The following is a 57,671-nucleotide window of genomic DNA, read 5'->3' as shown; positions in this document are numbered from 1 at the left end:
ACGTCAATGAAATTATGGCGCCGCCCGAACGCAAAGACAATGCGGAAGAAAAGCGCGTTGAATTCCATCTTCACACAACGATGAGCACGATGGACGGCATAACGTCCGTAGACCAATACATCAAGACCGCGGCCAAATGGGGCCATAAGGCGATCGCGATTACGGATCACGGCGGCGTGCAGAGCTTCCCGGAAGCGAACCATGCGGCGCATAAGCATCATATCAAAATATTGTACGGCGTCGAGGCCAACGTCGTCGACGATTCCGTGCTGGTCGTGATGAACCCGACGGGGGTGGCGCTAAGCGACGCCGAGTATGTAGTCTTCGATATCGAGACGACGGGCCTGTCCGTCACGAGCAACAAAATCATCGAGTTGGCCGGAGTCAAGATGAAGGAAGGTAAGGAAATCGGCCGCTTCTCCACCTTCATCGATCCGCATGAGCGCATCCCTTACAATATACAGCAGCTGACGAACATTACCGACGAAATGGTCAAAGGGGCACCGGAGCTGGAAGAGATGCTGCCGAAGTTTCTTGATTTTGTCGGTGACGCCGTCTTGGTTGCGCACAATGCGAGATTCGATATCGGGTTTATTCAGGCGAATTGCAAGCGGATGGGGCATCCCGAGGTGACGAATCCCGTACTCGATACGCTGGAGCTGGCAAGGCTGCTGTTCCCGTCGCTCAAAAATCACCGGCTCAACACGCTGACCGAGAAATTCAAGGTCAGTCTGGAGAATCATCACCGGGCCATCGACGACTCCATCGCACTCGGACATGTCTTGTTCCATCTGCTCAAGGAAGCGGGGGAACGCGGATTTGGAGAGCTGGACCGACTGAACGACGAGGTCGGCAAAAACCTAAAAACGCAGCGGCCGTTCCACTGCTGCATCTATGCTCTCAACATGACGGGCAAAAAAAACCTGTATACGCTCGTCTCCCTTTCGCACACGGAATATTTTCATCGGGTTCCCTGCATTCCGAAAAGCCTGCTGCAAAAAATGCGCGACGGCCTGCTCATCGCATCCGGCTGCGAAAAGGGAGAGCTGTTCGAAACGGTACTGAACAAATCGGTAGAAGAAGCCGAGATGGTTGCCGAGTTCTATGATGTGCTTGAAATTCAGCCGACCTGCGTGAACATGCATCTGGTGGACAAAGGCCTGGTCGGAAGCCCGGCTCAGCTCGAGGATGCAAGCCGCAAGATCGTAGAGCTAGGGCGCAAGCTGGGCAAGCCGGTCATCGCCACAGGCAACGTGCACTACCTGCATCCGCGCGAGAAGATTTTTCGGGACATTACGATTCACGGCATTACCGGCTTTAGTCCGTTGAAGGATATCCGCAAGCCCGACGTGCATCTGCGGACGACGAAGGAGATGCTGGGGGAGTTTAAGTTTCTCGGCGAGCAGACGGCCTATGAGGTCGTTGTCAAGAACACGAGCGAGCTGGCGGACCGGTTCGAGGAGCTGGAGTTGTTCCCGACCAAAGGCGGCCCGACGGATAACGGCCTATTCACGCCGATTATCGAAGGCGCCGATGAGGAAATCCGGACCAAATGCTATGAAACGGCAAAGAAAATTTATGGAGACGACCTGCTGGAGGTCATTACCGCCCGGCTGGAGAAGGAGCTCGTGCCGATCATCAAATACGGCTTCTCGGCGAACTATCTCATTTCCGAGCGCTTGGTGAAAAAATCGAACGAGGACGGCTACCTGGTAGGCTCGCGGGGCTCGGTCGGCTCTTCCGTCGTCGCTACGTTCCTCGGCATCTCCGAGGTCAACCCGCTTCCACCTCATTATATTTGCACCTGCCAATATAGCGAGTGGTTTCTGGACGGGTCCATCCCTTCCGGATTCGACCTTCCGGATAAGAAATGTCCGAAATGCGGCAGCAAGCTGAAAGGCGAAGGCCAGGATATTCCGTTCGAAACGTTCCTTGGCTTTAAAGGGGACAAGGTTCCCGATATCGACTTAAACTTCTCGGGCGAATACCAGCCGCACGCGCATAACTACACGAAGGTGCTGTTCGGGGAGAAGAACGTGTTCCGCGCGGGAACGATCGGCACGGTGGCGGAGAAGACCGGCTTCGGCTTCGCCAAGAAGTACGAGGAAGCGCAGGGGAAAAGCTGGCGCGGCGCCGAGCTGAACCGGCTGGCCTCCGGCTGTACGGGCGTCAAGCGCAGCACCGGCCAGCATCCGGGCGGGATCGTGGTCGTGCCGGATTACATCGACGTGAACGAAATCACACCGGTGCAATACCCGGCAGACGATACGAGCGCCGACTGGAAGACGACGCACTTCGATTACCACGCCTTCGATGCGAACCTGCTGAAGCTGGATATTCTCGGGCACGATGACCCGACGATGATGCGGATGCTGCAGGATTTGACGGGCGTGGACCCGACGACCATCCCGATGAACGATCCGAAGGTCATGAGTATGTTCAACTCGGTGGATTCGCTCGGCGTGACGCCGGAGAAGATCCGTACTTCGGTCGCAACCTACGGCGTTCCCGAAATGGGGACGAAGTTCGTGCGCCAGATGCTGGAGGAAGCGAAGCCGTCGAGCTTTGCCGACCTGCTGCAGATTTCGGGACTGTCGCACGGTACGGGCGTCTGGCTCGACAACGCGCAGGAGCTGATCAAGAAAGGTATCTGTACGATCAAGACCGTGATCGGCTGCCGCGACGATATCATGCTGTTCCTGATCTACAAAGCGGGAATGGATGCGGCGCTGGCTTTTAAAATTACGGAAAGCGTGCGGAAGGGCAAAGGCCTGACGGAAGAATGGAAGGAAGAGATGAAAAAGTGCAATGTGCCCAAATGGTACATTGATTCCTGCGAGAAGATCCAGTACATGTTCCCGAAGGCGCATGCTTCGGCTTACGTTATATCCGCCGTGCGTACTGCCTACTTCAAGCTCTATTATCCGATCGAATATTACGCGACGTATTTTACGGTGCGGGCGGACGACTTCGAGCTGGAGCTGCTCTGCCAAGGCTATGACGCGATTTTACGCCGCTTGATCGAGATCGAGGAGAAGGGCTTCCAGGCGACGCCGAAGGAGAAAAACTCCGTATCGCTGCTGGAGATGGCGCTGGAGATGACGGCCCGCGGCTTCTCCTTCAAGAGCATCGACCTCTACAAGTCGGATGCGACGAAGTTTCTCGTCGAAGAAGATTCGCTCATTCCGCCGTTCTCGGCGATCGGGGGCATTGGAGACAATGCCGCGAAGAATATCGCCGCCGCCAAGAATGAAGGGCCGTTCCTGTCGATCGAGGATTTCCAGAACCGGAGTAAAGCCTCCAAAACGATCGTCGAGCTGCTCGCCGGCATGGGCTGCTTCCGCGGCTTGCCGGAAACGAACCAGCTGTCTTTATTCTAGCAAGCGGCCGGCGGAGACCCCGGCTCGTTATATTGCATGAAACGAACTCTTATGGTATAATCTTCTTTGGTAACAATGTAATATCTCGCGTTCAGAGAGTGGGGAAACCCACTCTTTACATTTTGTATAAGCTTTATTTGCGCTCTGGCGAGTGGCGAACGAAGCGTTTTACACATCCTAATCGCAGCCTTGACAGGAGGGAATCGATTGAGCAGTGCACAGCAAATCAAATCCATCGTGGAAGAGCTGGTTCAATCTTTTTTGAATGAAAACGGATTTGAGCTTGTCGATGTGGAATATGTCAAAGAGGGCGGGAACTGGTTCCTGCGGGTCTACGTCGATAAGGAAAGTGGCATCGATATCGATGATTGCGGCCGGATCAGCGAGTACCTGAGCGCGAAGCTCGATGAGAAGGACCCGATCGAAGGAGCTTATTTCCTCGAGGTGTCTTCACCCGGCGCGGAGCGTCCGCTGAAGAAAACGCAGGACTACCATAAAGCGGTTGGCGAGCATGTATTCGTTACGACCTACGAGCCGATTGACGGTCTGAAGGAATTCGAAGGCACGCTGCATTCCTTTGACGAAGAGACCGTCGTCATCGAAATGGGCAAGAAGAAGATCAGCATTCCTTTCGGTAAAGTCGCCAGCGCACGGTTGGCCATTTTATTCTAGAGGATTCGTTTTTACGCTTGCATTTTATGAGAGGGGGAGCTCCATTCAAATGAACATGGATTTTATTGAAGCGCTGAATGAGATCGAAAGGGAAAAAGGCATCGCCAAAGAAGTGCTGATCGATGCGATCGAAGCGGCGCTGATTTCAAGCTACAAACGCAATTTCAACACAGCCCAGAACGTGCGCGTCGATATCAACCGCCATACCGGACTGATCAAAGTGTATGCGCGCAAGACCGTCGTCGACGAAGTGCTGGATCCGCGTCTCGAAATTTCGCTGTACGCGGCTCGGGAAATGAATCAAAACTATCAATTGAACGATATCGTCGAAATCGAAGTAACGCCGCGGGACTTCGGCCGGATCGCCGCTCAGACGGCGAAGCAGGTCGTCACCCAGCGCATTCGCGAAGCGGAACGCGGCCTGATCTATAACGCCTATGTCGATAAAGAAGAAGATATCGTCAACGGCATTGTGCAGCGTCAGGATCAGCGGAATTTGTACATCGACCTTGGCAAGATCGAAGCGGCCATGCCGCTTGGCGAGCTGATGCCGACCGACAAGTTTAAGCACGGAGACCGCGTGAAGGCTTATATCACGAAGGTCGAGAATACGACGAAAGGGCCGCAAATCATGCTGTCCCGAACGCATCCGGGTCTGCTGAAGCGTCTGTTCGAACTGGAAGTTCCCGAGATTTTTCAAGGGGTGGTCGAGATTCGTTCCGTGGCGCGCGAAGCCGGATTCCGTTCCAAAATCGCCGTGTACTCGCGCAATCCGGAGGTTGATCCCGTCGGCTCCTGCGTAGGACCCAGAGGCATGCGGGTGCAAACGATCGTAGGCGAGCTGAAGGGCGAGAAAATCGACATCGTGCGCTGGGTGGACAGCGTGGAAGAGTATGTAGCCAATGCGCTCAGCCCGTCCAAAGTAATCGAGGTGCAGGTATATGAGGCCGAGAAAATGGCGCGCGTCATCGTACCGGATTATCAGCTGTCCCTCGCGATCGGGATCAAGGGCCAGAACGCCCGTCTTGCGGCGAAGCTGACCGGCTGGAAGATCGATATCAAGAGCGAAACCCAGGCGGAGCAGGAATTCGGCCGTCCGAAGACGCATGCCGAAGAAATGCACCAGGATTCGGTGAGCATCGACTAGCGTTTCAATAAATTTAGCAAGGGGCGGATCTGGTAATGAAGCAAAGAAAAATTCCTCTCCGGAAGTGCGTCGCCTGCCAGCAGATGATGCCCAAGAAAGAGCTGATCCGCGTAGTGAAGACGCCAAGCGATGAACTGCTCATCGACATTACGGGGAAGAAGGCCGGCCGTGGCGCCTATCTGTGCGGGAAATCCTCCTGCTTCAAGCTGGCGAAGAAGTCGAGGGCGTTCGACCGGGCGCTCAAAATAACCGTCAGTCCGGAAATCTACGATGCTTTGGAAAGGGACTTCATCAAGGTGGAGGACGATTTTTTGGCGGCTAAAGATACGGTGGATGACGATGAAGACGAATAAATTTTTTAACAATTTAGGGTTGGCCATGCGGGCGGGGAAGGTCGTCACCGGTGAAGAGTTCGTGATCGATTCGGTTCGCGGCGGCAGCGCCAAGCTGGTTATCGTTGCGGAGGACGCGTCGCAAGGCACCCTCAAAAAAGTCAGCGATAAGTGCAATACTTACCAAGTTCCTTTACTACAGTTCGGTGATCGTACACAATTGGGGGCCAGCATCGGTAAGGAAGCGCGCGTAGTGATTGCCGTGACCGATGCGGGATTTGCGCGTATGTTGATGGATCAGCCATAGAATACGTACGGAGGTGGACAGTATTGACTAAACCGGACAACAATAAAGATAAACTCAGAGTTTACGAATATGCAAAGTCACTGAATATGAGCAGCAAAGAGATTATCACGATATTAAAACGACTGGATATTCCGGTTAACAACCATATGAGCGTAATGGAGAATGGTGCGGTGGAGAGCGTAGAGAAATTTTTTAAAGACGTAAAAGCGAATGCAGCAGCAAAACGGGACGGAGCGGGCGGAGGCTCGAAGCCGGCGGACAGACCGGCGCATACCTCGGCTCGTCCTGAACCGAAGGAACAAACGGTTGCCGTCCAGCCGAAGCCGGAGACGAAGCAGCCGGGCTCGCAAGTACAATCGGTATCCACGCGTCAAGGCGGCCAGGGTGAAGGCGGCCAGGGCCAAGGCAGTGATAACCGCCAAGGCGGACGTCAGCAAGGCCAAGGCGGTTCTAACCGCGGCGGCCAAGGCGGCGGTCAGGGCGGATACAATCGCGGCGGTGGCCAAGGTGGCGGCCAGGGCGGATACAATCGCGGAGGCGGCCAAGGTGGCGGTCAGGGCGGATACAACCGCGGAGGCGGCCAAGGTGGCCAAGGCGGCGGTCAGGGAGGATATAACCGCGGAGGCGGCCAAGGCGGCCAAGGCGGCCAAGGTCAGGGCGGTCAGGGCGGATACAACCGCGGAGGCGGCCAAGGTCAGGGCGGTCAGGGCGGATACAACCGCGGAGGCGGCCAAGGCCAGGGCGGTCAAGGCGGTCAGGGCGGATACAACCGCGGAGGCGGCCAAGGCCAAGGCGGTCAAGGCGGCGGCCAAGGCGGATACCGCGGAGGCGGTCAAGGTCAAGGCGGTCAAGGCGGATATCGCGGGGGCGGCCAGGGCGGCAGCGGCACTGCCGCGTCTCAAGGCAGCCGGCCGGCTGCTCGTCCGCAAGGTCAAGGCGGCGGCGGTCAAGGCCAGCGTCCGGATCAAAGGCGTGGCTTCGACTCCCGGAGCGACCGGGAGCGGAATGCGGGCGCACGTGCCGCATTTAACGCAGCGCCTCCGAAGGTGCCGTCCCTCAACGACGTCGATGGCGACGATACGAAGAGTGTAGGACCGAAGAAGCCCAAGCCGGGCGCCAGACGTTTTGACGATAACAGAAGCTCGAACCAACGCGGCGGCGGCCGCAATCAACGCGGCGGACGCGGCCAACAAGAGCCTCCGAAGCCGAAGATCGACAATACACCGAAGAAAGTGATCGTACGCGGCACGATGACGGTCGGCGAAATGGCCAAATTGCTGCACAAGGACGCCTCCGAAGTCATTAAGAAGCTGTTGTTCCTGGGCGTAATGGCGACGATCAACCAAGAGATGGACCTGGATGCCATTCAGCTGCTTGCGTCCGACTACGGCGTTGAAGTCGAGCTGAAGATTCCGGTAGAGGAAGACAACTTTGAGCTGGTTGAAGAGAAAGACGACGAAGCGGACTTAATGGAACGTCCTCCGGTCGTTACGATTATGGGTCACGTTGACCATGGTAAGACGACGCTGCTAGATGCGATCCGCAAAACCAACGTAACCGAAGGTGAAGCGGGCGGGATTACGCAGCACATCGGTGCTTATCAGATCGAGACGCACAATAAGAAAATTACATTCCTGGATACGCCAGGTCACGAAGCGTTTACTTCCATGCGTGCCCGTGGAGCACAGGTAACGGATATTACGATTATTGTGGTTGCTGCGGATGACGGAGTTATGCCACAGACGGTTGAGGCCATTGCCCATGCTAAAGCGGCGAAGGTGCCGATCATCGTAGCGGTGAACAAGATCGATAAGCCGGGTGCCGATCCGGACCGCGTCAAGCAGGAGCTGACGAATTATGAGCTCGTTCCGGAAGAATGGGGCGGCGACACGATTTTCTGCAACGTTTCTGCGAAGCAGGGCATCGGACTTGAAAATCTGCTCGATATGATTCTGCTCGTTGCGGAAGTTCAGGAGCTCAAAGCGAATCCGAACAAACGCGCCCGCGGCACCGTCATCGAAGCTGAGCTGGATAAAGGTAAAGGACCGGTTGCCCGCATTATGATTCAGCACGGTACGCTGAAGGTCGGCGACAGCTTTGTAGCCGGCGTATGCTTCGGCCGCGTGCGTGCCATGGTCAACGATAAAGGCAAGAAGCTCAAGGAAGCGGGACCTTCTACGCCGGTTGAAATTACCGGTTTGACGGAAGTGCCTCAAGCGGGCGATCCGTTCCTCGCTTTCGAGGACGAGCGTAAGGCAAGAGCCATTGCAGAGCGCCGCGCTACAACGCTGCGTCAATCCGAGATGGGCGCGAACAGCCGCGTAACGCTGGACGATTTGTATAAGCAAATCAAAGAAGGCGACATCAAGGATCTGAACGTGATCATCAAATCCGACGTTCAAGGATCGGCGGAAGCACTGAAGGGCTCCCTGGAGAAAATCGACATCGAAGGCGCCCGCGTGAAGATTCTTCATAACGGGGTAGGCGCGATTACGGAATCCGACGTTATTCTCGCATCCGCATCGAATGCGATTATTATCGGCTTTAACGTTCGCCCGGAACCGCAAGCGAAGAATACGGCCGATCAGGAAAAGGTCGACATTCGTCTCCATAGCATTATCTACAAAATCATTGAAGAAATCGAGCAAGCCATGAAAGGTCTCCTCGATCCGATGTACAAAGAAGTCGTCATCGGCCAAGCGGAAGTCCGCAACGTGTTCAAGGTGACCAAGGTCGGAACGATCGCCGGCTGCATGGTAACTTCCGGCAAGATCGCACGCAATGCGGAGCTTCGTCTGATCCGCGACGGCATCGTGGTGCACACCGGCAAGATCGACTCGCTCAAGCGTTTCAAGGACGACGCCAAAGAAGTGGCGCAAGGCTACGAGTGTGGTATATCTCTTGAGAAATTTAATGATATTAAAGAAGGAGATACGATTGAAGCCTTCGTCATGGAAACTGTAGAGAGGTGATCCGCTATGGCAAAAATTCGTGTAGGCCGAGTAGGCGAACAGATTAAGAAGGAATTGAGCCAAATCATTCAATCCGAGCTGAAGGATCCGCGAATTGGGTTCATTACGGTGACCGGCGTTGAGGTGACGAACGATTTTTCCCAGGCGAAGGTGTATCTAAGCGTACTGGGTACGGATGAGCAGAAGGCGGAGACGCTTCGGGCCCTGGGCCGCGGCAGCGGATTTATCCGCTCCGAGCTCGGCAAACGGATCCGGATGCGCAAGATTCCCGAGCTGATCTTCAAGTTCGATGCATCGATCGATTACGGCAGCAAGATTGAATCGCTCCTGCAGCAAATTAACGAGGGGAATGCCAGTCTATGACAACGGGCTATAACGTTCAGTTGGAGCAGGCGGCGGAATTTCTCCGCAGCAACGACGATTTCCTGGTGGTATCCCACATCCAGCCGGATGGGGATGCTGCCGGATCAACCTTTGCTGTCGCATGGATGCTGCACTCGATGGGCAAACGGTTTACCCTGATTAACGAAGGACGGATGCCGGACAAGTTCATGTATATGGCCGGCCCGTTTTCCATCACGAACTACGAGACGAATCCGCTCGAACGTGCGTTCGAGCGGATCGTTTCTGTAGACTGCGCCGATTTTGAACGGATCGGGAAAGTGCATGGAGTTTTCGCTGAGGGCTACCAGCTGCTCAACATCGATCATCATGCGACCAATGACGGCTTCGGTCATGTGAATCTTGTGCGTGAAGATGCCGCCGCTACGGTGGAAGTGTTGTATGATTTGACGAGGACGCTCGGTCTTCCGTTCTCCTCCGAGCTCAGCAGCTGCATTTATTCGGGACTGCTCACGGATACCGGCGGGTTCCGTTATTCCAATACGTCGCCTAAGGTGCTTACCATCGCCGCGGAGCTTCTGGGTTATGGGGTGCCCGGCTACGAGCTTGCCGAACGTCTGCTCGAGACGATGACCTATGCTCAGGTTTCCCTGCTGAAGGAAAGCCTTAAGACCCTCTCGTTTGCCCATGACAAGAAGCTCGCGTGGCTATCGGTCACGTTGGACGACTTGAGAACTACCGAAGCATCCTCCGAGGATATGGCCGGTCTGGTCAACTACGCCAGAAACGTGGAGGGTGTAGAGGTCGGCGTGCTGTTCAAGGAAAAGCAGCCCGGCGTCATTAAAGTCAGCATGCGTTCGGCGGGAGCCGTCGATGTGGCCCGACTGGCTCAATCCTTCGGCGGCGGCGGACATATCCGGGCCGCAGGCTGTACGCTGACAGGATCGATGGAAGAAGCGGTCGAACGGATCGTGAAGGAAGTAGGGTTGGCGCTCGCATGACGCTGGAAGGTATTTTACCCGTATGGAAGCCGAAGGGCTTTACATCCCATGACGTAGTGGCGAAAGTCCGTGGGATTGTCAAGATTAAACGAATCGGTCATACCGGGACGCTTGATCCCGACGTTACCGGTGTGCTCCCGCTTTGTATCGGACGGGCCACCCGTCTTGTCGAATATATTCAAGATTTGCCGAAGGCGTATGAAGCGAATCTTCTGCTCGGCTTTTCAACGGATACCGAAGATTTAAGCGGCGCCGTCATGGAGAAGCAGGAGGATGTGAAGTCGCGGCTGAGCGAAGAGCTGGTACGGCGGGTCATCTCCCGCTTCGTGGGAGAGATCGAGCAGGTGCCTCCTATGTATTCCGCCGTTAAGGTAGACGGCAAGCGGTTGTACGAGCTTGCCCGGCAAGGCGTCCAGGTGGAGCGCAAGTCCAGGAAGGTTACGATATACGGCATCGAGATTCTCGAGATGAATTGGTCCGGGGAATTTCCGGCCGTCCGCTTCCGTGTGGAATGCTCCAAGGGCACCTACATTCGTACGCTCTGCGTCGATATCGGACGTGCGCTGGGGGTCCCTGCGGTCATGGGGGAGCTGGTGCGCGTATCGACCGGCCGCATCGGACCGGAGAGCTGCCTGACGCTGGAGCAGATTGCCGAACTCCACCGATCCGGCGAACTGGAATCCCGTCTGCTTCCGTCGGAACAAGCGATGTCCCATCTGCCGTCGGTCCGTCTGAATGCGGAGCAAGCCCGGCGAGCCCTGCTTGGGCAGAAGATCCCGTGGACTTCCGGCGCTGAGCCGGAAGGCGTCGTCGCAGCGTTCGCCGAGGACGGACGATTGCTCGGAATCTTCGAGACGGATGCCGAGCGCAAGCTGCTTGTACCAATGAAAGTCTTTTCATAAATTCGGTTCGAGAGAATAGTAGGTGAAGACTCATCCATGCAAACGTTCCATTTAACGTTTCCGCTGGGGGACAAGGAGCCGGCCTCCCGGCCGCAGGTTCTTGCCATCGGGGATTTCGACGGCGTTCATCGGGGGCATCAGGAAGTGATCACCCGGGCGGTCCAATCGGGACATGAGCTCGGCCTTCCCGCGGCGATCATGACGTTTCATCCGCATCCCCGCCAAGTCATGGGCATTGACAAATACGCCAGGCTGCTGACGCCGCATACCCGGAAGCTGGAGCTGATGCGGCAGCAGGGTGTGGACGCGGCTTATTTGGTCGATTTTAACGAGAAATTCATGCGGGTGTCCCCCGAAGATTTCGTGGAGCGGATGCTTGTCCCTCTTCAGGTAAATACGGTGAATGTCGGTTTTGATTTCACCTTCGGTTACAAAGGAGCCGGAACGCCGGACCGGCTCTGCGAGCTGGCCAAGGGACGGTTCGCCGTCGAGGTCGTGCGTCCGTTTCATCTGGACGGCGAGAAGGTCAGCAGCTCCCGTATTCGGGACGATCTGCAGCATGGACGGGTACAGGACGCAACCGTGCTGCTGGGCCGCCCGTACCGCCTGCAAGGAACGGTCGTTCACGGCGAGGCCCGGGGACGCACGATCGGTTTCCCGACGGCTAATATCCGATTGGAAGAGCCCTATTTGGTCCCCGCGAACGGCGTATATGCGATCCGCGCTTACGTAGGCGGACGCAGCTATGCCGGCGTCATGAATATCGGCGTCAAACCGACGTTTCACGAGAGCTTGCCCGCTGCGTCGCTGGAGGCTCATTTGTTCGAGTTTAACGCCTCGATTTACGGCGAGCTGATCGCCGTGGAGCTGCTTGCTTTTATTCGCCCGGAGCGCAAGTTCGCTTCCGTGCAGGAGCTTATCGCCCAGATCGCGGCGGATGCGGAACAGGCGAAGAGGATTGCCGCCGGAAATTCTTCTCAAGATATGGCATGAATTCATTTTACTTTTATCTGCTGGTTGTGATATACTGTTAAACGTTGTCGATACACAGGTGCCGGCATAAAATATGAACCTTGGCATGGAGAATCGACTCTCCAGACGGTCTCTGGGCCACAGGGGATATACATTCATGGAGGTGAAATAACATGGCATTGACTCAAGAACGCAAACAGGAACTTATCCAAACTCACAAAACGCATGAGAACGATACGGGATCTCCTGAAGTGCAAATCGCAATTTTGACGGAAAACATCGTCAATCTGACCGGCCACTTGAAGACTCACAAGAAGGATCATCATTCCCGTCGTGGTCTGCTCAAGATGGTAGGTCAACGCCGTAAGCTGCTGACGTACTTGAAGAACAAAGACGTTCAGCGCTACAGCGCACTGATCGAGAAGCTCGGTCTGCGTCGTTAATTTTTTTTAACGGCCACTTAAAGAAGCAACCCCGTTTGACCTTGTGCTTGCGGTCCGTTCGGACGAGGCATGGAGGCGGCGCGGTTGCTTTTTTTCGGCTAATGTTTTCGCGAAAAGAAGGAAATACTAGCCATTATGCAGAATGGTTATAAATGATAGAGAATACATAATGAGGATCGTGCATGAGAACGATGCGCGAAATATGAGGAGGGTACCCATGGAAAAGAAGGTGCAGATGGATTTGGGCGGCAGAACGCTCATCCTCGAAACCGGACGCTTGGCCAAGCAAGCCAATGCCGCTGTCATGGCGCGCTACGGCGAAACCGTCGTGCTGTGTACGGTAACCGCGTCGGCCGAACCGAAAGATTTGGACTTTTTCCCGCTGACCGTGAACTATGAGGAACGGTTGTATGCGGTTGGTAAAATACCGGGAGGCTTCATCAAACGCGAAGGCCGCCCGAGCGAGAAGGCGATTCTGGCCGGACGTCTGACGGATCGTCCGATCCGCCCCCTGTTCCCGGAAGGTTTCCGGAACGACGTTCAGGTCGTGGCCATGGTCATGAGCGTGGACCAGGACTGCGCTCCCGAGATTGCAGCCATGATTGGCGTATCCGCTGCGCTCAGCATCTCCGATGTGCCGTTCAGCGGTCCGATCGGCGGCGTCATTGTCGGCCGCGTGGACGGACAATTCGTCATCAATCCGACGCTGGAACAAGCGGATAAGAGCGATATTCATCTCGTCGTAGCCGGCACCAAGGACGCCATCATGATGGTTGAAGCGGGCGCGGAGGAAGTGCCGGAAGAAGTCATGCTGGAAGCGATCATGTTCGGTCATGACGAGATCCGCAAGATCGTGGCGATTCAGGAGCAGTTCGTACTGGATGCCGGCAAGCCGAAGATGGAAGTGAAGCTGCACAGTGTAGACAGCGAAGTGAATCAAGCGGTTCGCGATTTTGCGGCTGGTCGCCTCGTTGAAGCGGTTAAGATTCCGGAGAAGCATGCGCGTCAGGACGCGATCGATGCGATCAACGCGGAAGCGGTCGAGCATTTTGCGGAAGTATACGCGGAGACGCCGGACAAGCTGGGTGACGTGAAGGAAACGCTCTACGACATCGTCAAAGAGGAAGTCCGCCGTCTGATCACCCATGACAAGGTGCGTCCGGACGGACGCGGGCTGGACGAAATTCGTCCGATCGAATGCGATATCAACCTGCTGCCCCGCACGCACGGCTCCGGCTTGTTTACCCGCGGCCAAACGCAGGCGCTCAGCGTCTGTACGCTCGGTGCGCTGGGCGATGTGCAAATTCTGGACGGCTTGGATTTGGAAGAAACGAAGCGGTTTATGCATCACTACAATTTCCCGCCGTTCAGCGTAGGCGAAGCGAGACCGCTCCGCGCGCCGGGACGCCGCGAAATCGGCCACGGCGCACTCGGCGAGCGCGCGCTGGAGCCGGTCATTCCTTCGGAAACGGATTTCCCGTACACGATTCGTCTCGTCTCCGAGGTGCTGGAGTCGAACGGCTCGACGTCGCAAGCAAGCATTTGCGCAAGCACGCTGGCCATGATGGATGCAGGGGTACCGATCAAGGCACCGGTGGCCGGTGTAGCGATGGGCTTGATCAAGGACGGCGAGCATTTCTCCATCCTGACGGACATTCAGGGCATGGAAGATCATCTTGGCGATATGGACTTCAAGGTAGCGGGCACCGACAAAGGGGTAACCGCACTACAAATGGATATCAAGATCGACGGCATCGACCGCGCGATCCTGACCCAGGCGCTGGAGCAAGCGAAGACCGGCCGGATGCATATTCTGGGCAAAATGCTGGAGCGCATCACCGAGCCGAAGAAGGAGCTTTCCCCTTATGCGCCTAAGATCGTTACGATGCAGATCAACCCGGACAAAATCCGTGACGTCATCGGCGCAGGCGGGAAGATCATCAACAAAATCATTGAAGAAACCGGCGTGAAAATCGATATCGAGCAGGACGGCCGCGTGTTCATCGCTTCCTCCAACTCGGAGATGAACGAGAAGGCGCGCCAAATTATCGAGGGGATCGTCCGTGAAGTGGTCGTCGGCGAAATTTATCTCGGCACGGTGAAACGGATCGAGAAATTCGGCGCATTCGTCGAAATTTTGCCGGGCAAAGAAGGTCTGGTGCATATCTCGCAAATTTCTACCGAGCGCATTGCCAAGGTGGAGGATGTGCTGAAGATCGGGGACTCGATTACGGTGAAGGTTACCGAAATCGACAACCAAGGACGCGTCAACCTGTCTCGCAAGGCCGTGCTGACGGCGGAAGTACCGGCACAAGCATAAGAAAATATCGGCTTGCTCGAAGCAAGCCGTCATGATCCGAAAGAAGAGCCAGAGCCGTCTGTCTCTTTTTTTTACGCAAGTATGACTGAAAGACTCCGATAAAGGAGTTTTTCCTTTTTTTGCCCAATATCCGCTTTGTCCGGCTCCCAAACGGTCTAATCTTGTCCTTCCCGGCATATGTATGGGACAAACAAGAATCGGTGGGGAGTAGAGCCATGAAGCGTTATCAATGGGTGTTTGCTTCACTTTGCTTCGGTACGGTGCTGCTCGGCTTGCAGTTATCCAGCGGAGTAGGGCGCTTTATTCAGTATGCGAAGCAGCATGCCGAAGGAACGGCGGCGGTAACGTCGCTTAGGACGAACCTTGCTTTGTCGGCCTCTGTCAAAGACGGCTGGTCCCGGCAGCAGCTGCAGGACAATCGGGCCAAGTTGCGGGAGCAAATTCAAGCGGAGGCGGTGAAGCGCCGGATCGCACCGGTGGATGCGAAGCTTGACCGCATCTGGAAAGCGATACCCGGCTATAACGGCCTGGAAGTCGATGTCGAGCAATCCCTGCTGCAGAACGAACAGCAGATGTTCCCGAATCCGCCGAAGCTGGTCTTCCGCGAAATACCGCCTAAGGTGACGCTCGATCAGCTCGGCTCGCAGCCGGTATATAAGGGCAATCCGAACAAGCCGATGGCGGCGCTGATGATCAACGTAGCCTGGGGGGATGAATATATCCCCGGCATGCTGGAGGTGCTTCGGAAGCATGGCGTGCATGCTACGTTCTTCTTCGACGGCTCATGGCTCAAGAAAAATATCGAAACCGCGCGCATCATCCAGAAGGAAGGCCATGAGCTGTCCAACCACGCCTATTCCCACAAAAATATGAGCCAGCTTTCCCGAAGCCAAGCGACGGAGGAGATCGCGAAGACGGAAGCTCTGCTGCAGAATGAGCTCGGCGTCCGGAACACGCTGTTCGCTCCGCCCTCGGGCGATTTTAACCAAGCGACGGTCGACATTGCCTATGGGATGAAGCTGAGGACCGTACTCTGGACGCTGGACACGGTCGACTGGATGAAGCCCGAGCCCTCGTCCGTCGTGCGCAAGATCGCTTCCCGCGTAGAGCCGGGAACGCTCGTTCTAATGCACCCCACGTCCTCAAGCAGCCAGGCGCTCGACGGCATGATCCGCGCGATTAAGAACAAGAAGCTGCAGCTGGGAACGGTCAGCGAGGTGCTCTCGGAGAAGCGGGTCCCCCAGGTTGAGTCGGCTGGGCAATAATGTTAAACTCTATTTATGTTACGACCGAGGAGGACTAAGGCTTGGATAAACACACGCTGAACAACGGGCTTAGGGTTGTCGTCGAGAAAATCCCGACGTGCCGATCCGTAGCTTTCGGGATCTGGGTAAAGACCGGCTCCCGCAATGAGAATCAACATAATAACGGAATTTCCCACTTTATCGAACACATGCTGTTCAAAGGTACGGAGAAATATTCCGCTAAGGATATTGCTGAAATATTCGACGGCATTGGCGGCAACGTGAACGCCTTTACGTCGAAAGAATATACTTGCTATTACTGCAAAGTGCTGGATGAACATTTGCCTCTTGCCGTGGAGGTTTTATCGGATATGTTCTTCCGCTCCGTCTTCGATCCCGTGGAGCTGGACAAAGAGAAGAATGTGATTTATGAAGAAATCTCCATGTACGAGGACACGCCGGATGACATGGTGCACGACCTAATCGCCAAAGCGGCGTTCAGGGATCATGCGCTGGGGCAAACGATTATCGGGACGCAGAGCAACCTGGCCGCCATGAGATCCAATACGCTGAAGGATTATATGCGCGCCCACTATACGATCGCTAATACGGTAGTCAGCATCGCTGGCAATATTAATGACGGGGTTGTCGAGCTGATCGAGAAGCATTTCGGAGCCTTCGCCGTAACCGGTAAAGCCGAAACGCTGAATCCGCTAGGCTTTCAGAGCGGCCACGAGTACTTTCAGAAGAAGACCGAGCAGAACCACATTTGCCTTTCGCTGCCCGGTTTGTCGGCCAAGGACGACCGATTGTACGCCATGGTTCTCTTGAACAACGCCGTCGGCGGGGGAATGAGCTCGCGCCTCTTCCAGGAAATTCGCGAGAAACGCGGACTGGCCTATTCCGTTTATTCCTATCATACCTCGTATCAGGATGGCGGGATGTTCACCGTGTATACGGGAACCGCGCCGAAGCAGACCGATGAAGTGCTGAAGGTGACGATGGAGATTCTGCACGACATCAAGCATAAAGGGCTGACCGATTCCGAGCTGCGCAAGGGCAAGGAGCAGATGAAGGGAAGCCTGATTCTGAGTCTGGAGAGCACTAGCAGCCGGATGAACCGTCTCGGGAAGAACGAGCTCATGCTGGGCCGGCATTACAGCCTGGACGAGATGATCGACCAGATCGAAAGCGTCGAGATGGAGCATATTCAAGCGCTGACGGCCGAGATGCTGTCATCGCCGTTCGCGCTGGCCATGGTAGGAAACAGCGATGAACCGATCCGGGGCTTCAGGAGGGATTCGCTTGTCTAATCATTTCGATGTCCAGATCAAACGTCTTCCCGGCAACGAGGACATTCCGCTGCCGCAGAAGATGTCGGAGCTTGCGAGCGGCTTCGACCTTTACGCAGCGGTGGAGGAGCTTCTCGTGCTGGCTCCCGGCGACCGGGCGCTCGTGCCTACAGGCTTCGCCATCGCGATGCCGGGCGAGCTTGAAGCGCAAATCCGGCCGCGCAGCGGTCTTGCCTTCAAGCACGGCATCACCTCCCTGAATTCGCCGGGTACGATCGATGCGGATTACCGCGGCGAGGTGAAGGTGCTGCTGATCAATCATGGCAAGGAGCCTTTTACCGTCAACCGGAAAGAACGGATCGCTCAAATGGTGTTCCAGTTGGTGCCGGACATCCGGCTGACCGAAGTGAAGGAGCTGGACGCTACGGTGCGCGGTGCGGGCGGCTTCGGCCATACGGGTACCCGATAATAACGCAGAAATCACACCTCTCGTTTCGCCTACGGGCTGAAGCGGGAGGTGTTTTTGCGTTCCGGCCTGCGGCCCGCGCAAGGAGCTGGACGTTTATCCCGGATGGGCCGCGGGGTGGAACCGTTTTTTGGGCTGACGCATAAGATGGTCTATCGAAAGTGACAGGAGAAAGAGGTGAGAATGAATGCTGACCGGAATTCAAGTAGCGCTGATCGGCGGTGATGCCCGCCAGTTGGAAGTCATTCACAAATGCTCCGAGCTGGATGCTTCCGTTTACTTGATCGGTTTCGATAATTTGCAGAACCAGTTCGGCGGAATTACGAAGGCGGAGCTGACCCCTGAAGCCCTTGAGGCGATGGACGCAATCATTTTACCTGCCGTGGGCACGGATGATACCGGGCTTGTCGACAGTATCTTTTCCTCGCAGAACATGCGTTTGGCTGACGAACATATAGCTGCCCTGCCGAAGCATGCCTTAGTGTTTACCGGCATGGCGAAACCTTACTTACGCAACCTCTGCACGAAGCATGGCATCAAGCTGATCGAACTGTTCGACAGGGACGACGTGGCGATTTACAATTCGGTGCCTACCGCCGAAGGGGCCCTTATGCTCGCCATCCAGAATACGGACATTACGATTCACGGCTCGGAAAGCATGGTGCTCGGCTTCGGCCGGACCGGGATGACGCTGGCGCGGATGCTTCAGGGCATGGGCTCCCATGTCAGGGTAGGGGTGAATAAACCGGACCATCATGCAAGAGCGTGGGAGATGGGCCTCAATCCCTTCCATACGAAGGACCTGTATTCGAAGGTGGCGAGCGTGGATTATATATTCAACACGATCCCGGCTTTGATCATCACCGCTCAGATCATTGCCAATATCCCGCATCGCTCGCTGATTGTCGATATTGCTTCCAAGCCCGGAGGAACGGATTTCCGTTTCGCGGAGAAAAGAGGAGTCAAGGCGATGCTCGCTCCCAGTCTCCCGGGCATTGTCGCGCCCAAAACCGCCGGCCGCATCATTGCGGACTCATTGATTCGCATTATTATGGAAAATGTAAGCTCGAGGAGGAACGAGGAATGAATTGGAATGACATGACGGTGGGTTTTGCGCTAACCGGCTCGCATTGTACGTTTGCCGAGACTATGCCGCAAATTCAACGTTTCGTAGACGCCGGGGCGAAGGTGATTCCGATCGCGTCCCATACCCTGATGACGACCGATACCCGTTTCGGAACCTCGGAAAATTGGCAAAAACAGTTGAAAGAGATCACAGGAAATGATATTATTTCTTCAATTGTAGATGCGGAGCCGCTTGGACCCTCGAAGCTTCTCGATGTCATGGTCATTGCGCCCTGCACGGGAAATACGACAAGCAAGCTGGCCAATGCGATGACGGAGAGCCCCGTACTGATGGCCGCCAAAGCGCAGATGCGCAATCAGCGACCGCTCGTACTGGCCATATCCACCAATGACGGCCTTGGCTTGAATGCCATGAACGTCGGCAAGCTGCTCATCACGAAAAATATATACTTCGTGCCGTTCGGACAGGATGCGCCTTATGCGAAACCGAACTCTCTTGTCGCCCGTATGGATCTTGTCATGGAGACGTGCGAGGCGGCGCTGCAGGGCAAGCAGCTGCAGCCGATGATCATCGAGCGCTTTAATTATTGATTTTTCACCTATTATATACATCGCAGGGGAGAGACGAACAAATGTCGAATCAAAAACTTTTTAACATCGCAGTAGTGGGCGCAACAGGTGCCGTCGGCGAACAAATCATCCGTTTGCTTCAGGAACGGAATTTCCCCATCCAAGAACTGAAGCTTCTGTCTTCAGCACGGTCCGCAGGATCGAAGCTTTCTTTTAAAGGCAAAGACGTTGTCGTACAGGAAGCGACGCCGGACAGCTTCGAAGGTGTCGATATCGCGCTGTTCAGCGCAGGCGGCGATGTCAGTAAGGCGCTCGTTCCGGAAGCGATCAAGCGGGGAACGGTATGTATCGATAATACGAGCGCGTTCCGCATGGATCCGGAGACGCCTCTTGTCGTACCGGAAGTGAACATCGACAAAATCAATGAGAACAAGGGCGTCATCGCCAATCCGAACTGCTCGACCATCCAGATGGTTCAAACACTGAAGCCGCTTTACGACCGGTACGGCATTTCCCGTATCATCGTATCGACCTACCAGGCGGTTTCCGGCGCAGGGGCGAAGGCGATCGACGAGATGCTGCGCCAGTCCAAGGAAATTTTGGCGGGCAACGAAGTCGAGCCGCAAATTTTGCCGGTCGGATCCCTGCCTGTGAAGCACCAGATTGCATTCAATGCCATTCCGCAAATCGACAAGTTTGTCGATAACGGCTTTACCTATGAAGAGATGAAAATGATCAATGAAACAAAAAAAATCATGGGCGACGAAACGCTTGAAGTTACGGCTACCTGCGTTCGCATTCCCGTCGTTTACGGCCATTCCGAGTCCGTCTACGTGGAGCTGAAGGAAGACTTCGATATCGAAGAAGTGAAGCAGCTGCTCGCCGGCTCTCCGGGCATCGTTCTCGTTGATAATCCGGCGGAACAGCAGTACCCGCTCGCTTCCGATGCGGCAGGCAAGCTGGAAACGTTCGTCGGCCGCGTACGCCGCGACCTCAGCAATCCGCGGGCGCTCAACCTGTGGATCGTTTCCGACAACCTGCTGAAGGGTGCTGCATGGAATGCCGTGCAAATCGCCGAATATATTGCTATTGAGCAGCATTAAGACCGCTGGCTTCCCGTATGATGCGGGAAGCCAAGCTTGCTTATCAGAGGGGAGATCTTATGAAGATCTTGGTGCAGAAATTCGGAGGCACATCCCTTTCTACAGCCGAAGCCAGAGCACACGTCATCGAACACATTCAAGATGCATTGGAGCAAAACTACAGCTTAGTCGTCGTTGTATCGGCCATGGGACGCAGGGGTGAGCCCTATGCTACGGACACGCTGCTGGATTGGATTGAACGGAACGGTAACCGTTTGCCTGAACGGGAGAGAGATCTCCTGCTCTGCTGCGGAGAGCTAATCTCCGCTGCGACGCTGTGCAGCCTGCTGAACGCCACCGGCATTCCTGCAACGGCGCTGACAGGCGCCGGCGCGGGGATCCAGACGAACAACGAACATGGCAACGCCCAGATTGTCTCGATTCATCCTGACCGCGTGCTGGAGCAGCTGGAACAAGGAAATGTCGTCATCGTCGCCGGCTTCCAGGGGCAAACTCCGGAAGGGGATTTCACGACGCTCGGACGCGGCGGAAGCGATACGTCGGCGACCGCGCTCGGAGCGGCGCTCAACGCGGAAATCGTCGATATTTTTACGGACGTAAACGGGATATTGACAGCCGACCCGCGAATCGTTGAAGACGCAAAGCCGCTTTCCGTCGTTTCGTATTCCGAGATTTGCAATATGGCGCATCATGGCGCGAAGGTCATCCATCCGCGAGCCGTCGAAGTCGCTATGCATGCCGGCATTCCGGTACGGGTGCGTTCCACGTTCACCAAGGACCCGGGTACGCTGGTTACCCGCCAGGAAGCGATTCGGGGCGAAGCCGGTTCGGTACAGGACCGCTTCGTTACGGGCATCGCCAACTTTGCGAATTTGACGCAAATTCAGGTGTTTTCCAAGGACGGTTATTACGATCTTCAGCTCAATGTCTTTAAGGCGATGGCGCAGCAGCGGATCAGCGTCGACTTCATCAACGTAAACCCGTCGGGCGTCGTGTACACCGTATTCGATCATGAGTCGGAGCGTGCCGAGCGCACCCTGCACGAGCTCGGCTACGAGCCGCAAATTATGACGGGCTGCGCTAAAGTGTCGATTATCGGCGGCGGCATGAACGGCGTTCCCGGCATTATGGCGCTTATTGTCGAGGCGCTGACGAACGAGGATATACAGATTTTGCAGTCGGCCGATTCCAATGCCACCATCTGGGTGCTGGTGCAGGGCAAAGACATGGCCAGGGCCGTCAGAGCGCTCCATAAGCAATTTGGTCTTCATCGATAGTGATAAGACGGGCATGAAATGATAGATGTGTTATTCAATATGTAGAAATTGAAGGAGGAAGCATTGTGGTTTTCGGAAGATTGATTACAGCTATGGTCACGCCTATGGACCGCGATTTGCAGGTGAATTGGGACGGCTTTACCCGATTGTTGGATTATCTCACAGGAGAGCAGCAAAGCGACAGCGTGGTGGTAAACGGCACGACGGGCGAATCGCCGACGCTTACGGAGCAGGAGAAGCTGAAGCTCTTCGAGATCGCGGTCAAGCATGCCGCCGGCCGCTACAAAGTAATCGCGGGTACGGGCAGCAACGATACGGCCCATACGATTCATCTATCCCGCGAAGCAGAGAAGCTGGGTGTCGACGCGCTGCTGCTCGTAGCCCCTTATTACAACCGTCCATCTCAGGAAGGGCTGTACGCACATTTCAAAGCGGTGGCGGAGTCGGTGAAGATACCGGTCATTCTGTACAACGTTCCGGGCCGTACTGGCGTTAATATTGACGCTTCCACGACCGTTCGCTTGTCCCGCATTCCGAATATCGTCGCGACGAAGGATTGCGCAGGAACGGATCAATTGACCCAGATCGTGACGGATGCGGCTCCGGGTTTCAAGGTATACAGCGGAGACGACAGCGCGACGCTCCCGGCCCTGGCCGTAGGCGCTCATGGAATTGTGAGCGTTGCGAGCCATGTGATTGGAAAAGAAATGAAATCTATGATAAACTGTTATTTAGAAGGAAATGTGCAAGAAGCGGCGCGTCTTCATGGAGCCTTACTGCCGGTATTCCGCGGTTTGTTCTACTGCCCGCATCCGGTTCCGAGTCCTGCCCCGGTCAAGCACGCGCTGAACCGCAAGGGGATCGAGGTCGGCGGTGTGCGTCTGCCTTTGCTGAATGTAACCGAAGAAGAAGGACGATTCATTGATTCTTTGTTTAAATGAGCGGTCTCTTAATCGAATCGGTGCCATTCGTGGCATCGATTTTATTTATTTAAGGAAGTAAGAGCGGGTTCCTTATGGTCGATAGGGCTCCGCTTGTAAATGGAACTTTTTATCATGTATAATGGTGGCAAGTGACTGATCGGTTTATTTTATGGTTTGCAGCTCATACAAGAATCGTCGTCAATTTAATCAAGGAGGTTTATTTACTTGTCCAAGAAAAATATAGACAAACTGACGATCTTCGCTCTGGGCGGCGTGGGCGAAATCGGCAAGAACATGTATGTTGTACAGTACGCTAATGATATCGTTGTCATTGACAGCGGTTTGAAATTTCCTGAGGAAGAGATGCTCGGAATCGATATCGTCATTCCGGACATTTCGTACTTGACGGAGAATCGGGATAAAGTTCGGGGCATTCTCATCACGCACGGACATGAAGACCACATCGGCGGATTGCCTTATGTTCTCAAGCATCTCAATGTTCCGGTATACGGAACGCGCCTGACGATGGGTCTGATCGAGACCAAGCTGAAGGAAGCGAACCTGCTGGGAGAGACGAAGCGAATCGTCATTACGGCCGATACCGAGCTGAAGCTGGGCAGCATGACTGCCACGTTCTTCAAGACGAACCACAGTATTCCGGACTCCGTAGGCGTATGCCTTGAAACGCCGGAAGGCAGCGTAGTTCATACCGGAGACTTCAAGTTCGATCAAACGCCGGTCAACGACCAGTATGCGGATCTTCATCGGATGGCAGCCATCGGAGCCAAGGGGGTTCTGGCGCTGTTGTCCGACAGCACCAATGCCGAAAGGCCAGGATATACCGGATCGGAGAAAAGCGTCGGGGTTCGGATCGAAGAAGTGTTCCGCCAAGCGAAGCAGCGCGTGATTGTTGCGACGTTCGCATCCAATGTGCATCGGATTCAGCAAGTCATCGATGCTGCGGAATCGACCCGCCGGAAGATTACCGTCATCGGACGCAGCATGGTTAACGTCGTGTCCATCGCCCACGAGCTCGGCTATTTGCGCATTCCGGACGGGATGCTGATCGAGCCGGAGGAGATCAACCGGATGGCGGCCGATCGCGTCGTCATTCTGTCCACGGGCAGCCAAGGCGAGCCGATGTCGGCGCTTACGCGCATGGCCCGCTCGACGCACCGGAAGGTTGACATTCTTCCTGGCGACACGGTGATCATCGCGGCGACTCCGATTCCGGGCAACGAACGCTACGTAGGCCGGACGGTCGACGAGCTCATGCGCATCGGCGCTCATGTGATCTATGGGCCGGGATCCCAGACCGGGGTTCACGTATCGGGTCACGCAAGCCAGGAAGAATTGAAGCTTATGCTGAACATGATGCGTCCGCGTTACTTTATTCCGATCCACGGGGAATACCGGATGCTTCGCCAGCACGGACTGCTTGCCGAATCCGTAGGCATTCCTAAAGAAGATATCTTCATTCTGGATAACGGCGATACGGTTGAAATTCAGGACGGCGCTGCACGCAAAGGCTCCAAGGTGTCCGCAGGCAACGTGCTGATCGACGGTCTGGGTGTAGGCGACGTAGGAAATATCGTGCTTCGAGACCGCAAGCTGCTGTCGCAGGACGGCATTCTGGTCGTTGTCGTCACGCTCAGCAAGCAGGATGGAACGATCTTGTCCGGTCCGGACATCATCTCCCGCGGTTTCGTGTATGTCCGTGAATCCGAAGGCTTGCTGGAAGAGGCGAACCGAATCGTCACATCGACGCTTCACCGGTTGATGAACGAGAACGTAAACGAGTGGGCATCGCTCAAAACCCATGTGAAAGACGCACTAGGACGATTCCTTTATGAACAAACCAGACGACGTCCGATGATCCTTCCGATCATCATGGAAGTATAAACCGAAGCATGAAAGTCACTTGAACCTTGTATAAACTAAAGCTTCCTCTGCTAGCGAGCTGCAGCAGAGGAGGCTTTTTCTTGTTGTGCATAAATTTGGTTTTACCACCCATACTATGGGGGTGAATCCAAGCCAGCCTGGAAGGTGGAACAAACGATGCTATCTAACAACAAACAAGAAGGACAACCGCTTCAGCCGAATCAGCCGTTAACGGAGGACGCTGCTAAGAACGGGACCATCGAGGCGATCCAGCAGCTGGGTCAAACGGCGGCACCGAGCGGAGAAACGAACATTTTTTGCATGACCATCATCGGACAGGTCGAAGGGCATTTGGTGCTGCCGCCGCAGAATAAGACTACGAAGTATGAGCACTTGATTCCGCAGCTCGTAGCCGCGGAACAGAACCCGAAGATCGAAGGCGTATTAGTCATCCTGAACACGGTGGGCGGAGATGTGGAAGCCGGCCTCGCCATTGCCGAGATGATCTCAACGCTGTCCAAGCCGACCGTCGCGCTGGTGTTAGGCGGAGGCCACAGTATCGGCGTCCCGATCGCGGTATCGGCCGACCTGTCCATTATTGCCGAAACGGCAACAATGACGATTCACCCGATCCGGCTTAACGGACTTGTGATCGGCGTACCGCAGACATTCGAATATTTGGACAAAATGCAGGAGCGCATCATACATTTCGTAACCCGGAATTCGCGGATCGCGGAAGAAAAATTCAAAGAGCTGATGTTCAAAACGGGCGAGCTTACCCGGGACATCGGAACGACGGTGGTCGGTACGGATGCCGTCCGCTATGGGTTGATTGATATGCTCGGGGGACTTGGCGATGCCATCCGCGAGCTCAACCGTTTGATTGAGGAACGCCGCAAAACGCAAACGGGAGGAATGGTCCAATGACCCATTACACGATTCTGCCGATGGATGCGGTACTGGAAGGCTTAGAGGAGATGGACAAGACGCAGACGTTGGAAATATCCGTCGATGGCGTAACGATGCAGGTGCAGCCGCTGAATCAGCGGCAAGCCAGCATCGTGCGTCTGATCAGCTGTAATCCGCAAGATTTCCTGAATCCCCGGTTTGCTCCCGGCCGGCTGATTGAATTCGAGCCCGTGACGAAGGGAGAGGCTTAAGTTTTCCTGACTCGTTTTAGCCTCGCCCAGTTTATGGTATAATGTGAACTTGGGGGTGAAGGCTCTTGGCCAGGAACAGGAAAAAGGGCAAAAGCATCAAGACGAGTCTTAAATTTGAATTGTACGGTATCCTGATTTTGACTTTATCGATCATCGCCTTATCCCGCGAGGGCTCCGTGGCCCGTTCTTTAACGTATTTGCTCCGTTTTGCGATCGGAACGTGGGATTTTATCGTCCCTCTAGTCTTTATTTATGTGGGGCTGTATATCATGATGAAGCGGCAGTGGCCCGTGTGGCGTACGGCGAAGAAGTCCGGTCTTCTCCTGATCGTGCTCGCGCTGCTGCTGATGAGCCATATCAGCTTATTCGCTGAATTATTTCCTGCGGGGAAATACACGGCTGGGCAAATCCTGTCGCTAACGTGGGACAGCATGGTCAAAGGGCTGAAATCGACGAACCAAGGACAAGCGATCTTAACGTCCGATGTTGGCGGAGGCATGCTGGGTGCGCTGCTGTACTCGGTCTTGTATTTCTTGTTCGATAATTTGGGAGCAAGGCTCATTCAATATATGCTCTTTATCGCCGGGTTCACTCTGGTTACGGGGCTGTCGTTAGGCTCTCTGCTGCAGTGGATCAGGGGACGCAAGCCGTTTGCCGACACGCTGCTTGGACAATACATAAAGCAAAAGCTGAAGGAACGCAGCCGCCGGCCTGCTTCCAGCCGATCACAGACGCCGGAGCGAAAGAAGAAGCCTGCGGTTGTGACGGTCGGGGCGATAGATGAAGAGTTTGACGAGGAGAATTTAAAGCCCGTCCGGAAGGAGCGAAAGCCCGGCAAGAGCAAGTCGTTGTTCTTTGAGCTGCTTCATCCGAAGTCTGCGGAGCCGGAGGCGAAAACAAAAGGCAAGCAGGCTGCCTTCGATCCGGAGGAGGAGGCAGACGAGGAAGTATCCGTGTATAAAGCACCGGAGCCGCCTAGCAAGACGGTCTATAGTGACGAGAAAGAGGCGGCGTTCGACGACCCGGCCATTCCGGTCATCCGAGATTTCCAGGAACAGGTGCAGCAGGAGACGGCAAGAACGGTCCAGGTCCAGCCGGCCGGCGTTACGGTTCCTCCAACTGCCGCACAGCATGCGGCGCAGGCAGTATCCGGCGATACGGAGGAAGCGGACAACCCGGAAGATTTCGATATTAAGAATAAACCGCTCGCCATTCCGTATGAGCTTCCGTCGCTTCAACTGCTGTCCAAGCCGGCAGCAGGCAAGGGCGCCGACTCGCTCGATTACAAGGCGGTGGCGCGCAAGCTGGAAGCTACAATGGAGAGCTTCGGCGTCCGGGCGAAGGTGCTTGAGGTGGTGCGCGGACCTTCCGTTACGCGGTATGAAATTCAGCCGGACGTCGGCGTGAAGGTCAGCCGCATCGTCAGCTTGACCAATGATATCGCCTTGGCGCTCGCCGCCAAGGATATCCGGATGGAAGCGCCGATCCCTGGCAAATCGGCGATTGGTATCGAGGTGCCGAATTCCGAGATGTCCGTTGTGACGATGCGGGAAGTGATGGAGAGCCCTGCATTCCAGGACTCGGTCTCCAAGCTGTCCATCACGCTCGGCCGCGATATCGCGGGACAGCCGATTGTCGGCAACCTGGCGCGCATGCCCCATTTGCTTGTAGCCGGCGCCACAGGCTCGGGGAAATCCGTTTGTATTAACGGAATCATTGCGAGCGTGCTGTATAAGGCAAAGCCGGATGAAGTGAAGTTTCTGATGATCGACCCGAAGATGGTCGAGCTTAACGTTTATAACGGCATTCCGCATCTGCTCGCTCCGGTCGTGACCGATCCGAGAAGGGCCTCGCTGGCGCTGAAGAAGGTCGTCGTCGAGATGGAGAAACGGTACGAGCTGTTCTCCAAGAGCGGCACACGGAACATCGAAGGCTATAACAACATGCTGATCGAGACGCAATCCAGCGCTCCGCTTCCGTTCATTGTCGTCATTGTGGACGAGCTGGCGGATCTGATGATGGTCGCCGCGAACGATGTGGAGGATGCGATCTGCCGACTCGCTCAAATGGCGCGCGCGGCGGGCATTCATCTCATCATCGCGACGCAAAGGCCTTCGGTAGACGTCATTACCGGCGTCATCAAAGCGAATATTCCTTCGCGTATCGCCTTCGGCGTATCGTCACAGGTCGATTCGCGGACGATACTCGATTCCGCCGGCGCGGAGAAGCTGCTTGGCCGCGGGGACATGCTGTATCTGCCGATGGGCGCTTCCAAGCCGGTCCGCGTCCAGGGGGCATTCCTGTCCGATCAGGAGGTCGAATCGGTCGTCAATTTCGTCCGGACGCAGGGCCAGGCGGAATACGTTGAGGATATGGTGCCACAAATCGAGGATCAGCAGGAGACACAGGACGAATTCGAGGATGAGCTTTACGATCAAGCGGTGCAAATTATCCTCGATGCGAAGCAGGCTTCCGTCTCGCTCCTGCAGCGGCGGATGAGAGTGGGCTATACCCGGGCCGCGCGCTTGATCGATACGATGGAAGCCCGGGGCATCGTAGGTCCGTACGAAGGCAGCAAGCCCCGCGAGGTTCTGGTAACGATGGAGCAGTATCAGATGAACCGGATGAGCTCTTAGACCGGACGGCTAATCCGCGCCAGCGATTCCCAGTTTCCGCTGAATAGAAGCCACCTCCCTTTCTCATAATAACCTTAAAAAGTTTGCCAATACGTTGTGGGAAAGGTGATTGTAAATGAACAAAAGGTTGGTCGTCATCACGGTTTGCTTGGTTTTTGTTCTGTTTGCGGGGCTTGAAATCAAACATCGCATGAAGGTCGAGCAGACGTTCAACAAGAATGAGGTTCATTACGGCGAATCGGGGACGGCGGACGTCTATGAAATGCAGGGACGGCTGAAGCACCTCGGTTTTTTCAACGGCAAGGTGGACGGCGATTTCGGATATCAATCGCTGAAGTCCCTCAAATGGTTTCAGTCGGAATTCGGCCTGAAGGTCGACGGAATTCTTGGAGATAAAACGAAATTGAAGCTGTGGGAGGCAACAAAGGATTGGAAGGCCAGCGCCTCCGATCTTCCTCCGTGGGTTACGGGCTCGAGTAAAGAAGGAGCTGCGGCAGGGGCCCCTTCCGGCGGCGGTGGCGGCGCAGCCGCTCCACCGGCCGCTCCACCGGCTGCGCCTGAAAACGCCGGGCTGGCTCCAGCCAACAAGCTGGGGCTGTCCCAGCAGGATCTGAACCTGATGGCGAATGCCGTTAACGGCGAAGCGCGAGGCGAGCCTTATATCGGACAGGTAGCCGTCGCGGCGGTCATCCTGAACCGGGTGAAATCGCCAAGCTTCCCGAATACGGTCTCAGGCGTCATTTTCCAGCCGGGCGCGTTTACGGCGGTAGCGGACGGGCAGATTTGGCTCACACCGAACGAGACTTCCAAGAAGGCGGTTCAAGACGCGGTTTCCGGCATGGACCCGAGCGGCGGATGCCTTTATTACTTCAACCCGGAGACGGCCACGTCCAGTTGGATCTGGAGCCGCCCGCAGGTGAAGCAAATCGGGAAGCATATTTTTTGCAAATAAAGCATGGATAGAAGTAACCCCTAGCGCGGTTGCTTCTTCTGTTTGTACAGGAATATAATGGAATAGAACAGCGAAAGGCGGAACCAGACGATGAAAGGAGCTGTTTCTCTTTTGAAACAAATTGAATTCGAACGCGGTACGGCCAGAAACATCCGGGTGCACGTGCTGCCCACCGAGCAGTTCAAAACGTTTGCGATTTCCGTCTACATCGGTTCTCCGTTGAATGAAGCTCATGTGTCCTCGACCGCATTGATCCCTTTCGTACTTCGCCGGGGGAGCCGCTCATATCCGGAAACGAAGCAGTTTCGCGAGCGCCTGGACGATCTGTACGGGGCGGGCTTCGGCTTCGATATTTACAAGCGCGGAGATTACCAGATGGTACAGTTCCGGATGGACGTCATTCAGGACGAGTTCGTATCGAGCTCCACGTCTTTGCTGAAGCAAGCTATGCAGTTCCTGGGCGAAGCCATCACGGCGCCGGCTATTGAAGAAGGACATTTGGTATCCAAGTATGTCGAATCCGAGAAGGCGACGATTCAGAAGCGTTTGGAAGCTATCATAAACGATAAAATCCGCTATGCGGCGGAGCGCTGCATTGAGGAAATGTGCAAGGAAGAGCCTTACCGGCTGCACCCGCTGGGACGAATTCAGGATCTGGCCGCGCTCGAGGCGGAATCGGTTACGGCAAGATATAAAGAATGGCTGCGAACCTCGCCGATCGACATCTACGTCGTGGGGAACACTACTCTGGACGCCATACTTCCCTTGGTTGAACGCTATTTTCAAGGTGAGCAGGGAACCGCTTCCGATTACTCGGCCCGACCGGATTGGCGCAGAGTGAGCCAAGTGAAGGAAGTGGTCGAGCGGCTCGAGGTGAATCAGGGCAAGCTGAACATGGGGCTTCGGGTGAATACCTCCTATGTGGATAAGAGCTATCCCGCGGCACTTATGTATAACGGTATCCTGGGCGGATATCCCCATTCCAAGCTGTTTACGAATGTCCGGGAGAAGGCCAGTCTGGCCTATTACGCCTCCTCGCGTTTGGACGGACATAAGGGCATTCTGACGATTCAGTCCGGGATCGAGATCGCCAATTTCGAGAAGGCCGTCAGCATCATTAAAGAGCAGCTGAAGGCGATGGAGGAGGGACAGATCAGCGATACCGAGCTTAAGCAGACCAAAGCGATGATTACGGGTCACCTCCGGGAGCTGCAGGATTCGGCTTTCGAGCTGATCGCCTTCGATTTCAACAACATCCTGTCCGGCGCCAAGCGGACGGTTCCATCGCTTGTCGAAGCGGTAACGGCCGTAAATACGTCAGCCATCCGGGCGATGGCGGACGAAGTGAAGCTGGATACGATTTATTTTCTGCGTGATCAGAAGGGGGACATGTAAATGCAGGCGATCCCTTATCCTCATGTGAAGGAAACGGTGTATACGGAGCAGCTGCCGAACGGGCTTACCGTCTTTATTCTGCCGAAGGAAGGATTCCAAAAGACGTACGCCACGTTCTCGACGAAATACGGCTCGATTGACAATCACTTCCAAGTCGAGGGGGAGCCGGAGAAAAAGGTGCCCGACGGCATCGCCCATTTTCTGGAGCACAAGATGTTCGAGGAGCCGACGGGAGACATCTTCTCCGTCTTCGCGGCGCAGGGCGCCTCGGCGAACGCTTTTACCTCTTTCGGGCAGACGACCTACTTATTCTCGGCGACCGAACATATCCGCGATAACTTGACGACGTTGATCGATTTCGTGCAAAACCCTTATTTCACCGATGGCAACGTCGAGAAGGAAAAGGGCATTATCGGCCAAGAGATCAAAATGTACCAGGACAATGCCGATTGGCGGTCCTACTTCGGCTTGATCGAAACGATGTACCACGTTCATCCGGTACATATCGACATTGCGGGCACGGTCGAATCGATCGGCGAGATTACGAAGGAAATGCTGTACGACTGCTACCATACCTTTTATCATCCGAGCAATATGAGCCTGTTCGTCGTCGGCGGGGTGAATCCGGAAGAAATCATGGAGCTGATCCGCAGCAACCAGGCTGCCAAAACGTATCCGCAGCAGGGCGAGATTCGCCGTTACTTCGATCCGGAGCCGGATGCGGTCAAATCCCCTCGCAAGGTGGCGGTTCTGTCGGTTTCGCTGCCCAAATGCTTGTTCGGCTGCAAGGAGCCGGGCCAGCCGCTGAGCGGGCGCGACATGCTGAAGCGGGAGCTGGGGATGAAGGTGCTGCTGGACCTGCTGCTCAGCCCGAGCTCGGCGATCTACCAGAAGCTGTATGATGAGCAGCTGATCTCCGACAACTTCGGCTCCGAGTACAATATTGCGGAGCAGTATGCGTTCTCGGTCATCGGAGGCGATACAAAGGACCCGGAGAAGCTCTTGGAGCGGGTGAAGGAAGAGATCGACCAAATGAAGGTGAAAGGCATCGACCGGACGGATTTCGACCGGAGCAAGAAAAAGAAAATCGGCGCATTTCTGCGTCTTTTGAATTCCCCTGAAGCGATAGCCAACGAATTCACTAAATACCGGTTTAAAGGGATCGAGCTGTTCGATATTTTGCCGGTATATGAAAATTTGACGATAAACGATGTCAGCGCACTATTGAAGGACCATTTCGATTGGAGCCGTCTGGCGGCTTCCATCGTACGGAGTGAAGCGGATGGCCGAGCCTAAACCATTTACGGAACAAACGGTCTTAATTACGGGGGCGAGCCGCGGCATCGGCGCTGCGATCGCCCGCCGTTTCGCTTCCGTCGGATTGAACGTTGTCATTCATTATTTGCAATCCCACGAGGCGGCGAATGAAACGGCCCGCAGCTGTATGAAATCGGGAGCTAACGTGCTCACGGTTACAGCGGATCTTCGCTCCCGGGAACAAATCGAGCGCATGCACGAAAAGCTGGACGCTCACGGACTTATACCTGACATTCTGGTCAACAACGCCGGCATTTCGCATTACGGCCTGCTCACGGATTTAAGCGAAGAGCTGTGGGATGAGCTGATGGGCATCAATTTGAAGGGCACGTTCCTGACGACCCGCGAATTCATGCCGTCCATGGTTCGCCGGAAATACGGCAGAATCATTAATGTATCCTCGATATGGGGAATTTCCGGCGCATCCTGCGAGGTTGCGTATTCCACGGCCAAAGGCGGGATCAACGCCTTCACGAAGGCGCTTGCCAAGGAACTGGCTCCCTCGGGGATTACTGTCAATGCGGTAGCTCCCGGAGCGGTCGAAACACAGATGATGTCGAGCTTCAATTCGGAGGAGATCACGGCCATCGAGAATGACATCCCGGTCGGCCGGCTCGGTCAGCCGGAAGAAATCGCTTCTCTGGTCTATTTTCTAGCCTTGCCGGAATCCGGTTATATTACCGGGCAAATCATCAGCCCCAACGGCGGCTGGCTTACCTGACAGGCACATATTTCACTCCTTTATTGCAGACATTATAATGTGTACCGACACTTATAATTTCATGAAGGAGGAATACGGCATGACAACGGCGCTGAAGGTATTCGATCGCTGGAAGGAATTTTTGGGGGACCGCGTAGAGCAGGCGGAGAAGTCCGGAATGAGCGAAGAGACGATGTCCAAGCTCGCATTCGAGATCGGAGAATTCCTCGCGAATAAGGTCGACCCGAAAAATAATGAAGAGCGCGTCCTGAAGGATCTTTGGGATGCCGGCGACGAACAGGAAAAGAAAGTTATGGCGCGACTAATGATTAAATTGGCAAAGAACAGCTAATATAACGGATGAAGGTTAAGCCTCCTGAAGCAGGAGGCTTTTCCTGCGTAAATTTGCTATAATACTGTAGGCAGGACGATAAGGCTTAAGCGAGGTTGGATATACAAGATGAAATGGGCAAAATGGATCGTGCTTTGGGTAAGCGTCGTACTGGCGTTGAGCGGCTGCGGCCGGAATTTGCCGGTGCTTACCGCGGAACAGCTTCAGAACAAATTGACCGTACTCGTCGTAACCGGCACGGATATGCAGGAGCCGCTGGCGACGACGCTGCAAAAAACGCTGGCGGCCTGGCGGGATACGAAGCAAATTTCTTACGAATGGATGCAGAAGACGGATTCCTTTTCTGCCGAGCAGGTCGGCAAACTGCAGCAGCGTCCTTATGATTATATTATTGTGCTTGGCCATACGCCGGTTCAGGGAACGCTCGCGGCCGCGAAGGCACTCCCCGCACATAAATGGATATTTATTGATGACGGACTGGGAGCTCCTCAAGGGGATATCGTTGAGAAGCATATCGTTTACAGGGGCATTCCGTCTGGAAGAGTGCAGCAGGAATGGGACGAATGGGTCAAGCAGCAGCAGGTATCGGGCCGGGCGATCGAATGGGTGACGAACGCGGCGAATCCGATTCCTTCCGCCTGGGCGCCCTCCGAGGAAGCCGAGACCATCTCACTGACCGATGCGAACGGCTGGTATCCGCAATTCCAATCGCAGGTGCGCAGCCACGGACCGTCCTGGATCGTATTGTACTCGCCGGTGAACCCATCCACGATACAGCGGATGAAGAACCTGCAGGTTCCGATCATGAATATGGCGGCTACGTCGGTGCAGCTCCAATGGGACGCTTTGCTGACATCCTTGCAGCGAACGATGGAAACGAAATCGTGGACGCCCGGTTTTCAGCCATTCGCCGAAGGGGAAATGCGCGTTTCGAAGAATTCCTAATTTTTCTTACGGGAAAAGGGAAGGAATTTAGCGGATTTTGTAGAATGTTCATGGTACAACTTATAAATTGACGAACGGAGAAGTCGAATGGTTAATGACGCAAACGAAGTAAAGCAATGGTACATGGAATACCGGATTCATAAGAACCGTCCCGGCTTGCTCGGGGACGTAGCTTCCCTCATGGGGATGCTGGATATCAATATCGTGACGATTAATGGGGTGGACGACCGTACCCGGGGGATGCTTCTTCAGACGAGGGACGAAGAAAAAATCGAATTAATGGGTAAAATGTTGAAAAAAGTGGATAATATAACTATAACTGCTTTGCGTCCTCCGAAGCTGGTCGATATTTTGGCCGTCCGGCACGGACGCTATATCGAGCGTGACTCCGACGACCGCAAGACGTTCCGGTTCACGCGCGACGAGTTGGGGCTGCTCGTCGACTTTCTGGGGGAAATGTTCAAGCGGGAAGGCAATCATGTCGTCGGACTTCGCGGCATGCCGCGCGTAGGCAAGACCGAATCCATTATTGCAGGGAGCGTATGCTCCAACAAGCGCTGGACGTTCGTATCTTCCACATTGCTTCGCCAAACGGTTCGCAGCCAGCTGTCCGAGGATGAGATGAGCCACAATAACGTATTCATTATTGACGGAATCGTTTCGACGCTGCGCTCCAACGAGAAGCACCATACGCTCCTGCAGGAAATCATGGCGATGCCTTCCACGAAAGTGATCGAGCATCCGGATATCTTCATTCGGGAGTCTCAATATACATACGATGATTTCGATTGTATCGTAGAGCTCCGCAACACCCCTGAAGAAGAAATCTCATACGAATCCTTTACCGGAGGGTTCGACGAGTATTGATAAGGCGGCTGCCCTTGCGTTTAAGGAAAGGGTAACGACGGATAAAGGAAGAGGTGATAAACGTGTCAGATCTTGGTCAACTGCTGCGCAAGGCCAGACTGGAGAAGAAAATCTCGCTTGAAGAATTACAAGATACCACCAAAATCCGCAAATGGTATTTAGAAGCGATCGAGGAAGGAAACTATAAGGTGCTGCCGGGCAACTTCTATGTCCGCGCTTTTATTAAAAGCTATTCCGAAGCCGTAGGTCTGGATCCGAATGAAGTGCTGCGGCTTTATCAGAACGTCATTCCTGCGCCGGAGCCGGAGCATATCGAGCCGATGCGCACCAAGCGGACGACCGGCCGCAACACGGAGAAGATCGGCAAATGGGCTTCCAGCATTATGATGATCTCTTTTATCGTTTTGATTCTGGGGATTATCTACTATTATTTGAATTTGAATCATAAAGGCGCGACCAATGATGCGAAGAGCGATTTGCCCAAGACGGTGACGGATAAAGTGCAGCCGGTCCAACAAACGCCTCCCGCGGGCGGAGGCACGGCGGCCGGTTCGGCAACCTATGCTAAGCCGGACCCGATTCCGGCGCCGCCTCCGGTACCGCCCCCGGCTCCTGCGACGGACGTGAAGCTCGCCAAGAGCGAGCGGGGGATTGATTATTATACGATTACAGGAACGGACAAGATGAGGATCGAATTATCCATCACTGGCGACGCCTGCTGGATCGAGCTGGATTCGCTTGGGGACAACCAGAAAACGCTGGACTCCAAAACGTACGAGAACGGAACGACCAAAAGCTGGGACTTGACCGGACCGGCGTTCATGATTTTCGGTAAGGCCAGCGCGGCTCAGCTGAAGGTGAACGGGGTGCAGGTGCCCTTGGGCGATGCGCCGAACGTGAAAAAAATTCAGGTTGATTTTCAAAAAACTTAAGTTCCATCGACGCAGCAAAGGGGATCGATCCTTCGGGGTTGATCTTTTTTCGCATGTACCGTAATTTTTGAAAAGAGTGTCTCGTTTTTGTTACAATAAGAAAAACTCCTTATCGGAGTCTTTCAAAGTAGCCAGAGCGTTTTTAGCGGAATTTTTTCTTGGTACAGAAAGTTGCAGTCCGCTTTAATGCTTTAGCGAACTTAAACTTTCTGTATCGTTAAGATAAACTTTCAGTACAAGGGTTAAGGAGGCCAAGGGATGAGCTCGGAAAATTCTTTCGATATCGTATCGAAGCTCGATACGCAAGAACTGGTGAACGCTATTCATCAGGCGGAGAAGGAAATCGCCACGCGGTTCGACTTCAAGAACAGCAAAAGCAGCATCGCGCTGGAGAAGGAGGAGCTGGTGGTCGTTTCCGACGATGAGTTTAAGCTTCAGAACGTGCTGGACATTCTCCAATCGAAGATGGCCAAACGCGGCATTTCGCTCAAAAATTTAGAGTACGGCAAGGTGGAGGCCGCCGCTATGAGCACGGTCCGCCAGCGGATTAAGGTGAAGCAGGGCGTCGATCAGGACAATGCGAAAAAAATCAATATTCTTATCCGGGATTCGAAGCTGAAGGTGAAAAGCCAAATTCAGGGCGATCAAATCCGCGTGACGGGCAAGAGCAAGGATGATCTTCAGCAGGTCATGCAACTGCTTCGAAAGGCCGATCTGCCGCTGGATCTTCAATTTATCAACTTCCGCTAGCATTCCGTGAAGCGCTCCGAAGCGTCAACAAGGTTCCTTTCGTTTCCGTTTAAGCAGGCAAGCGACCGCTTTGACACGTTTCGCAGCGTTATATTATACTTGTTACGAACCGTAGTTCGTTAGTTGGTACCCTAATTTCGGAGGAGCTTTACATGACAGAGAAAGTGAAAGTGGTTACGCTCGGATGTGAGAAAAACCTGGTGGATTCGGAGATCATGTCCGGCCTTATTCATGAGCGGGGATATTCCCTCGTCGATGATAAGGAGGAAGCCACCGTTATTATAGTGAATACTTGCGGATTTATCGATGCGGCCAAGGAGGAGTCGGTGAATACGATTCTGGATTTGGCCGAGCTCAAGCAGACGGCGAGTCTCAAGGCGCTGATCGTGTCCGGCTGCCTGACGCAGCGCTACAAGAAGGAATTGATGAACGAGATGCCCGAGATCGACGGGATCGTCGGCACCGGGGATTTTGACAAAATCAACGACATCATTGATGAGGCGCTGGTCGGCAAGCGTCCCGCGCTGGTCGGCAACCCTGTGTTCAACTACGAGCAAAAGCTGCCGCGACGCGTCGCTACACCGCGTTACACGGCTTACGTGAAAATTGCCGAGGGCTGCGACAATGCCTGTACGTTCTGCAGCATTCCGATCATGCGGGGCAAATTCCGCAGCCGGAGCATCGAATCGATCATCGGCGAGGTGGAGCAGCTCGCTGCGCAGGGCGTCAAGGAAATCAGTCTGATCGCTCAAGACTCGACGAATTACGGGACGGATTTGTACGACGGCTTCATGCTTCCTGCTTTGCTAAACAAAGTAAGCGAGGTGGAGGGCATCGAATGGGTGCGGCTGCATTATGCTTACCCGGGCTTTTTCACGGATGAGCTGATCGATGTGATCGCAACGAATCCGAAGGTATGCAAATATATCGATATGCCGCTGCAGCACAGCGAAGATAGCATTTTGAAAAGAATGCGCCGTCCGGGCCGCCAGCGCGATTCGCGCGAGCTGATCCGGAAAATTCGCGAGCGGATTCCGGGCGTTTCTCTGCGAACTTCGCTGATCGTAGGCTTCCCCGGCGAGACCGAAGAGGATTTCGAGAATTTGAAAGCTTTCATTCGGGATGTTCAATTCGACCGTTTGGGGGTATTCACTTACTCTCAGGAAGAGGATACGCCGGCCTCCCGACTGCCGGATCAAATCGCGGACGACGTGAAGGAATACCGCCAGAATGTTCTGATGGAAGTTCAGCGGGAAATCTCGAACGAGCGGGGCGGAAGCCGGATCGGTCAGGTGCTTGACGTTCTAATCGAGAGATATGACGGGCGCAACGACGTCTATGTAGGCCGTACCCAATTCGACGCTCCGGAAATCGACGGGGAGGTATTTGTTGGCGGCGCTGATCTTCAGATCGGTCAGCTGGCCAAGGTCCGAATTACACACTCCTTCGAGTTTGATCTTTCCGGGGAGGTAGTTGCATGAACCTGGCCAATAAGATTACTCTAGCAAGGATCTTTTTGGTTCCGATTATCATGTTTTTTCTGCTGGTGAAAGTGAAATTTCCGCATATCAGCATTGAGCAGTTCAGCATTACGTATAATCAAATCATTGCCGCATTGATTTTTATCATAGCCGCCAGCACCGACAGCCTGGACGGTTATATTGCGCGGAAGCGGAAGCTTGTCACGAATCTCGGCAAGCTTCTTGATCCGCTTGCCGACAAGCTTCTGGTGTCCGCCGTGCTCGTCTCGCTCGTCGAGATGAGCAAGCTGGACGCTTGGATCGCCATCGTTATCATCAGCCGCGAATTCGCAGTCACCGGACTGCGCCAGATCGCGCTGCTGGAAGGAACGGTGATGGCCGCAAGCAAATGGGGGAAGTGGAAGACCGCTACGCAGATCACAGCCATCATTGCGCTTCTGATCAACAATTTTCCGTTCGCCCTGATTGATGCCGATTTCCGGTTTGACATATTCGCCAGCTGGGTGGCGGCGATCATTACGATTTATTCGGGGATCGATTATTTCGTGAAAAATAAGCACGTGATTAATTTTGACGATAAGAAACAGTAGGGAAGCCTATTGTTTTTTAGTTTATTAAATTAGACTTAAGGCATAGACGGCATAGCCGTCGATTCTGGTAAACCGGAGGCTGGAATGGATGAAAGCGGAAATCATCGCCGTCGGCACGGAGCTGCTGATGGGTCAAATCGTGAACACGAATGCGCAATACATAGCCAAGGGTTTAGCGGATGTAGGGGTCGGCGTTTATTATCAGACGGTAGTCGGAGATAACGCGTCCCGAATGAAGGAGGCGCTCGGCATCGCAAGGTCGAGAGCCGATCTGATCATTTGCACCGGTGGGCTCGGTCCCACGCAGGATGATCTGACGAGAGACGTACTGGCCGAGTTTCTTGGGCGGAAGCTTGTAATGTACGGGCCTTCAATGGACAAAATTGCGGCGTTCTTCGAGAAACGGGGCACCCCGATGGTGGAAAGCAATGCACGGCAGGCGCTCACGCTGGAAGGGGCGGACGCGCTGCCTAACGAGACGGGCATGGCCGTAGGAACGGCCGTCACCCAGGACGGAACTCATTATATCCTGCTGCCGGGGCCTCCGAGAGAAATGAAGCCGATGTTCGATCATGCCGTCAAGCCCTGGATCGAATCGAGATCGGGTCATGTCATGCCGCTCTTTTCGGTCATGCTCAAGTTTGCCGGAATCGGCGAATCGTTCCTGGAGAACCGTCTGCTCGACTTGATTGAAGCACAGACGGACCCGACGATCGCGCCGTATGCGAAAGAAGGGGAAGTGGCCATTCGGCTGACGACCCGCGCCGCCTCCCGGGAGGCGGCGAACGCCAAGCTGCAGCCGCTGGAAGCGGAGATCCGCTCCCGGGTAGGCGATCATTTGTTCGCTTCGGAGGATATTACGCTGGAACAGCAGGTGCTTCATATGCTGTCCGAACGCGGCCTGCGGCTTGCCGTGGCCGAGAGCTGCACCGGCGGGCAGCTCAGCGATCTGCTGACGGCGATTCCCGGCAGCTCCGAGGCTTTTGCCGGAGGCGTAATATGCTACACCAACGGACTTAAGCACAAGCTCCTGCAGGTGCCGATGGACGTTCTGGAGGGCGAGGGGGCTCCCGGAGCCGTCAGTGAAGAAACGGCGAGGCTCTTGGCGGAGAACGTCAGCCGCGTGACAGAGGCGGATTTCGGGTTATCCATTACCGGTGTCGCCGGGCCGAGCGAGTCCGAAGGAAAGCCGGTGGGACTCGTCTTTATCGGCGTTCACGGGTACGGACGGACCGAAGTCGTTCAAGTGCAGCAATCCGGCAACCGGGAAACGATCAAGCTGCGTTCGGCCAAAAGCGCTTTATACCATCTTTGGAAACTGTTAAAGTCACAGTTGTAATTTGTGGTAGAATTCGTTATAATAGGAACTACGGAAGCACCGTAACAAGTCCAGGACACATTGTTACGGTTTTTCTTTGGCCAAGAAACCGAATATATGTTCGGAAAAAAAGCTTGGCAATCGAACGAAAACAGGTTATGATGATACTAGAATATATGAAGGAAGTGAGTCTGTTGACAGATCGGAAAGCAGCCTTGGAGAATGCTCTTCGTCAAATAGAGAAGCAGTTTGGCAAGGGTTCCATCATGAAATTGGGCGAATCCACCCATATGCAGGTAGAAACCATTCCCAGCGGATCGTTAGCCCTTGATATTGCACTCGGTATCGGAGGATTTCCGCGCGGTAGAATTATAGAGATTTACGGACCGGAATCGTCCGGTAAGACGACCGTGGCGCAGCATGCAATCGCCCAGGTGCAGAAGGCGGGCGGCACGGCCGCGTTTATCGACGCCGAGCATGCGCTGGACCCGCTGTATGCGTCCAAGCTGGGTATCAATATTGATGAGCTGCTGCTTTCCCAGCCGGACACGGGAGAGCAAGCGCTGGAGATCGCGGAAGCGCTCGTACGAAGCGGCGCTGTCGACATAATCGTCATCGATTCCGTTGCAGCCCTTGTGCCGAAGGCCGAGATTGAAGGCGACATGGGAGACTCCCATGTCGGCTTGCAAGCCCGTTTGATGTCGCAGGCACTTCGGAAGCTGTCCGGCGCGATCAACAAGTCGAAGACGATCGCGATCTTCATCAACCAATTGCGGGAGAAGGTCGGCGTGATGTTCGGCAACCCGGAGACGACGCCGGGCGGCCGCGCTCTCAAATTTTATTCTTCCATTCGTCTGGATATCCGGCGGGTCGAGTCGATCAAGCAGGGGAACGATATCGTAGGTAACCGGACGCGGATCAAGGTTGTAAAGAATAAAGTGGCGCCTCCGTTCAAACAAGCGGATGTCGACATTATGTACGGCGAGGGCATCTCGAAGGAAGGCAGTCTCGTGGATATCGCCACGGAAATGGACATCATCCAGAAGAGCGGCGCCTGGTATTCCTACAATAATGACCGTCTGGGTCAAGGCCGTGAGAATGCCAAGCAGTTCCTGAAGGAAAATCCACATCTGGCGGATGCTATCGAGAAGCGGATTCGCGATAACAGCAACCTGATTTCGGCGGTAGGTCCGAATACGGACGATGAAGAGGAAGAAGAAGATTTCATGCTGCCTGTAGAATAATATGGAATAAGAAGGCACCTTTAATCTCCATTAAAGGTGCCTTTTGGTTCTTATGGATGTGGAGTGAGTTGAATGTGTGAAACACCCGAAACCATGGAGATGTCGATCAAGTCGGGGATCATATCGAAGATCGAGCGGCAGAAACGAGCCGCTCACCGGTATAACGTTTATATTGACGATACGTTCGCTCTGGCTGTACATGAAGACGTGCTGATCAAGCACCGGCTGCTGAAGGGCGAGACGGTGCTTGAGGACGATCTGAAGCGGATTCTGGAAGCCGAAGAGAAGTCCCGCGCCTACTTGGACGCGGTACGCCTCTTGTCAAGCCGGCTCCGGTCCGAGCATGAGATGCGTACGAGACTCGTTCAGAAGGGTTATGGAATCGAGCTGGCTCAGGAGACGACTGAACGCTTAAGACAGGAGGGTTACTTGAACGACCAATTGTTTGCCGATCAGCTGGCGAAGCAGCGTCTGCAGTCGCAGAAGAAGGGCCGCAATTGGATCAAGCAGGAGCTCAAGCAGAAGGGCTTGAGCAAAGACCATATTGCCCAAGCGATGGAACAGGTCGATGAAGCGACTGAGTATCAGATGGCGCTCAGCCTGGCGTCCAAACGGTATGCGTCGGAGCTGGCCAAAGACCCTTTAAAGGCCAAAAGAAAGATCGGCGGCTTTCTGATGCGAAGAGGCTATGCCGGGTCCATCGTCTCCAAGGTGCTGTCTCAGCTGAAATCGGCCGGCCATGGAGCGGAAGAAGAGACGGATTGGAACGAGGACGAATTCGAATAGGCTATTCATGCCGTTAATCATTCAACCGTCCTAATTTGTTCTCTTCCAGAGGAGAGCACCTTGACAAGCTTCTTTGTCAAAAGCTACAATAAGCTTGTATATTCCTTATACACAGAATCTTCCTGAAGGTAATTTGCGGAAGATTCAGAAAGTAAAATCGCCAATTTTTACTTTTTCTAGCGCATGGTAGAACGGATTAAAAAACCTAATTTATCCCAAGCTTACCCCTTGGAGAAACAACGAGGAGGTGAACTGGATGCTGGACACGGTCATCTGGATCCTGATTGTTCTCGTTGTTGGTGTACTATGCTTAGGGATTGGTTATTTTATCCGCAAGTCCCTTGCAGAGGCGAAAATTTCCAGTGCTGAACAAGCTGCCGAACAGATTAAGGAAAATGCCCGCAAAGAGGCAGAAGCACTGAAAAAGGAAACGGTTTTGGAAGCGAAAGACGAAATTCACAAGCTCCGGACCGAAGCTGAAAAAGACATTCGTGATCGTCGAAATGAAATTCAACGACAAGAGAGACGATTGTTGCAAAAAGAGGAGTCGCTGGATAAAAAATTAGAATCTCTTGAAAAGAAAGAAGAGCAGGTCGCCAACAAGGAGAAACGTATCGAAGAAACCCAAACGCAAATTGATCAGATCTATAAGGATCAAGTTGCTGAGCTGGAACGGATTTCCGCGTTGACGATGGAAGAAGCGAAGAATATCATTCTTACCAACGTAGAACAGGAAGTTCGGCATGAAACGGCTCAACTGATTAAAGAAATCGAGCAGCAGGCCAAGGAGGAAGGCGACAAGAAAGCGAGAGAGATCATTACACTCGCCATTCAGCGTTGTGCAGCCGACCATGTAGCCGAAACGACAGTTTCCGTCGTAGCGCTGCCGAATGAAGAGATGAAGGGCCGGATTATCGGGCGCGAAGGACGAAATATCCGCGCGCTGGAGACGCTCACGGGGATCGATTTGATTATCGACGATACGCCTGAAGCGGTTATCTTGTCGGGGTTTGATCCGATCCGCCGGGAAATCGCCCGTACCGCACTGGAGAAACTGGTTGCCGACGGCCGAATTCATCCTGCGCGGATCGAAGAAATGGTTGAGAAATCCCGTAAAGAAGTGGATGAACGTATCCGCGAATACGGGGAGCAAGCAACGTTCGAGACCGGCGTGCATGGGCTGCACCCGGACCTCATCAAGATTCTGGGCCGCTTGAAATTCCGTACAAGCTACGGTCAGAACGTACTGAAACACTCGATGGAAGTCGCTTACTTGTCCGGATTAATGGCAGGAGAACTCGGAGAAGACGTGACATTGGCGAAACGTGCCGGTCTTCTGCATGATATCGGCAAGGCGCTCGATCATGAGGTAGAGGGTTCCCACGTAGAGATTGGCGTCGAGATCGCCAAGAAATACAAGGAGCACCCGGTGGTCATCAATAGTATCGCGTCTCACCATGGCGACTGCGAAGCAACCTCTGTCATAGCCATGCTGGTAGGCGCGGCGGACGCGCTGTCCGCTGCAAGGCCCGGAGCACGGCGCGAGACGCTCGAAACGTACATCAAACGGTTGGAGAAGCTTGAAGAGATTTCGGAATCGTTTGACGGCGTTGAGAAGTCTTATGCGATTCAAGCCGGCCGCGAGGTTCGCGTCATGGTTCAACCGGAGAAGGTTGACGATACCGAAGCCTTCCGCCTTGCCCGCGATATTACGAAGAAGATCGAGAGTGAACTGGATTATCCGGGTCACATTAAGGTTACGGTCATTCGTGAAACCCGCGCAGTGGAATATGCTAAATAAATTGCATACCTTTTCCTGGAGAGAAGTGGCTGAATAAGCCACTTCTCTTTTAGCGATTGGGGGATGCTTATCTTAAGATTATAAAATGATTACAACCGGCCTCTCAGCCTGCTTATCGCGATATACCGCGCATCAGGGCTGTACAAATCGGAAGGCACGGATCTTGACGAAGTGAATCAGTATTGCCTTGTTTATGGGGCTGGAGAAGAAACGGAGGAGAACATCATTCGCATTTTATTTATCGGTGATATTGTAGGCTCTGTCGGGCGCAAGGCGCTGAAGACTTGCTTGCCGAAATTGAAAGTAAAATACAACCCGAAATGGATCGTCGCCAACGGAGAAAATGCAGCGGCCGGACGGGGGATTACCTCGGCGATTACAAAAGAAATATTCGAGCTTGGTGTGCATGGCATCACTATGGGTAATCATACATGGGACCAAAAAGAGATATTCGATTTCATCGACAAGGAGGAACGGATGGTCCGGCCGGCTAACTTTCCGCAAGGGACGCCGGGAAGAGGCTTTACGATCTTGAAGGGCAAGGACTCGGAGCTGGCGATCGTCAATCTGCAGGGCAGGACGTTCCTGCCGCCGCTCGATTGTCCGTTCGACAAGGCGCTGGAAATCGTGGAGCAGGTGAAGAAACGTACGAAATTCGTCCTGGTCGATTTTCACGCGGAAGCGACCTCGGAGAAAATCGCCATGGGCTGGCACCTTGACGGCAAGGTTTCTGCCGTAGTCGGCACGCATACCCACGTGCAAACGAACGACGAGCGGATTCTGCCCCAGGGAACCGCCTTCGTCACCGATGTCGGCATGGTCGGGCCGAGAGACGGCATTCTCGGCATGGAGCGGACGGCCGTGCTCCAAAAATTTAAAACCCAGCTGCCGGTAAGGTTCGTCGTGGACGAAGGGAAATGGCATTTCCATGCGGTATGCATTGATTTGGATCCGTCTACCGGCCTTGGCCAACGTATTCAGTTGATCCGGATGGATGAAGACGGCGTTCTCTTGGAGTAGATTGCTTATAAAATTATAGAATTGACGAAAAATTCAAATATTTTAGAAAACGCCATCTTCGGACAGAAGGAATTAACTTCAAATTCCTAGAATATGAATAGTACTGGAAGCTATCATCATTCCCGAGGAGGTACTTTTCATGGAAGTATTAAAAGTTTCAGCAAAATCCAACCCAAACTCCGTAGCAGGCGCGTTGGCGGGGGTCTTGCGTGAACGCGGGGCTGCTGAGCTCCAGGCGATCGGGGCCGGGGCGCTCAATCAAGCCATCAAAGCCGTAGCGATCGCACGCGGATTCGTCGCTCCCAGCGGGGTTGATCTGATTTGCATCCCAGCGTTTACCGATATTGTCATTGACGGCGAGGACCGTACCGCGATCAAGCTGATCGTTGAACCAAGATAAATGATAGCGTACGACAACATGATCGAGCACCGACCTGTTTACTTTGTAGACAGGTTTTTTTGATTGAAAAGAATTTATAAGTTTTCGTAGCTTATAGCTTCGCATCAACCTTGGTAAACGCGCTGGTCCTTGTAAGACAAGGACGGCGTAGCCGTTTATCCTGGATGCTTCCGCCATTTCCGCCTTCCGTCCTCGCATGAATATTGTCGAGAGTGCATACCTTGCAACAAAAGGAAGCGTTAGACTGCGTTTAATCATCTGAAACTTGAAAGGGGCTGGAGCGCATGCAGATCATTGACGGCCACTGCGATGTGCTGTACAAAATGTACGAGCATCCGGAGATCGATTTCTTCGACCCGCAGCCGGCGAAGCTGGACGTATCGTATGCGGGAATGGTTAAGGCGGGGATCAAGGTGCAGTGTTTTGCCATTTATTTGCCGGAACGTATAACCCAGCCCCAATTTGACCATTACTTGGAGTATGTAGATATCTTTTTCCGCAGAATCGTTTCGGATCCCCGAATCCGTCATATCAAAACCCGGACTGATCTGGAAGCGGTCATGAACGGAAAACAGGTTGGAGCGCTCCTGACCCTCGAAGGAACCGATGCGCTTCGGGGAAATTCGCTGTACTTACGGATTATGCACGACCTAGGGGTGCGCTTGATCGGGACGACTTGGAATCATGCCAACTGGGCGGCGGACGGCGTGATGGAACCGCGGCAAGGGGGCTTCACGCGCCGAGGCAAAAGATTTATTAAAGAATGCTGCGATTTGGGTATTCTATTGGATGTGTCCCATTTGACCGAGAGGGCGTTCTGGGATCTCGCGGAAACGGCGGATAAGCCATTTATCGCATCGCACTCGAACGTCTTGGCCTTGTGCGGGCATCCTCGTAATTTGAACGATGCGCAGATCCGCGAGCTGATTCGCCGGGACGGCCGGATCGGCATTACCTTTGTGCCTTATTTCGTGAGGGCGGCGTCCCAAGGCAACGCAACGATTGACGATGTACTGCGTCATGTGGAATACCTGTGCGCCATGGGAGCCCAGCATCAAATTACGTTCGGTTCCGATTTTGACGGGATACAGCAGTGGATTCCGGGCCTGGAAAAAGCGGAGCAATATGTCAATCTGGTCCATGCGCTGCAGCGCCGATATCCGGAGGAGCTCGTCCGCCGGTTCATGTACGGCAACTGGTACAGCTTCCTGCAGAAGCGGCTGCCCGTTCAATAAAAGTTAACATCTTTTCTGGAGATACAAAGCAATTGAACCGATCTAAAGTCAGTATGGATTTCATCTAAAATAGCTATCTTTCGAATATGTCGAAAACCCTTGCTTTTTACCTATTGAAGACATAAAATTTGATTGACAACCGAAAGAATTTTTTAATATTAGCTTTACAATTTCTTAGGCAGTTGAAGGGTTGGCTGCAGAAGCAGCGACAATTAAAAGGAGTGGACAACGGTGATTAGCCAATTATCTTGGAAGGTCGGAGGACAACAAGGGGAAGGTGTCGAAAGTACCGATAAAATCTTCTCTACCGCGTTAACCCGGCTAGGGTACTACTTGTACGGATACCGTCATTTCTCTTCGCGGATTAAGGGCGGGCATACGAACAACAAAATCAGAATCAGCACCAAGCCGATTCGAGCCATTTCCGATGATTTGGATATTCTGGTCGCATTCGACCAAGAAACAATTGATTTGAACGCGCACGAACTGCGCGACAACGGCGTCATCATTGCGGATGCCAAAGTTAATCCTACTGTACCAGAAGGCGTAAAAGCCAGACTGTTCCCTGTACCGATCACAGCGATTGCCGAAGAGCTGGGAACCTCCCTGTTTAAGAATATGGCCGCTTCCGGCGCATCCTGGGCACTCCTCGGCTTGCCGCTTGAAGTGTTTAATAAAGCAGTTGAAGAAGAGTTCGGACGCAAAGGCGCCGCTGTCGTTGAGAAGAATATCGAAGCGGTTCGCAAAGCTGCTGAATTCGTGCTTGAAATGAACGGCGGTCCGCTGCAGGAATTCCAATTGGAGCCTGCGGACGGCAAACAAAAGCTGTTCATGATCGGTAACGATGCGATCGCGCTCGGCGCAGTTGCGGCAGGCTGCCGTTTCATGCCGGCTTATCCGATCACCCCGGCTTCCGAAATTATGGAATACTTGATCAAGACGCTGCCGAAATTCGGCGGAACGGTAATCCAAACCGAAGACGAGATCGCAGCTTGTACCATGGCGATCGGTGCGAACTATGCCGGCGTGCGTACGCTGACCGCTTCTGCTGGCCCGGGCTTGTCTCTGATGATGGAAGCGATCGGCCTTGCGGGCATGACCGAAACACCGGTTGTTATCGTGGATACGCAGCGCGGCGGTCCTTCGACGGGTCTTCCTACGAAGCAGGAGCAATCCGACGTACTGGCGATGATTCACGGTACGCACGGTGAAATTCCGAAAATTGTGCTCTCCCCTTCGACCATCGAAGAGTGCTTCTACGACGCGGTTGAAGCGTTCAACCTTGCGGAAGAGTATCAAGTGCCAGTCATTCTGCTGACGGACCTTCAGCTGTCCCTCGGCAAGCAAACGTCCGAGCTGCTCGATTACAGCAAAATAGAGATTCGCCGCGGCAAGCTGCAGCAAGGCGAGCTTCCGGCTCTCGAGGAAAACAAAATGTTCAAGCGTTATGAATTCGCGGAGAACGGCATTTCCCCTCGGGTTATCCCGGGTCAAAAGTTCGGTATCCACCATGTAACGGGCGTAGAACACAGCGAAGACGGACGTCCTTCCGAAAGCCCGGACAACCGTAAGAAAATGATGGATAAGCGGATGGGCAAGCTGAATCACGTGAAGGTTCACAACCCGATCCTTGTCGACGCTCCTCACGAAGAGCCGGAACTCTTGATCATCGGCATGGGCTCCACGGGCGGAACGATTGACGAAGCCCGCCGCCGTCTCGCTGACAAAGGCGTCACCACGAACCATATCACGGTTCGCCTCTTGCATCCGTTCCCGGCTGCAGAGCTGAAGCCTTACCTGGATAAAGCGAAGACCGTTGTTGTTATCGAGAACAACGCTACCGCGCAGCTCGCGTCCCTGATCAAACTGAACGTAGGCTACGCGGATAAAATCAAGAGCCTGCTGAAATATAACGGTAATCCTTTCTTGCCTGCTGAAATCACTAACTACTGTCAGGAGCTGAATCTTGTATGGCAACGTTAAAAGACTTCCGTAACAATATTAAACCGAACTGGTGCCCTGGCTGCGGAGACTTCTCCATCCAAGCTGCAATCCAAAGAGCTGCAGCCAATGTCGGTCTTGAGCCTGAGCAGCTTGCCGTCGTATCCGGTATCGGCTGCTCCGGCCGGATCTCCGGTTATATCAACGCTTACGGCTTCCACGGCGTTCACGGCCGTTCCCTTCCGATCGCTCAAGGCGTGAAGATGGCGAACCGCGAGCTGACAGTTGTAGCTGCAGGCGGCGACGGTGACGGCTTCGCGATCGGTATGGGCCATACGGTTCATGCGATCCGCCGGAACATCGATGTAACTTACATCGTCATGGACAACCAAATCTACGGCTTGACCAAAGGACAAACGTCCCCTCGTTCCGCGGAAGGCTTCAAGACCAAATCGACGCCTGCTGGCTCGATCGAGTCCGCTCTGTCTCCGCTGGAAGTGGCGATGGCAGCAGGCGCAACATTCGTAGCGCAATCGTTCTCCAGCAACCTGAAGCAGCTGACCGCACTGATCGAAGAGGGCATGAAGCACAAAGGCTTCTCGTTCATCAACGTGTTCTCCCCGTGCGTAACGTTCAACAAAGTGAACACATACGACTGGTTCAAAGAGAACATCGTCGATCTCGAAGAATCCGAGAACTACGATTCGTCCAACCGTGCCGCTGCGATGAACAAAATCATGGAAACGAACAGCCTTGTTACCGGTCTTATCTATCAAGATAAAGCGAAGAAAAGCTACGAGGACATGGTGGCCGGCTTCAAACCTGAAGGACTTGCCAACCAAAACATTAAGCTCACCGAAGCGGAATTTGAAAAATTGGTGGCGGAATTTAAATAATTGTCTGAACATTCCCGAAGCATATGGCGCAGGCCATATGCTTTTTTCCTATCTATTGGTTATAATAGGATGACAAGAGGAGCGTGATTCAGATGAAACAAGTGCCTATCGGCGTGTCGGCCAGACATATTCATTTATGCAAAGATCATATCAATCTGCTGTTCGGTGCGGGTTATGAACTCAAAGTGCTGAAGAATTTGTCGCAGCCCGGGCAATATGCGGCGGAGGAGACGGTTGCGGTCATCGGACCGAAGGGCCGTTTCGATAAAGTAAGAATCCTCGGACCGGCTCGCGGCAAATCGCAGCTGGAAGTTTCCCGAACCGATGCCTTCGGTCTCGGTTTGAATCCGCCCGTACGTGAATCGGGGAACATCGCGGATACGCCCGGAATTAAAGTCGTCGGTCCTGCCGGTGAAGTCGATTTGGCCGAAGGCGTCATCGTGGCGGCACGGCACATTCACTTTCATACCGATGATGCGGCAAGGTGGGGCATCGCGGACAAGCAGAGGCTGACGGTACGGGTGAACGGCGAACGTCCGCTCATTTTTGAAGATGTGGTAGCCCGGATCTCCGACCAGTTCGCGCTCGATATGCACATCGATACGGACGAAGCCAATGCAGCCGGTGTCAAGACGGGAGACCACGCTGAGCTCATTTTGTAAGCTTGCGCGATTTTGCCCGGAGTGTCATGAATTTCTTTGAAAACATGGCTGCAAGCGTGATATAATGAAAGGTATGATGTTTGCAGAATTGGATTGTTTTCAGGAGGAACCGGTGACATGACAACGAAGAAGACCGATAAGGACTATTCCATATACTTTCAGCCTCCGTCTTTAAGCGATGCGAAGAAACGGGGCAAGGAAGACATTGCAGTGCATTACAATTTCGACATCCCGGAGGATATGCGATCCATTGGGGAGAACAAATTTTATTTGATTCAAACGTATGGCTGCCAAATGAATGAGCACGATACCGAGACGATCAAAGGGCTGCTCGAGCAAATGGGCTACCGCGCTACGGAAGACCGGCAGCAGGCGGATGTCATTCTGCTGAACACTTGCGCCGTCCGGGAGAATGCCGAAGACAAAGTGTTCGGAGAACTGGGTCATCTCAGCCATCTGAAGCGCGAGAAGCCGTCGTTGATCCTCGGGGTATGTGGGTGCATGTCCCAAGAGGAGTCGGTCGTGAACCGCATCATGAAGAAGCATCCGTTCGTGGATCTCATTTTCGGCACACACAATATTCACCGTCTGCCTCATTTGGTGAAGGAAGCGATGTTCAGCAAGGAAATGGTGATCGAGGTGTGGTCGAAGGAAGGCGACATCATCGAGAACCTGCCGAAGAAGCGCGAGGGCATCAAGGCCTGGGTCAACATCATGTACGGGTGCGATAAGTTCTGTACGTACTGCATCGTGCCTTATACCCGCGGGAAGGAGCGCAGCCGTCGTCCGGAGGATGTGATTGCGGAGGTGCGCGATCTCGCAAGGCAGGGCTTTAAGGAAATTATGCTGCTCGGACAGAACGTGAACGCGTACGGCAAAGATTTTGAAGACCGGAAGTACGGCCTGGGCGATCTGATGGACGAGGTGCGTAAGATCGACATTCCCCGGGTTCGTTTCACGACGTCGCATCCGCGCGATTTTGACGATCGTCTGATCGAGGTGCTGGCGAAAAAAGGAAACCTAATGGAGCATATTCATCTGCCGGTTCAGTCGGGGAATAACGAAATTCTTAAACGAATGAGCCGTAAATATACGCGGGAGCACTATTTGGAGCTCGTCCGCAAAATCCGCCAAGCCATTCCGGATGCGGTGCTCACGACGGATATTATCGTCGGCTTCCCGGGCGAGACCGACGAGCAGTTCGAGGATACGATTTCGCTCGTGAAGGAAGTGGAATACGACAGCGCGTTTACGTTCATTTATTCTCCGCGGGAAGGCACGCCGGCAGCCGATATGGAGGACAACGTGCCTTACAAGGTGAAGCAGGAGCGGCTGGTCCGGTTGAACGATACGCTCAACGTCTACAGCAAGCGGAACAACGAGCGCCTGATGGGCCAGACCATCGAGGTGCTGGTGGAAAGCGAGAGCAAGTACAATCCGGAGGTGCTGGCCGGTCGTTCGCGGACGAACAAGCTGGTTCATTTTGAAGGGCCGAAGGAATTGATCGGAACGTTCGTTAAAGTTAAAGTAACGGAAACTCCGACGTTTTATATTAAAGGCGATTGGGTTCGGGAAGCCGTAACCCATTAATCGAAGCCGTAAGGGGTGTGTCAAACAGATGTCAGAACATCAGCATAAACAGAACTGCCATGGAATGGACGAATATACGAATACGGAAATGATCGTTCGCGAGGATATTTTGACCAAAGCGAGGGAGCTTGCCGGGCTTCTGTCGACCTCAAGCGAGGTGGAGTTTTTCCAGCAGGCGGAGAAGCAGATCAGCAACAACGATCACATCCAGACGCTGATCAGCGCAATTAAAAAGAAGCAGAAGGAAATCGTCGCTTTCGAGCGGTTCGAGAACCAGGCGATGATCAACAAGATCGAAGGCGAAATCGATTCGCTTCAAGATGAGCTGGACTCGATCCCGATCGTGAGCGAGTTCAAGCAGTCCCAAGAGGACATCAATTATCTGCTCCAGCTGATCATGTCGGTCATTCGGGATACACTGTCCGAGACAATCACGGTGGAGAAAGGGACGGCTGCCGTCTCGAGCTGCGATTAAGCCATAAGAAAATTGACCCATAGTAAATTAGGACCGGTCCGCTGCCCAATATGGGCATGCGGGTCGTTTTTTTCATTTGGCCGGTTTGGTATAATGTGGACGGAAGAGCCGGATACTATAGCGAAAAAAATGGGCAGGAGGTATGTCTTATGGCAGCATCTGAGAAAATCCCCGGTCCGAAGGGGCTTCCCATTTCGGGCAATTTACTGGCGTTCCGCAAGGATCCGCTCGGTTTCCTGGTGAAAGCGCAGCGGGAATTCGGCAATGTAGTGGATATCCGGTTCGGCCCGTCGCGCCATGTGTATTTGATCAGCGACCCCGACCAAATCAAAGAGGTGCTGATGACAAAGCAGCGTTCCTTCCGCAAAGCGAAGGGATTGCAAACGGCCAAGGCCGTTGTCGGGGAAGGCATCTTAACTAGCGAAGGCGACGCGCATATGCGCCAGCGCCGTTTAATGCAGCCGTCGTTCCGGCAAAACCGGATCGGCCAGTATGCGGGACCGATGGTGGAGGAAACGTTATCGATGCTGCAAAGCTGGAGGGACGGAGAGCATCGGATCATTACGGAGGATATGATGCAGCTGACGCTGAACATTATCACCCGAACGATGTTCGGAACAAGCATCAGCAGCGGGGTCGATCAAATCGGCCATGCCATCGAGGTCGGCATGAAATATGTCAGCCATAAGGCGACTTCCTTCATCGATCTACCGGAAAGCTTGCCGACGAAAAGCAATCTGGAGTTCAAGCAGTCGGCCCAGACATTGGACAGGGTGATCTATAACATCATTGAAGAACGCCGCAAAAATCCGGATGCTTCCCGCGGGGATCTCTTATCCATGCTTTTATCGGTGCGCGACGAAGAAGACGGCACAGGCATGAGCGATAAGCAGGTTCGCGATGAGGTGATGACGATTTTCCTGGCCGGACATGAAACGACGGCGAATACGCTCTCTTGGACTTGGTACCTGCTGTCGCAGCACCCGGAGGTGGAGAGCAAGCTGATCGATGAGATCGATCAAGTGCTCGGAGACCGGGAAGTAACCTATGAGGACCTAGACAAGCTGAAGTATGTGGAGATGGTCATTTGGGAGTCGATGCGGGTATATCCGGCCGTCTGGTCAATCAACCGCGAAGTGACGGAGCCGGTGGAAATCGGAGGCCGGATGTACAAACCGGGTGATACGCTGATGATGAGCCAATATGTAATGCACCGCAATCCGGAGTACTATGACGAGCCGGACCGGTTTAGACCGGAGCGCTTCGAGGGGGATCTGCTGAAGCGGATCCCGCAATTCGCGTATTTTCCGTTCGGGGGCGGCCCCCGCGTGTGCATCGGCAATAATTTTGCCTTGATGGAGGCGGTCTTGCTGCTTGTGACGATCTTGAAGCGGTTCAAGCTGCGCCTCGCGCCCTATCATTCTCCAGTCGAGCCGGAGCCGCTCGTTACCCTTCGTCCGAAGAACGGGTTGACGATCGTGTTGGAGGCGAGGAAATAGGGCTTGGCCTCAGCCGGGTTGCGGAATCGCATACGCATCCCATAAAATAGGAAGTAAGCCTGCCGTACGGCGGGCTGTTTTCTTTGGTTGATAAGAATTTATAAGTTTTTCGCAACTTATAGCTTCGCATCAACCCTGATAAACGCGCTGGTCCTTGTAAGACAGGACGGCGTGGCCGTTTATCTTGGGTTGATAAGAATTTATAAGTTTTTCGCAACTTATAGCTTCGCATCAACCTTGATAAACGCGCTGGTCCTTGTAAGACAAGGACGGCGTAACCGTTTATTCTGGAAGGGAGCGGGAGCGATGGAAACGGAATTTCGTGCTTGGATGGTGGAAGATCAGGAGCAGCCTGCAGTTTGGAGAACAGTGAACGTATCGGATTTGCCTCAAGCTGACGTATGGGTCCGCATTGCGTATTCCAGCTTGAATTATAAAGATGCTCTAGCCTTGACCGGCAAGGGAAAGGTGATTCGGCAATTCCCGATGATCCCGGGCATTGATCTTGCCGGCGAAGTAATTAAGAGCGATGTGGAGCAATACGCGGAAGGCGACCGGGTGCTGGTTACCGGTTATGGCATCGGTGAGACGCATTGGGGCGGGCTGTCGGAAATCGCTTCCTTGCGAACGGAATGGCTTGTGCCGGTGCCGAAGCCGCTGTCTCTTCCGGACGCCATGCGGATCGGAACGGCCGGATTTACCGCGATGCTGTGCGTGATGGCGCTGGAGGAGCATGGAATAACCCCGGAGCGGGGCGAAGTGATCGTAACCGGAGCGGGCGGCGGAGTAGGCGGCATTGCCGTAACCTTGCTGTCGAAGCTCGGCTACAACGTGGCAGCGGTATCGCGGAGGCCGGAGCTGGACGACTATTTGCGGTCGCTCGGCGCCTCTCAGGTGCTGCGTCCGGATGCGCTCGGCGATCCCCGCAAACCGCTGCAGGCGGAGCGTTGGGCCGGGGTGGTCGACACCGTCGGCGGCGAGCTGTTGGCGCTGCTGCTTAGCCAAACGAAATATGAAGGCTGTGCGGCAATTTGCGGCCTTGCCGGCAGCGCTGCTCTGCCGACGACGGTGCTGCCTTTTATCCTCAGGGGTGTGCGGCTAATCGGCATTGATTCGGTCCGCTGCGATGCGGGGCGAAGAGGGGAGGCGTGGTCACGGCTGGCTGAGCTGATGAAGCCGGATCGGCTGAACGCGATGACGCGGACGATAGCACTTGATGAGGCACTAGCGTATGGCGAAAAACTGCTGCAGGGCGAAATCCGTGGACGCCTCATCGTCGATACACGCATTCGGGAATAAAGGATCCGCTTCTTGGGCATACTAGATTCACTCGTATGCCCATCGGCGGAAGGATGTCATCTATGGATATTGTAAAATGGTCGCTGGATCTGAAGGATCCCTCGGAGCTGAAGGTTTTGGTCCGCGAGCTGGAGCAGCATTCCGATTTATCTCCGGATGAGAAAGCCCGTTTGCTCGAAGAATTGAAAACCATCGCTGCCATCAAGCGGTAGCCTGAGGTTAAGACTTGCCGAAGAATCGGATTCGATTCTTCGGTCAGGTACCCTGGTGGGGTATCACATTCATAATTCTTTTGTCATAAATACGCTATTGGGATCCTCAATGTAATCCGAAAACGGCTTACAATATTGAAACCCAAAGCTTGCATATAATCTTTTTGCCGGTTCGAAAGCATCCATTGAGCCTGTTTCCAAGCTTAGCCGCTTATAGCCGCGACGCTTGGCTTCTTCAATGATGTGTTCAAGGATTCGCATAGCAACACCTTTTCTTAGGTGTGATGAAGAAGTTCGCATTGATTTTATTTCTCCATACTCCCCATCCAGTTCTTTTAGTGCCCCGCAACCAACTAATTCGCTTTGTTCCCATGCACTCCAAAATGTAATTTCCGGCTTTTTCAATTCCTCAAGATTTAGGGCATGCATACTTTCTGGCGGGGAATGAAGCGCCATACTCTGAAGATGCTCCCCGATTAATGCAGTCACTTCAGATCCGGTTAAATCATCTAGTTTAATATCCAAAAAAAATCACTCCAAAGTCTCTATTATTTTAAATACTAGTATACGTTTTATTATATTCATACTCAATTATCGTAACTATTAGTTTACGAAGTAATAGATATAACAAGCATCCATCGACGAGTCCGAATGTCACTCGCTGACTGCTTGTTGGGACAAGTTAAACACGTGAGGTGAGGATTATTGTCCGTACGTCCGGCCGTTGCTATCATGTACGGAAGAGGCTTTCTCGAACGATGGGACAGGTTCTGAGACGGGGGGAGACGCTTAACCGATGAATAACGATACGATCGACCGCACGCTTCAGGAAATGGATTTGCTGTTTTCAAACTTCTATGCATGGCTTGCCGGCCAATATGATATGGAGAGCGGCGGGTTCTATTATGCCCGCAGCTCCAGGACGGTCCCTGGCTGGACGCCGGATATCGAATCCTCAGCCCAGGCGCTGAACATCCTCGTTCGCTCGGGATTGACCGATGCGATGCCGCAGCCGATGCGAAGAGCGATGACGGCTTTCTTCCAAGGGAAGCAGGAGCCCGGGTCAGGGTATTTCTACGATGCCGACCCTTCCATGCGGCAGGACGCCGTCATGGTAAACCGGGCACTGGGATACTGCACGAATGCTTTGAAGCGGCTGGGCAGCAGGCCGCTGTATCCGCTGCCTTCCGCGCATCGCAAGCTTCCGGACTTTATGCATACGCCTGCGGGTTTCGCGGAATGGCTGAAGGGGATATCGCTGGTCAGCAGCTGGAGGGGCTGCGACTACTTAAGCAGCTGTGCAATGTTTTTGATCCAGCTGACTGATGAGGAACGTATTCCATATAAGGAAGCTTTGTTTTCTTACCTGGCTTCGATCCAGGACCCTGAGACCGGATTGTGGGGCGAAGGATGCTTATATATCCGGATATCGGGTACGTTCAAGCTCAACATCTTGTATGAACGCATGGGAGAGCGGCTTCCGCACGGCGACCGGATTTACCGGACGCTGCTGCACTGCTTGCGCAGCGACGAGGCCCTGGATATGTGCTGGATCCGCAATCCGATCGATTTGCTGTCCTCGGGAATCGCCGAGATTCAGCCGGAGGACCTGGACGAAATCATCGCGATTACCTATGCCAATATGAACCGTCTGCTTCGGGAGGACGGGGGCTTCTCCAGGGAGCTGAAGCATTCCCCGCCCGCGCCGAATGTGGCTCAAGTGAAGGAAGGCGAATGGTATCCGGACATACCGCAAGCCGTGCCTATCGGACTCGGCTGGGTGGAAGGGGACATGAATGCGGCGACGCAAGCGCTGCTAATACGTCACAGCTGCTATGCGCTCAGCGGCAGGACGCCGGAACCGCTGCGGGCTGCGATGTCTCCGATACTTGCGCTCTACGAACGGCAAGAGGCATGCGGACCACGCCAGTGATGTCGGAATTGGCGGAATGGGGTCTAGGCATGGCCGGGCGATGGGGCTATAATAGAAAGGTACATAAAATGGTACCGGTTCTGCTGCAGGCCGGCAGGATAGCCGGATAGCTAATTCCAGGTCCATCCTTTTGGCTATAACAGGTGGACTCCCCGGTAAACACTCATACCGGGAACTTACGTCGATTGGGCTGCTCTTGAATCTACAGGATGCATCTTATCGACGTAAGAGCGCAGGTCTGCGGTGGTTATGGAAGCGCTTAAGAACTTGGGAAATCAGCCTGACGAATAACCCATAAGAGAGGCGGAGCAGGATGAAGACGATTTATTGCGAGGAGCCTAACCGATTCGAGCTGAAAGAAACGGAAATGCCCCGCCGTACAGAGCGGGAAGCGCTCGTTCGTATCCGGCGTGTGGGCATTTGCGGAACGGACCTGCATGCTTACCGGGGGAACCAGCCTTATTTTGTGTATCCGCGGGTGCTCGGTCATGAGCTGGCAGGGGAGATCATAGAGATCGGACCGAATGCCGACGGTTTGCAGCCGGGCGATCAAGTCACCGTCATCCCTTATCTGGAATGCGGGGAATGTATCGCGTGCCGCAGCGGAAGAACGAACTGCTGCACACAGCTTAGCGTGCTTGGCGTACATCA

At 54.0% G+C, this 57,671-nt stretch carries 53 protein-coding genes (2 of these 53 cut by a window edge); 52 read left to right on the top strand and 1 reads right to left on the bottom strand.

Features of this window, described 5'->3' with window-relative positions; all coding sequences use genetic code 11:
* The 50 genes from O9H85_RS07780 to O9H85_RS07535 all read left to right on the top strand — a co-directional run.
* Window positions 1-3,380, top strand: the 3' portion of a protein-coding gene (locus tag O9H85_RS07780; protein WP_269880748.1) for a PolC-type DNA polymerase III. It extends 955 nt beyond the left edge of the window; the window shows 3,380 of its 4,335 coding nt (coding positions 956-4,335); the start codon falls outside the window, past its left edge; the stop codon is at window positions 3,378-3,380.
* A 207-nt stretch (window positions 3,381-3,587) separates the two neighbouring features.
* A complete protein-coding gene (rimP, locus tag O9H85_RS07775) occupies window positions 3,588-4,052 on the top strand; it encodes a ribosome maturation factor RimP (protein WP_269880747.1) in 465 nt (154 codons plus the stop codon).
* 49 nt (window positions 4,053-4,101) lie between these two features.
* Window positions 4,102-5,199 carry a transcription termination factor NusA gene (gene nusA, locus O9H85_RS07770; protein ID WP_269880746.1) on the top strand — a complete coding sequence of 366 codons (1,098 nt, stop codon included), beginning with the start codon at window positions 4,102-4,104 and terminating at the stop codon, window positions 5,197-5,199.
* A 35-nt stretch (window positions 5,200-5,234) separates the two neighbouring features.
* The gene (gene rnpM / locus O9H85_RS07765) at window positions 5,235-5,552 is read left to right on the top strand and encodes an RNase P modulator RnpM (protein WP_269880745.1); all 318 of its coding nucleotides are present in this window, start codon (window positions 5,235-5,237) and stop codon (window positions 5,550-5,552) included.
* Window positions 5,539-5,838, top strand: coding sequence for a YlxQ family RNA-binding protein (locus O9H85_RS07760; protein ID WP_269880744.1), 300 nt, complete (start codon window positions 5,539-5,541; stop codon window positions 5,836-5,838). Before rnpM ends, O9H85_RS07760 begins: the two co-directional genes overlap by 14 nt.
* A 23-nt stretch (window positions 5,839-5,861) precedes the next feature.
* Window positions 5,862-8,810: a translation initiation factor IF-2 gene (gene infB / locus O9H85_RS07755; protein WP_269880743.1), complete on the top strand. Its 2,949-nt coding sequence runs from the start codon at window positions 5,862-5,864 to the stop codon at window positions 8,808-8,810.
* A gap of 6 nt (window positions 8,811-8,816) precedes the next feature.
* Window positions 8,817-9,173: a 30S ribosome-binding factor RbfA gene (gene rbfA, locus O9H85_RS07750; protein ID WP_269880741.1), complete on the top strand. Its 357-nt coding sequence runs from the start codon at window positions 8,817-8,819 to the stop codon at window positions 9,171-9,173.
* Window positions 9,170-10,153: a DHH family phosphoesterase gene (locus tag O9H85_RS07745; RefSeq protein WP_269880740.1), complete on the top strand. Its 984-nt coding sequence runs from the start codon at window positions 9,170-9,172 to the stop codon at window positions 10,151-10,153. The genes rbfA and O9H85_RS07745 overlap by 4 nt, the downstream gene beginning before the upstream one ends.
* Complete coding sequence (gene truB, locus O9H85_RS07740; protein WP_269880738.1) at window positions 10,150-11,055, top strand: tRNA pseudouridine(55) synthase TruB; 906 nt, start codon at window positions 10,150-10,152, stop codon at window positions 11,053-11,055. Before O9H85_RS07745 ends, truB begins: the two co-directional genes overlap by 4 nt.
* A gap of 36 nt (window positions 11,056-11,091) precedes the next feature.
* Complete coding sequence (locus O9H85_RS07735; protein ID WP_269880737.1) at window positions 11,092-12,048, top strand: bifunctional riboflavin kinase/FAD synthetase; 957 nt, start codon at window positions 11,092-11,094, stop codon at window positions 12,046-12,048.
* 152 nt (window positions 12,049-12,200) lie between these two features.
* The gene (rpsO, locus tag O9H85_RS07730) at window positions 12,201-12,470 is read left to right on the top strand and encodes a 30S ribosomal protein S15 (RefSeq protein ID WP_269880736.1); all 270 of its coding nucleotides are present in this window, start codon (window positions 12,201-12,203) and stop codon (window positions 12,468-12,470) included.
* Window positions 12,471-12,687: 217 nt separating this feature from the next.
* On the top strand, window positions 12,688-14,790 hold the full coding sequence (gene pnp, locus O9H85_RS07725; protein ID WP_269880735.1) for a polyribonucleotide nucleotidyltransferase: 2,103 nt from the start codon (window positions 12,688-12,690) through the stop codon (window positions 14,788-14,790).
* Window positions 14,791-15,005: 215 nt separating this feature from the next.
* Entirely contained in the window at window positions 15,006-16,055 is a 1,050-nt protein-coding gene (locus O9H85_RS07720; protein ID WP_269880734.1) for a polysaccharide deacetylase family protein, read from the top strand.
* A 41-nt stretch (window positions 16,056-16,096) separates the two neighbouring features.
* A complete protein-coding gene (locus O9H85_RS07715) occupies window positions 16,097-17,347 on the top strand; it encodes a M16 family metallopeptidase (RefSeq protein ID WP_269880733.1) in 1,251 nt (416 codons plus the stop codon).
* On the top strand, window positions 17,340-17,795 hold the full coding sequence (gene dut, locus O9H85_RS07710; protein ID WP_269880732.1) for a dUTP diphosphatase: 456 nt from the start codon (window positions 17,340-17,342) through the stop codon (window positions 17,793-17,795). Before O9H85_RS07715 ends, dut begins: the two co-directional genes overlap by 8 nt.
* 184 nt (window positions 17,796-17,979) lie before the next feature.
* Entirely contained in the window at window positions 17,980-18,879 is a 900-nt protein-coding gene (gene dpsA, locus O9H85_RS07705; protein WP_269880730.1) for a dipicolinate synthase subunit DpsA, read from the top strand.
* A complete protein-coding gene (locus tag O9H85_RS07700) occupies window positions 18,876-19,469 on the top strand; it encodes a dipicolinate synthase subunit B (RefSeq protein WP_269880729.1) in 594 nt (197 codons plus the stop codon). The genes dpsA and O9H85_RS07700 overlap by 4 nt, the downstream gene beginning before the upstream one ends.
* A 41-nt stretch (window positions 19,470-19,510) precedes the next feature.
* Window positions 19,511-20,551, top strand: coding sequence for an aspartate-semialdehyde dehydrogenase (locus O9H85_RS07695; protein ID WP_269880728.1), 1,041 nt, complete (start codon window positions 19,511-19,513; stop codon window positions 20,549-20,551).
* Window positions 20,552-20,610: 59 nt separating this feature from the next.
* Entirely contained in the window at window positions 20,611-21,828 is a 1,218-nt protein-coding gene (gene dapG / locus O9H85_RS07690) for an aspartate kinase (protein WP_269880727.1), read from the top strand.
* Window positions 21,829-21,893: 65 nt separating this feature from the next.
* Window positions 21,894-22,769, top strand: a complete 876-nt coding sequence (dapA, locus tag O9H85_RS07685) for a 4-hydroxy-tetrahydrodipicolinate synthase (protein WP_269880726.1) — start codon at window positions 21,894-21,896, stop codon at window positions 22,767-22,769.
* A gap of 207 nt (window positions 22,770-22,976) precedes the next feature.
* Window positions 22,977-24,653, top strand: coding sequence for a ribonuclease J (locus tag O9H85_RS07680; protein WP_269880724.1), 1,677 nt, complete (start codon window positions 22,977-22,979; stop codon window positions 24,651-24,653).
* Between the two features lie 156 nt (window positions 24,654-24,809).
* Entirely contained in the window at window positions 24,810-25,559 is a 750-nt protein-coding gene (locus tag O9H85_RS07675; RefSeq protein WP_269880723.1) for a ClpP family protease, read from the top strand.
* A complete protein-coding gene (locus O9H85_RS07670; RefSeq protein ID WP_269880722.1) occupies window positions 25,556-25,792 on the top strand; it encodes a YlzJ-like family protein in 237 nt (78 codons plus the stop codon). The genes O9H85_RS07675 and O9H85_RS07670 overlap by 4 nt, the downstream gene beginning before the upstream one ends.
* A gap of 65 nt (window positions 25,793-25,857) precedes the next feature.
* Window positions 25,858-28,428: an FtsK/SpoIIIE family DNA translocase gene (locus O9H85_RS07665; protein ID WP_269880721.1), complete on the top strand. Its 2,571-nt coding sequence runs from the start codon at window positions 25,858-25,860 to the stop codon at window positions 28,426-28,428.
* 115 nt (window positions 28,429-28,543) lie between these two features.
* Window positions 28,544-29,380, top strand: a complete 837-nt coding sequence (gene sleB / locus O9H85_RS07660) for a spore cortex-lytic enzyme (RefSeq protein WP_269880720.1) — start codon at window positions 28,544-28,546, stop codon at window positions 29,378-29,380.
* Window positions 29,381-29,470: 90 nt separating this feature from the next.
* On the top strand, window positions 29,471-30,775 hold the full coding sequence (gene yfmF / locus O9H85_RS07655) for an EF-P 5-aminopentanol modification-associated protein YfmF (RefSeq protein ID WP_269880719.1): 1,305 nt from the start codon (window positions 29,471-29,473) through the stop codon (window positions 30,773-30,775).
* Complete coding sequence (gene yfmH, locus O9H85_RS07650; protein WP_269880718.1) at window positions 30,776-32,071, top strand: EF-P 5-aminopentanol modification-associated protein YfmH; 1,296 nt, start codon at window positions 30,776-30,778, stop codon at window positions 32,069-32,071.
* Window positions 32,058-32,813: an elongation factor P 5-aminopentanone reductase gene (gene ymfI / locus O9H85_RS07645; protein ID WP_269880717.1), complete on the top strand. Its 756-nt coding sequence runs from the start codon at window positions 32,058-32,060 to the stop codon at window positions 32,811-32,813. Before yfmH ends, ymfI begins: the two co-directional genes overlap by 14 nt.
* Window positions 32,814-32,892: 79 nt before the next feature.
* Window positions 32,893-33,144 (top strand): DUF3243 domain-containing protein, encoded by a 252-nt coding sequence (locus O9H85_RS07640; RefSeq protein WP_269880716.1) that lies wholly within the window; start codon window positions 32,893-32,895, stop codon window positions 33,142-33,144.
* Between the two features lie 108 nt (window positions 33,145-33,252).
* Entirely contained in the window at window positions 33,253-34,089 is an 837-nt protein-coding gene (locus O9H85_RS07635) for a hypothetical protein (protein ID WP_269880715.1), read from the top strand.
* A gap of 87 nt (window positions 34,090-34,176) precedes the next feature.
* Window positions 34,177-34,956, top strand: coding sequence for a DUF3388 domain-containing protein (locus O9H85_RS07630; RefSeq protein WP_269880714.1), 780 nt, complete (start codon window positions 34,177-34,179; stop codon window positions 34,954-34,956).
* 62 nt (window positions 34,957-35,018) lie between these two features.
* A complete protein-coding gene (locus O9H85_RS07625) occupies window positions 35,019-35,888 on the top strand; it encodes a helix-turn-helix domain-containing protein (protein ID WP_269880713.1) in 870 nt (289 codons plus the stop codon).
* A gap of 258 nt (window positions 35,889-36,146) precedes the next feature.
* A complete protein-coding gene (locus tag O9H85_RS07620) occupies window positions 36,147-36,638 on the top strand; it encodes a YajQ family cyclic di-GMP-binding protein (protein ID WP_269880712.1) in 492 nt (163 codons plus the stop codon).
* 152 nt (window positions 36,639-36,790) lie between these two features.
* The gene (gene rimO / locus O9H85_RS07615) at window positions 36,791-38,119 is read left to right on the top strand and encodes a 30S ribosomal protein S12 methylthiotransferase RimO (protein ID WP_269880711.1); all 1,329 of its coding nucleotides are present in this window, start codon (window positions 36,791-36,793) and stop codon (window positions 38,117-38,119) included.
* On the top strand, window positions 38,116-38,709 hold the full coding sequence (gene pgsA, locus O9H85_RS07610; protein WP_269880710.1) for a CDP-diacylglycerol--glycerol-3-phosphate 3-phosphatidyltransferase: 594 nt from the start codon (window positions 38,116-38,118) through the stop codon (window positions 38,707-38,709). Before rimO ends, pgsA begins: the two co-directional genes overlap by 4 nt.
* Before the next feature lie 88 nt (window positions 38,710-38,797).
* Window positions 38,798-40,048, top strand: coding sequence for a competence/damage-inducible protein A (locus O9H85_RS07605; RefSeq protein ID WP_269880709.1), 1,251 nt, complete (start codon window positions 38,798-38,800; stop codon window positions 40,046-40,048).
* Window positions 40,049-40,221: 173 nt separating this feature from the next.
* Window positions 40,222-41,271: a recombinase RecA gene (recA, locus tag O9H85_RS07600; protein WP_333474174.1), complete on the top strand. Its 1,050-nt coding sequence runs from the start codon at window positions 40,222-40,224 to the stop codon at window positions 41,269-41,271.
* 72 nt (window positions 41,272-41,343) lie between these two features.
* Entirely contained in the window at window positions 41,344-42,057 is a 714-nt protein-coding gene (locus tag O9H85_RS07595; protein WP_269880708.1) for a RecX family transcriptional regulator, read from the top strand.
* Between the two features lie 256 nt (window positions 42,058-42,313).
* Window positions 42,314-43,858, top strand: a complete 1,545-nt coding sequence (gene rny, locus O9H85_RS07590) for a ribonuclease Y (protein ID WP_269880707.1) — start codon at window positions 42,314-42,316, stop codon at window positions 43,856-43,858.
* Window positions 43,859-44,083: 225 nt separating this feature from the next.
* On the top strand, window positions 44,084-44,878 hold the full coding sequence (locus O9H85_RS07585; RefSeq protein ID WP_269880943.1) for a TIGR00282 family metallophosphoesterase: 795 nt from the start codon (window positions 44,084-44,086) through the stop codon (window positions 44,876-44,878).
* 139 nt (window positions 44,879-45,017) lie between these two features.
* Entirely contained in the window at window positions 45,018-45,278 is a 261-nt protein-coding gene (locus O9H85_RS07580; RefSeq protein WP_006286829.1) for a stage V sporulation protein S, read from the top strand.
* Between the two features lie 284 nt (window positions 45,279-45,562).
* Window positions 45,563-46,513: a dipeptidase gene (locus O9H85_RS07575; RefSeq protein ID WP_269880706.1), complete on the top strand. Its 951-nt coding sequence runs from the start codon at window positions 45,563-45,565 to the stop codon at window positions 46,511-46,513.
* Window positions 46,514-46,744: 231 nt separating this feature from the next.
* Window positions 46,745-48,496, top strand: a complete 1,752-nt coding sequence (locus tag O9H85_RS07570; protein ID WP_269880705.1) for a 2-oxoacid:acceptor oxidoreductase subunit alpha — start codon at window positions 46,745-46,747, stop codon at window positions 48,494-48,496.
* Window positions 48,484-49,350 (top strand): 2-oxoacid:ferredoxin oxidoreductase subunit beta, encoded by an 867-nt coding sequence (locus tag O9H85_RS07565; protein ID WP_269880704.1) that lies wholly within the window; start codon window positions 48,484-48,486, stop codon window positions 49,348-49,350. The genes O9H85_RS07570 and O9H85_RS07565 overlap by 13 nt, the downstream gene beginning before the upstream one ends.
* Before the next feature lie 92 nt (window positions 49,351-49,442).
* Complete coding sequence (pduL, locus tag O9H85_RS07560; RefSeq protein WP_269880703.1) at window positions 49,443-50,012, top strand: phosphate propanoyltransferase; 570 nt, start codon at window positions 49,443-49,445, stop codon at window positions 50,010-50,012.
* Between the two features lie 117 nt (window positions 50,013-50,129).
* Complete coding sequence (gene miaB / locus O9H85_RS07555; RefSeq protein ID WP_269880702.1) at window positions 50,130-51,602, top strand: tRNA (N6-isopentenyl adenosine(37)-C2)-methylthiotransferase MiaB; 1,473 nt, start codon at window positions 50,130-50,132, stop codon at window positions 51,600-51,602.
* A 28-nt stretch (window positions 51,603-51,630) separates the two neighbouring features.
* Window positions 51,631-52,077 carry a RicAFT regulatory complex protein RicA family protein gene (locus O9H85_RS07550; protein WP_269880701.1) on the top strand — a complete coding sequence of 149 codons (447 nt, stop codon included), beginning with the start codon at window positions 51,631-51,633 and terminating at the stop codon, window positions 52,075-52,077.
* Between the two features lie 149 nt (window positions 52,078-52,226).
* A complete protein-coding gene (locus tag O9H85_RS07545) occupies window positions 52,227-53,576 on the top strand; it encodes a cytochrome P450 (RefSeq protein ID WP_269880700.1) in 1,350 nt (449 codons plus the stop codon).
* A 306-nt stretch (window positions 53,577-53,882) separates the two neighbouring features.
* Window positions 53,883-54,875, top strand: a complete 993-nt coding sequence (locus tag O9H85_RS07540; RefSeq protein WP_269880699.1) for an MDR family oxidoreductase — start codon at window positions 53,883-53,885, stop codon at window positions 54,873-54,875.
* Window positions 54,876-54,937: 62 nt separating this feature from the next.
* Window positions 54,938-55,087, top strand: a complete 150-nt coding sequence (locus O9H85_RS07535; RefSeq protein ID WP_269880698.1) for a hypothetical protein — start codon at window positions 54,938-54,940, stop codon at window positions 55,085-55,087.
* Between the two features lie 69 nt (window positions 55,088-55,156).
* On the opposite strand, the gene O9H85_RS07530 is transcribed toward O9H85_RS07535, so the two are convergent.
* On the bottom strand, window positions 55,157-55,612 hold the full coding sequence (locus O9H85_RS07530) for a GNAT family N-acetyltransferase (protein WP_269880697.1): 456 nt from the start codon (window positions 55,610-55,612) through the stop codon (window positions 55,157-55,159).
* Window positions 55,613-55,883: 271 nt separating this feature from the next.
* Between O9H85_RS07530 and O9H85_RS07525 the strand changes: the two genes are divergently transcribed.
* Complete coding sequence (locus O9H85_RS07525; RefSeq protein WP_269880696.1) at window positions 55,884-57,020, top strand: prenyltransferase/squalene oxidase repeat-containing protein; 1,137 nt, start codon at window positions 55,884-55,886, stop codon at window positions 57,018-57,020.
* A 313-nt stretch (window positions 57,021-57,333) separates the two neighbouring features.
* A protein-coding gene (locus O9H85_RS07520; protein WP_269880695.1) for a zinc-binding alcohol dehydrogenase family protein crosses the window boundary here: on the top strand, window positions 57,334-57,671 show its 5' portion. 676 nt of this gene lie beyond the right edge of the window; 338 of the gene's 1,014 nt are visible here — the first part of the coding sequence; its start codon is at window positions 57,334-57,336; the stop codon falls past the right edge of the window.

Origin of the sequence: Paenibacillus gyeongsangnamensis (assembly GCF_027533625.1) — a bacterium.
GTDB classification, from domain to species: domain Bacteria; phylum Bacillota; class Bacilli; order Paenibacillales; family NBRC-103111; genus Paenibacillus_G; species Paenibacillus_G gyeongsangnamensis.
The sequence above is the reverse complement of the archived record's forward strand: the minus strand, read 5'-3'. Positions and strand labels throughout refer to the sequence as shown.

Coding starts and splice junctions, on each gene's coding strand:
- O9H85_RS07620 (WP_269880712.1), top strand. CDS start 36,147: ATGAGCTCGGAAAATTCTTTCGATATCGTATCGAAGCTCGATACGCAA.
- O9H85_RS07670 (WP_269880722.1), top strand. CDS start 25,556: ATGACCCATTACACGATTCTGCCGATGGATGCGGTACTGGAAGGCTTA.
- O9H85_RS07635 (WP_269880715.1), top strand. CDS start 33,253: ATGAAATGGGCAAAATGGATCGTGCTTTGGGTAAGCGTCGTACTGGCG.
- pduL (WP_269880703.1), top strand. CDS start 49,443: ATGAAACAAGTGCCTATCGGCGTGTCGGCCAGACATATTCATTTATGC.
- O9H85_RS07545 (WP_269880700.1), top strand. CDS start 52,227: ATGGCAGCATCTGAGAAAATCCCCGGTCCGAAGGGGCTTCCCATTTCG.
- O9H85_RS07575 (WP_269880706.1), top strand. CDS start 45,563: ATGCAGATCATTGACGGCCACTGCGATGTGCTGTACAAAATGTACGAG.
- O9H85_RS07695 (WP_269880728.1), top strand. CDS start 19,511: ATGTCGAATCAAAAACTTTTTAACATCGCAGTAGTGGGCGCAACAGGT.
- O9H85_RS07745 (WP_269880740.1), top strand. CDS start 9,170: ATGACAACGGGCTATAACGTTCAGTTGGAGCAGGCGGCGGAATTTCTC.
- O9H85_RS07525 (WP_269880696.1), top strand. CDS start 55,884: ATGAATAACGATACGATCGACCGCACGCTTCAGGAAATGGATTTGCTG.
- O9H85_RS07675 (WP_269880723.1), top strand. CDS start 24,810: ATGCTATCTAACAACAAACAAGAAGGACAACCGCTTCAGCCGAATCAG.
- rny (WP_269880707.1), top strand. CDS start 42,314: ATGCTGGACACGGTCATCTGGATCCTGATTGTTCTCGTTGTTGGTGTA.
- O9H85_RS07700 (WP_269880729.1), top strand. CDS start 18,876: ATGAATTGGAATGACATGACGGTGGGTTTTGCGCTAACCGGCTCGCAT.
- sleB (WP_269880720.1), top strand. CDS start 28,544: ATGAACAAAAGGTTGGTCGTCATCACGGTTTGCTTGGTTTTTGTTCTG.
- O9H85_RS07550 (WP_269880701.1), top strand. CDS start 51,631: ATGTCAGAACATCAGCATAAACAGAACTGCCATGGAATGGACGAATAT.
- yfmF (WP_269880719.1), top strand. CDS start 29,471: ATGAAAGGAGCTGTTTCTCTTTTGAAACAAATTGAATTCGAACGCGGT.
- dpsA (WP_269880730.1), top strand. CDS start 17,980: ATGCTGACCGGAATTCAAGTAGCGCTGATCGGCGGTGATGCCCGCCAG.
- O9H85_RS07640 (WP_269880716.1), top strand. CDS start 32,893: ATGACAACGGCGCTGAAGGTATTCGATCGCTGGAAGGAATTTTTGGGG.
- O9H85_RS07565 (WP_269880704.1), top strand. CDS start 48,484: ATGGCAACGTTAAAAGACTTCCGTAACAATATTAAACCGAACTGGTGC.
- rpsO (WP_269880736.1), top strand. CDS start 12,201: ATGGCATTGACTCAAGAACGCAAACAGGAACTTATCCAAACTCACAAA.
- ymfI (WP_269880717.1), top strand. CDS start 32,058: ATGGCCGAGCCTAAACCATTTACGGAACAAACGGTCTTAATTACGGGG.
- miaB (WP_269880702.1), top strand. CDS start 50,130: ATGACAACGAAGAAGACCGATAAGGACTATTCCATATACTTTCAGCCT.
- rnpM (WP_269880745.1), top strand. CDS start 5,235: ATGAAGCAAAGAAAAATTCCTCTCCGGAAGTGCGTCGCCTGCCAGCAG.
- O9H85_RS07630 (WP_269880714.1), top strand. CDS start 34,177: ATGGTTAATGACGCAAACGAAGTAAAGCAATGGTACATGGAATACCGG.
- rbfA (WP_269880741.1), top strand. CDS start 8,817: ATGGCAAAAATTCGTGTAGGCCGAGTAGGCGAACAGATTAAGAAGGAA.
- pnp (WP_269880735.1), top strand. CDS start 12,688: ATGGAAAAGAAGGTGCAGATGGATTTGGGCGGCAGAACGCTCATCCTC.
- O9H85_RS07535 (WP_269880698.1), top strand. CDS start 54,938: ATGGATATTGTAAAATGGTCGCTGGATCTGAAGGATCCCTCGGAGCTG.
- truB (WP_269880738.1), top strand. CDS start 10,150: ATGACGCTGGAAGGTATTTTACCCGTATGGAAGCCGAAGGGCTTTACA.
- O9H85_RS07760 (WP_269880744.1), top strand. CDS start 5,539: ATGAAGACGAATAAATTTTTTAACAATTTAGGGTTGGCCATGCGGGCG.
- O9H85_RS07605 (WP_269880709.1), top strand. CDS start 38,798: ATGAAAGCGGAAATCATCGCCGTCGGCACGGAGCTGCTGATGGGTCAA.
- O9H85_RS07735 (WP_269880737.1), top strand. CDS start 11,092: ATGCAAACGTTCCATTTAACGTTTCCGCTGGGGGACAAGGAGCCGGCC.
- pgsA (WP_269880710.1), top strand. CDS start 38,116: ATGAACCTGGCCAATAAGATTACTCTAGCAAGGATCTTTTTGGTTCCG.
- dapG (WP_269880727.1), top strand. CDS start 20,611: ATGAAGATCTTGGTGCAGAAATTCGGAGGCACATCCCTTTCTACAGCC.
- O9H85_RS07595 (WP_269880708.1), top strand. CDS start 41,344: ATGTGTGAAACACCCGAAACCATGGAGATGTCGATCAAGTCGGGGATC.
- O9H85_RS07580 (WP_006286829.1), top strand. CDS start 45,018: ATGGAAGTATTAAAAGTTTCAGCAAAATCCAACCCAAACTCCGTAGCA.
- yfmH (WP_269880718.1), top strand. CDS start 30,776: ATGCAGGCGATCCCTTATCCTCATGTGAAGGAAACGGTGTATACGGAG.
- O9H85_RS07720 (WP_269880734.1), top strand. CDS start 15,006: ATGAAGCGTTATCAATGGGTGTTTGCTTCACTTTGCTTCGGTACGGTG.
- nusA (WP_269880746.1), top strand. CDS start 4,102: ATGAACATGGATTTTATTGAAGCGCTGAATGAGATCGAAAGGGAAAAA.
- rimO (WP_269880711.1), top strand. CDS start 36,791: ATGACAGAGAAAGTGAAAGTGGTTACGCTCGGATGTGAGAAAAACCTG.
- O9H85_RS07540 (WP_269880699.1), top strand. CDS start 53,883: ATGGAAACGGAATTTCGTGCTTGGATGGTGGAAGATCAGGAGCAGCCT.